Raw genomic sequence first — 54,300 nt, 5'->3', positions numbered from 1 at the left:
GCAGCGAGGTCGAAATGCCGTTGGGATAGACGGTGTGGTCGTCGAGCCCCTCCGGCTCGAGGAAGATCTGGTGCCCGTCCCGGTCGCCGAACTTGACGATCTTGTCCTCGATCGACGGACAATAGCGCGGCCCAACCCCTTCGATTGAGCCGGAATACATGGCCGAGCGGCCAAGATTGGCGCGGATCAGCTCATGTGTGGCTGTGGTCGTGCGGGTGATGCCGCAATCGATCTGCGGCGTCACGATGCGGTCGGTCATCAGCGAGAACGGTACGGGATTCTCATCCGCCGTCTGGCTTTCCAGCGACGCCCAATCGATGGTTCGTCCGTCCAGTCGCGGCGGCGTGCCGGTCTTGAGCCGCCCGAGCTTGAAGCCGGCGCGGTCCATCGTCGCCGACAGGCCCATGCTGGCCTTCTCGTTCATGCGGCCCGCGACGATCTTCTTTTCACCAATGTGAATGAGCCCGCGCAGGAAGGTTCCCGTCGTCAGCACCACGGCGGCGCAGGCAAGCCGGCGGCCGTCAGCCAGGAGAACCGCCGCAATCTTTCCATCGGAGATCTCAAAATCGAGAACTTCGCCCTCGACGATCTCAAGACCGTTCTGCTGCCGAATCGCTTCCTGCATGGCAAGGCGATAGAGTTTTCTGTCGGCCTGCGTCCGCGGGCCGCGCACCGCCGGACCCTTGCGGCGGTTGAGCAGGCGGAACTGAATGCCGGCTGTGTCAGCCACACGGCCCATCAGCCCGTCCATGGCGTCGATCTCGCGCACCAGGTGCCCCTTGCCGAGCCCGCCGATGGCAGGGTTGCACGACATTACGCCGATCGTGTCGAAACGCAGCGTCACCAATGCAGTGCTGGCGCCGGCGCGCGCGGCGGCGCTGGCCGCTTCACAACCCGCATGGCCGCCGCCCACCACAACCACATCATAGTGATCGGTCATTCCATAGAGGTCCCGGACTCGAAGAAGATGAGTGACACATGTCCCCGCGAGGCGGGACTGTCAAGAAAACTTCCGCGCAGGCGTTTCACGTGAAACAGCGAAACCCCGCTTCTATCGGCGTTTCACGTGAATCACCGCTTGATTGTTTCACGTGAGTCAGCACGAGCTTCGGCAGCCATTATGTTTCACGTGAGTCATTTTCCAATGCAGAACTGGGAAAAGATCACGTCGAGCAAATCTTCGACGTCCACCGCACCCACTATCCGTCCCAGGCGATCCGCTGCCAGGCGCAGCTCTTCGGCGCGCAATTCCTGGGGCATGCGTTCATCTGCGGCGCGGTGCAGATGCCGGTTCGCCGCGTCGAGCAACTCGACATGGCGTAGCCGTGACGGCAGCACATCGCCGCTAACGCCGGCCGCCTCGGCAGCGCGGCGACCGATCTCCGCCAGCACTCTATCCACACCCGTCCCGTCGACCACCGATATACCAAACTCGTAGCGCCCAGCTGCATCCTGGGTCGCTCCCTTATCGAGCAGGTCGAGCTTGGTGCCGACGCGCAACGCCGGCGTCGAGATCGGCAGCGGGCCGGCGTCCTTGGGGTCCGCGGTGTCCTCAAGCAGCAGCAGCAGATCGGCGCGATCCGCCTTGGCTCTTGCCTTCTCGATGCCGATCGCCTCGATTTTGCCAGGCGCTTCCCGCAACCCGGCCGTGTCGGTCAGTCGGACACGCAAGCCCCGGAGATCCAGCACCACCTCCAGCAAATCTCGGGTGGTGCCGGGTTCATCCGTTACAATAGCAGCATCGCGCCGCGCCAAGGCATTGAACAGGCTGGACTTGCCGGCATTGGGCGCGCCGAGAATGACGACTTCGAAGCCGTCGCGAATGATCTCGGCGGCATGGAAGCCGGCGATGTGGCGGTCGATCTCCGAGATCATCGACCTCACGTCGGACCAAACCGTAGCCGAAACGGAACCCGGTACATCGTCTTCATCGGCGAAGTCGATCTCGGCCTCGATCATGGCCCGCGCATGGATCAGGCGCCGACGCCAGCCGAGGTAGAGCGCGCTCTGCGCGCCCCCGGCGTTCTGGATGGCAAAACGCCGCTGCGCCTCGGTTTCAGCATTGACGAGGTCCGCCAGCGCCTCCGTCTCGACCAGATCGACCTTGCCGTTGAAGAAGGCACGGCGCGTGAATTCTCCCGGCTCCGCATGCCTGACGCCCTCGAAACCAGCGATCGCTTCCAGCATCCTGGCCACCACGGCGCGCCCGCCATGAACATGGAACTCGGCGACATCCTCGCCGGTGAAGCTCGCCGGACCGGGAAAGAACAGAACCAGGCCGTTATCGAGCACGGTTCCATCTGGAGCCCTGAACCTGCGCAGGACCGCAGCCCGCGCCTTAACCATGCCGCCAACGATCGTTTCGATTACGAATCGAGTCCGCGGGCCGGATATGCGCAGCACCGCGACTCCGGCCGGAAGCCGGCCGCTCGACAGCGCCACGATCGAATCGCCTGAAATCATTTGCCCGCTCTACCGAACCGCCCTAGCTTTCGCTTCATCACCGCCCCGGATTGCTCCTGAAAGTTGGCCATTGTGACATTGCCCGCGCAAAACCTGCTTGCCGACGAGGCCAGCCCCTATCTGCAGCAGCACAGCGGCAACCCCGTACATTGGCGGGGATGGTCGCCGGCGTCGCTCGGGGAGGCAAAAGCCCTGGACAGGCCTATCCTGCTCTCCGTCGGATACGCCGCCTGCCATTGGTGCCATGTCATGGCCCATGAAAGCTTCGAGAACGACGACGTCGCCGCCGTCATGAACCGTCTGTTCGTCAATATCAAGGTGGACCGCGAGGAGCGACCCGACATTGACCAGATCTATATGGCGGCCCTGTCCTCGATGGGCGAGCAAGGCGGCTGGCCGCTGACCATGTTCCTGACCCCCGACGGCAAGCCGTTCTGGGGCGGCACCTATTTCCCGCGCGAGCCGCGCTATGGCCGTCCGGGGTTCATCCAGGTGATGGAAGCGGTCGACAAGGCATGGCGCGAGAAACGGGCAAGCCTGCACCAGAGCGCCGACGGCCTGACCTCGCATGTCGAGGCGCGGCTCTCGGCCACGCATTCCAAGGCACTTGTCGATCGCGATATGCTGTCCGACCTTGCCGGCCGCGTCAGTGGCATGATCGACCGCGACCGCGGCGGGCTCGCCGGCGCGCCGAAATTCCCGAACGCGCCGTTCATGCAGACGCTGTGGTTGTCCTGGCTGCGCGACGGCAATGCCGCGCATCGCGACGACGTCCTCGTCAGCCTCGAACATATGCTGAGCGGCGGCATCTACGATCACATCGGCGGCGGGCTCAGCCGCTACTCGACGGACGCCGAATGGCTGGTGCCGCATTTCGAGAAGATGCTCTACGACAATGCGCAGCTCATCCGCTTCTGCAACTGGGCCCTCGCGGCGACCGGCAATGATTTGTTCCGGGTCCGAATCGAGGACACGGTCGACTGGCTGCTGCGCGAAATGCGTGTCGAAGGCGGCGCCTTCGCCGCCAGCCTCGATGCCGACAGCGATGGCGAGGAAGGCCTGTTCTACACCTGGAGCAGGGGGGAGATCGAATCTGTTCTTGGAGACGATTCAACCTTGTTTTTCAAGTACTTCAGCCTTTCCAGCCCGCCCGGATGGGAAGGCAAGCCGGTGCTCCATCAGACCCTCTCCCAGCAGGCGTTTGGTGTTTCCGACCGGGAGCGGCTTGTCCCGCTCAAGACAAGGCTTCTCACTGTCCGGGAACAACGCGTCAGGCCGGGCCTGGACGCAAAGACCCTTACCGACTGGAACGGCCTGATGATCGCCGCCCTCGCCGAGGCGGGTCGTTCGCTGGCGCGACCGGATTGGATCGAGGCCGCGGCCAAGGCCTTTGCCCATATCGGCAAAGCCGGCCGCGACGGTCGCTTGCCGCATTCCATGCTTGGTGTCCGGAAACTGTTTCCCGCACTGTCGAGCGACTATGCCGCCATGACCAACGCGGCGATCTCGCTGTTCGAGGCCACTGAGGACTGGAGCTATGTCGAGCAGGCCAGCCAGTTCCTTGAACAGCTCGACCGTTGGCACGCCGACGCGGAAGGCACGGGTTACTATCTGACCGCCTCGGACAGCACCGACGTGCCGATCCGCATCCGGGGCGATGTCGACGAGGCCATCCCCTCGGCCACCAGTCAGATTATCGAGGCGCAGGTCCGGCTGGCTTCTATTACCGGCAACCTCGACTTGCAGGAGAAGGCGTGGAAAACGGCCGAGCATGCTGCCGGCCGAGCGGCGCACCAGGCCTATGGCCAGGCGGGTATCGTCAATGCCTGCGCGCTTGCCCTCGAGCCGCTGAAACTGGTCATCGTGGACGGGCTGGAGGATCCAAAGCTCATTCCGGTGGCGAATCGAAACCCAGATCCGCGTCGCGTCGATATCGTGGTGCCAATCGGTACGGCGGCGAATCGACCCTTGCTCCCCGGCGGAATCCTGCCTCCGACCAACCGGCGCGGCGCCTGGTTGTGCACCGGCCAGGTCTGCCTGCCGGTGGTTGCGGATGCTGACGAATTGGAAGGATTGTTGCGGCGAAAGTGATTCGTCATCCTCGGGCTTGATCCGAGGATGACGAAGATAAGGCTCTGCCGCGCCTCGATTACGTGTTCATCGAATCGAAGAAATCGCCGTTGGTCTTGGTCTGCTTCAGCTTGTCGATCAGGAACTCGATCGCGTCGGTGGTTCCCATCGGCGCCAGGATGCGGCGCAGCACGAAGATCTTCTGCAGGTCCTGGCGCGACACCAGCAGGTCTTCCTTGCGGGTGCCGGATTTGAGGATGTCGATGGCCGGATAGATGCGCTTGTCCGCCACCTTGCGGTCGAGCTGGATTTCGCAGTTGCCGGTGCCCTTGAACTCTTCGAAGATGACTTCGTCCATGCGGCTGCCGGTGTCTATCAGCGCGGTGGCGATGATGGTGAGCGAGCCGCCTTCCTCGATGTTGCGCGCGGCGCCGAAGAAACGCTTTGGGCGCTGCAGCGCATTGGCGTCGACACCACCGGTCAGCACCTTGCCGGAGGACGGCACGACGGTGTTGTAGGCGCGGCCCAGGCGAGTGATCGAATCCAGAAGGATCACCACATCGCGGCCGTGCTCGACCAGCCGCTTGGCCTTCTCGATGACCATTTCGGCGACCTGGACGTGGCGCACCGCCGGCTCGTCGAAGGTCGAGGAGATGACTTCGCCTTTGACCGAACGCTGCATATCGGTGACTTCCTCGGGCCGCTCGTCGATCAGCAGCACGATCAGGTAGCATTCCGGATGATTGGCGGTGATCGAGTGCGCGATGTTCTGCAACAGCACCGTCTTGCCGGTGCGCGGCTGTGCGTTGATCAGCGCGCGCTGGCCCTTGCCGATCGGCGCCACCAGGTCGATGACGCGAGGCGAGATGTCCTTGCCGGGCGGATTGTCGACCTCCATCTTCAGCCGCGAGGTCGGGTAGAGCGGCGTCAGATTGTCGAAGTGGATCTTGTGGCGGATCTTTTCGGGATCGTCGAAATTGATCGTGTTGACCTTGAGCAGCGCGAAATAGCGCTCGCCCTCCTTCGGGCTGCGGATAGGCCCTTCGACCGTATCGCCGGTCTTCAGCGAAAAGCGCCGGATCTGCGACGGCGAGATGTAGATGTCGTCGGGACCTGGCAGATAGTTGGCATTGGCGGAGCGCAGGAAGCCGAAACCGTCCTGCAGCACCTCGACCACGCCGTCACCGATGATCTCGATGTCCTGGGCGGCGAGCTTCTTCAGGATCGCGAACATCAGTTCCTGCTTGCGCATGACGCTGGCGTTCTCGACCTCGAGCGATTCGGCATAAGCGATCAGCTCTGGCGGCTTCTTGTTCTTGAACTCGGTGAGTTTCATTTCTTGCATTAGACGGACTCTGGGTAGGCTTTGGGGGAAAGATCGGCGGGATGCGACAAATGCCGGGCGCGGCCGAAAGCAATGACGGGCGGCGCATGACGGGAAGGAAGACCCGTCTTGTATCGTCGGTCGGCTGAAAGAGCAAGCCGCCTTTTGAGCGGGTCCGATGAAGCCTCAGAAGGGCTTCACGACGACCAGGATCACGATTGCGATCATCAGCAATGTGGGGATCTCATTGACGATCCGCCAGTGCCTTGCCGGTCTTTCGTTGCGGTCCTCGGCGAATTTGCGCACCGCGCCGGCCAGATAGCCGTGAATGCCCGACAAAATCAGCACCAGGCCGATCTTGGCATGCAGCCAGCCGCCCTGGAACGCAAAGATCTTCCAGGCCAGCCACAGCCCGAACACCCAGGTGAGGATCATCGCCGGATTGATGATGCCGCGCAGCAGGCGCCGCTCCATCACCTTGAAAGTCTCCGACTGCACGGAGCCCTTCTGCGCATCGACGTGATAGACGAACAGCCGCGGCAGATAAAGCATCCCGGCCATCCAGGAGATGACGGCGAGGATATGGATCGCCTTTGCCCAGGGATAGAAGCTTTCGGGCGCGAAGGAAAACAAAAGCGCGGTGAGAACGATCAGGACAGCGATGCCAACGACCATGCGCTTCATCGCCTGGCCGGTGCTGTTGGTGTTATCTCTGTCAGCCATCAGCGTGCGGCGCTCCGAACCTGTTTCACCATCGCCTCGACATGCGCCACCGGCGTCTCCGGCGTGATGCCGTGGCCGAGATTGAAGATCAGCGGCCCATTCCCCAGCACCTGGAGGATCGCCTCGACGCCATCGGCCAACGCTTGCCCGCCGACGACCAGTCGCAAGGGATCGAGATTGCCCTGGACGGCGCCTTGCCGCTGCAACGCCTTCGCGGCCTCCAGCGGCACCGTCCAGTCGATGCCCAGCCCCGTCACGCCGGTCTTCTCGCGATAGCTCTGGTAGCGGGCGCCGGCGCCCTTGGGAAAACCGATGATCGGCACCTCGGGATGGACCGCCCGAACCTGCCTGACGATCTCGGCCACCGGCTCGACGCAGAAGCGTTCGAACGAGGCATCGTCGAGCACCCCCGACCAGGAATCGAAAATCTGCACGACATCCGCCCCGGCCTCGATCTGCCGGATCAGATAGGACGCCGAATGGTCGGCGAGCACTTTCAGCAGCTGCCGAAACGCCGCCGGCTCGCGGTAGGCGAACAGCCGCGCCGGCGCCTGGTCCGGGGTGCCATGGCCGGCAATCATATAGGTCGCCACCGTCCACGGGGCGCCGCAAAAGCCGATCAGCGTCGTTTCGTCGGGCAATTTCGCCCGCAGCCGGCGAAGCGTCTCGTAGACCGGTTCGAGATTCACGTGAAACACATCGCTTCCCAGCGCCGGAATCTCGGCCGCCGAAATCGGCGTCAGGAGCGGCCCACGCCCTTCCTCGAAGCGCACGTCGCGGCCAAGCGCATGGGGAACGACAAGGATGTCCGAAAACACGATCGAAGCGTCGAAGCCAAAGCGCTCGATCGGCTGCAGCGTCACTTCCACGGCAAGCTCGGGATCGTAGCAGAGATCAAGGAACGAGCCGGCCCGTCTTCGCGTCTCACGGTATTCCGGCAGATAGCGCCCGGCCTGTCGCATCATCCATAGCGGAGGAGGAAACACCGCCTCGCCTTTCAGCACATCCAGCATGATCCGTCTTGCAGGCATCGAGCGCTCGCTTCTCCCGGCTTCCTCTTAATCAAATATCTTATTTTAAAAGAGTCTTCTGATTCTAAGAGTCTGTTGGTTGTGGTGGTTGTCACCTGTCCCGCTTTGGCCGCCAAAACGCCAGCAAGCATATTGTCGCGCACTCCCGATCGCGGCTGGCAGGGTTCTGGGGACAATCAGGAATCCGCCACTGGAGTCAATGCGCTAGGTCTGATGCCCTGGAGACCTGCCCTGTGGACGAGCAAAAGGCAAAATGCTTCGTCCACGGACTTGTCCCCAGCCGCCAGGAGAAGCTGACAGCGCATCGAATTGTGGACAAACCGGCATCTGATACAGTCGCCTTCGGCCGGCCCGTCGGCCCGTCCGATCTTATCCACATCCGCCCACAGCCCCAGGTGATCCTTGTGAACAAACCCCAGAGCTTCTTTCACCTGCATCTGATTTCCGATGCCACGGGCGAAACCCTGCTCGCCGCCGGCCGCGCGGCTTCAGCGCAATACAAGGATGCACGCGCCATCGAGCACATCTACCCGCTCATCCGCACCGAAAAGCAGATAGCCAAGGTGTTCGAGGACATAGAGGAGGAGCCGGGCATCATCCTCTACACGGTGGTCGACCAGAAGCTGGCACGCGGCATCGACGAACGCTGCGCGGCCATGGGCCTGCCCTGTGTGTCCGTGCTGGAGCCAGTGCTGACGGTCTTCCAGTCCTATCTCGGGACGCCGGCCGGCCGCCGCGTCGGCGCCCAGCATGTGCTCGACGCCGAATATTTCCGGCGCATCGATGCGCTCAACTTCACCATGGACCATGATGACGGCCAGCTGCCGGCAAACATGGATGACGCCGATGTCGTGCTGATCGGCATTTCACGCACCTCGAAGACGCCGACCAGCATCTATCTCGCCAACCGCGGCATCAAGACCGCCAACATCCCGATCGTGCTCGGCGTGCCGGTGCCAGAAAGCCTGGTCAGCGCCAGGGCGCCGCTGGTCGTGGGGCTGATCGCCACCGCCGAGCGCATCTCGCATGTGCGCCAGAACCGTATCCTCGGCAATTCGAGCACCTATGTGCCGACCGAGTATGTCGACCGCGCCGCCATCAACGAGGAACTCGCCTACGCCCGCCAGATCTGCACCCGCCACGGCTGGCCGATGATCGACGTAAGCCGCCGCTCGATCGAGGAAACGGCGGCGGCGATCGTTGCCCTGCGGGGGAAGACGCGATAGATCAGCCAAGAGGTTTTCCGAGGCTTGCCGCGGAAGGTTAGCGCCGCCCCTCACCTGCCTGCCGGCATCCTCTCCCCGTATAGAGACGGGGAGAGGGGGCCTGTCATCGATGGCTTCGCCAATCACCAGCGTGGCCGAAAGAGGGCCCGCGTTGAAGCTGCCCTTTCTCCCCGTCTCTATACGGGGAGAAATGTCCGGCAGGACAATGAGGGGCGGCGCTAACTTTACAAAGTAAAGCAGCTCACACTCCAACCGCGCCTGTGTCTGCGCCCGAGTGCAAAATGACAGAAAAAATCATCCTCGCTTCAGGCAGCCCGTTCCGCAAGGCGATGCTGGTCGATGCCGGTGTCGACATCGAGGCGGTTCCCGCGACGCTGGACGAGCGGGCGCTGGAAGCGCCGTTGCAGGACAGCGGCGCCTCGCCCGAGGACGTCGCCCTGGTGCTCGCCGAAGCCAAGGCCACCGAAGTCAGCGAGCGCCGGCCTGGGGCACTGGTGCTTGGCTGCGACCAGACTTTGTCGCTCGGCGACGAGGTCTTCCACAAGCCGGCGGACATGGAGGGCGCGCGCCGCCATCTCCTGGCGTTGTCGGGCAAGACCCATCAGCTCAACAGCGCCGCCGTTCTGGTGCGCGACGGCAAGGCGCTGTGGCGCCATGTCGGCATCGCCTCGATGACCATGCGCAAGCTCGACCCCGCCTTCATCGGCCGGCATCTGGCACGGGTCGGCGTCAAGGCATTGTCGAGTGTCGGCGCCTACCAGGTCGAGGGCGAAGGCATCCAGCTGTTCGAAAAAATCGAAGGCGACCATTTTACCATTGTCGGCCTGCCGCTGCTGCCGTTGCTGGCGGAGCTGCGCGCACTGGGAGCCATCGATGGCTGAAACCTCGAAAAAGGCCTTCGTCACCGGCCACCCCATAAAACATTCGCGCTCGCCGATGATCCACGGTCACTGGCTGGCCAAGCATGGCATTGACGGCAGTTATCAGGCGATCGATGTCGCGCCCGAAAACTTCGCCGAATTCCTGGCGACGCTGCAGGCGAACGGTTATCGCGGCGGCAACGTCACCATCCCGCACAAGGAGGCGGCTTTTGCCGGGGCCGCACGCCGCGACCATGCGGCCGACGAGATCGGCGCCGTCAACACGCTCTGGTTCGAGGACGGCACTTTGTGGGGCGGCAACACCGACGGCCATGGCTTTGCCGCCAATCTCGACGACCACGCTCCGGGCTGGGCGGCCAACGGCCCGGCCGTGGTGCTGGGTGCCGGGGGCGCCGCCCGTGCTGTCATCCATGCGCTGAAGGCGCGCGGCCTCGGTGATATCCGCATCGTCAATCGCACGCTCGCCCGGGCAATCGAATTGCGCGATCGCTTTGGCGCCGGGGTGTCCGCGCATCCCCTGGCGGCGACCGGCGAATTGCTGCGCGACGCCGGCCTGCTGGTCAACACCACGGCGCTGGGCATGCAGGGCAACGGGGATCTGGCCGCCGACCCCAGGGATCTGCCCGCCTACGCCGTGGTCAACGACATCGTCTATGTGCCGCTCGAGACCCCACTGCTCGCCGCTGCGCGGGCACGGGGGCTGAAGACGGTCGACGGGCTCGGCATGCTGCTCAACCAGGCGGTGCCCGGCTTCGAACGCTGGTTCGGCGTCAGGCCGAAGGTGACGGCTGAACTGCGCGCACTCATCGTTGCCGATCTGGTACCCAAATCCCGGGTGCCGAAATCATGATCGTGCTCGGCCTCACCGGCTCGATCGGCATGGGCAAGTCGACCACGGCCAGGATGTTCGCCGAGGCAGGGGTGCCGGTGCATGATTCCGACGAGACGGTGCACCGCCTCTATGCCGGCAAGGCGGCCCCGCTGGTCGAGGCCGCCTTTCCCGGCACCACGGTTCACGGAAGCGTCGACCGCGCAAAACTCGGCGCTCGCGTGCTCGGCGATGCCGCGGCGCTGAAAAAACTCGAAGCCATCATCCACCCGCTGGTCCGTGCCGATGCCGATGCCTTCCTGGCCAGACATCGTGAAGCGGGCGAATCGCTCGTGGTCCTCGACATCCCGCTGCTGTTCGAAACCGGCGGCCGTGGCCGCGTCGACAAGGTCGTCGTGGTGACGGCGCCGGCCGAAGTCCAGCGCCAGCGCGTGCTGGCGCGGCCCGGCATGAGCGAGGAAAAACTGGCGTCGATTCTGGCCAGGCAGGTGCCGGATGCCGAAAAGCGCCGGCTGGCCGATTTCGTCATCGACACCGGCGAGGGGCTGGCCGCCGCGCGTGCGGCGGTTGCTTCGATTGTTGCCGAAATCAAGGGATAAGTCGGGCTCCTGACGGCAGGCCGTCAGCATTGCCCATTGCCATTTTGTTCCGGTCTGGCGATTCTGCTCCCAGGAGCGACCTGATTCGATGCGTGAGATCATTTTCGATACGGAAACCACCGGCCTCGATTCGCGTGACGACCGCGTCATCGAGCTTGGCGGCGTCGAGCTGGTCAATCGCTTTCCGACCGGCAGGACCTTCCATCATTATATCAACCCGCAAGGCCGCGCGATCCATGCCGAGGCGCAGTCCGTGCACGGCATCAGCGCGGCCGATCTCGCGGGCAAGCCGAGCTTCGCCGAAATTGCCGAGGAATGGCTGAAATTCACGGAAGGCGCCAAGCTGGTCGCCCACAACGCCACCTTCGATATCGGCTTCCTCAATGTCGAATTCGGGCGGCTTGGCCACCCGCCTGTCGATAACGGGCTTGTCGTCGACACGCTGGCCCTGGCGCGCCGCAAGCACCCGATGGGACCCAATTCGCTCGACGCGCTGTGCCGGCGCTACGGCATCGACAACACCAAGCGCACCAAGCACGGCGCCCTGCTCGATTCCGAATTGCTGGCGGAAGTCTATATCGAGCTGATCGGCGGCAAGCAGGCCGCATTGATCCTCGACAGCGCCACCGCGCCGGCCCAGGGCGGCAACAATGTCAGGCATATCGAGATCATCGTTGCCGAGCGTCCGGCGCCGCTGCTGCCCCGCCTGACCGAAGCGGAGCGCGCGGCGCACGCCGCCATGGTCGCGACGCTCGGCGAAAAGGCGCTGTGGCTGAAAGCCTCCCCCCAGGAAGCAGCCCAGGCGCTGTCGTCATGAAGCCATCCGAGAAGCGGCCTCAGTAGGGCCATTCCCCCCGGCCCAGCGCGGCAGCGGCCGCAATGATGCGCGCAAAAGCCTCCGCCGCGGCCGGCACGGTCGTGCGGGCGCGCAGGAAACTGTGCACGAGGCGGGGCTCCTCATGCCACCGGGCCTTGCCGCCGGCCTCCAGGATATGGTCGCGATAGACTTCGCCGTCCGACGACAGCGGATCGCATTCGGCCGTGATGATCACGGTTGGCGGCAGGTCGGAAAAGTCGCGGTCGCGCAGCGGTGCGAAGGTCGGATCGCCGGGCGATTGCTTCCTGGGTGAGCGGACGTCGCGGTAGAAGGCGGCGTCGCTCGTCGACAGCAGCGGCGCATCGGCGTGTTCCACGTAGGAGCCGATCGCCTCGTTGCCGCCGAGGTCGGGATAGATCAGCACCTGGCCGATCGCGGCGCGCGGATGGCGACGCGTGGCCTGTGCCACCGCCGCCGCCAGATTGCCGCCCGCACTTTCACCGCAGAGCACGAGCGGCGGCTCGCTGGTCGCCGCCGCCCATTCGAAAGCCACCAGCGCGTCGTCGAAGGCGGCGGGGTGGAGATGCTCGGGCGCCAGCCGGTAATCGACCGACACAACGTCGAAGCCGGTGCCCGCGCAGATTTCGGCGCAGATGTCGTCATGGCTTTCGAGCCCGCCGAGGATGAAACCGCCGCCGTGGAAATAGAGCACTGTCGCACGCGGTGTGGAGCCGGCGAGCCGGTAACGGCGAACCGGAACATCATGGTTCGAAGCGGCGACCAGGCTGTCGGTGGCCTTGACCCCGGGCGGTCGGCCCTGGTGGAAGGCCCGGCACATCCTGGCATAGACCGCGCGCTGCTTGTCGATCGACAGGCCGGCAATCTCCGGCGGGTACCAGGCGTTGACGCTGTCGATATAGGCCCAGAGCGCCGGGTCGAGCCATGGTCCGTATTTGCCGCGGCTGGTCATTTCAATCCGAGCGGTACGTCAAAGCTCGGCATAGAGACGGGCGGCGTTTTCAAAAGTGAAGCGCAGGGGTACCGAGCCTTCGACCTGCCAGACGGTGACCGGCTCGCCGGCCAGCAGCCGGCAGGCGCCGTCGGTGTCGGCAACCGCGCCGCCATAGAGCCGGTTGGCAAGGTTGAGGATGCCGGTCTGGTGCATGGCCGCGCTGCCGCTGCCGCAGGCATCCTTGACCAAAAGCACGCGAAAGCCCCTTGCCACGGCATCCCTGACCGACGCGTCGATACAGGCCTCGGTCCACACGCCAGCCATGACGAGCCATTCGATGCCGGAAGCCTTGAGCCGGTCGCCGGCCGGACCGGAGCGGAAGGCGCTGGCCTCGGCCTTGATCAGCAGCGCCTCGCCATTCGCCGGCGCCACTTCGTGGCAGATTTCTGTCAGCGGGTCGCTCTTGTCGGAAAAGGCCGACTTGCCGTCTTCGCCGACCGGATGAAAGGGCCGGTCCTGGCTGTCGAGATCGACGATATAGGCCCAGTGATGAAGCGGCACATGGTTTTGACGCGCCGCCGCCTGCAGGCGCTGGACATTGGCGAGGATCTTTTCATAGCCCTCGACGAGGTAGCGCTTGTCCCGCCGGTGCTCTTCCTGCAGGTCGATGAACACAGCGGCCACCGTGTCGGGGCGGATGGAAATGGGGGCTTTCATGCGGAGGGTTTTCCGGCTGACGCTGTTTCTCTGCTGGCGCAGGCTTGGACGATTGTCCGAAAAGGCCCCGCGACTTCGTCATTCCAGGGCGCAGCAGCCGCGAAGCGGCGTCGCGAAGACCCTGGAATCCATGCCGTGATGTTTGTCGAAGGATGCAGCGGAGCGGATCCTAGGGTCTGCGCCGCGTCGCTGCGCTCCTTGCTTCGCCCTAGGATGACGAAGCGATAGGAGGCCCCGTCGGCCGCGAAGGTCACGTCAGCGAGGTGGGCAGAAGGCATCAAACCTGCGTCTCCAGAAACTCATCCTCATAGGGAAAGCGCGACAGAAGCTCGGTGCCGGTCTCGGTGATCAGGATTTCGTCCTCCAGCTTGACGCCCTCGCGGCCGCCCTTCTCGCCAATATAGCTTTCCACGCTCACCACCATGCCTGGCACGATATGGCCGTCGCGGCCATAGGTCTCGTAATCCATGGCATGCGCGATGAATGGTGTCTCGCCATGCATGCCGACGCCGTGCATGACCGAGGTGTAGCGCTGGTCGACGAAGCGGTCTGGAATTTTCCACGCCTTCTCGGCGATCTCGCGGAACGCCATGCCGGGCTTCACGATCGAAATATTGTGCTGAACCTGATCGTGCGCCATGCGGTAGAGCGATTTCTGATAAGGCGTCGGTCTGCCCGGCCCGCAGCGGAAGGTGCGCGAAAAATCCGAATAATAACCGTAACAGCCGATCGTGTCGGTATCGAGCGCCAGCAATTCGCCGGGCCTGATCTTGCGGCCGCTGGCTTCATTGAACCACGGATTGGTGCGCTGGCCTGAGGTCAAGAGCCGCGTCTCGATGAACTCGCCGCCCTGGCGTATGACCTCGCCATACATGATGGCGAACAGCTCGTTCTCGGAAACGCCGGGCTTGATCGCCTCGCGCACCGCATAGACGGCGGCCTCGGCGCCGGCCATCGACACCTGCAGGCATTTGACCTCCTCGGGCGTCTTCACCGCGCGCACGGCGAGAATCTCGCCCTGGCAATCGCGAACCTCGCAGCCGCGCTTTTCCAGCGCCAGGGCCTGCAGATGGCTGCAGCGGTCGAGCCCGAGCTTCATCGAGCCGCCGCCGTGCTTTCTCAAGAGTTCGGCGATCTCGTCGGCGAAGGGCCCGGCGGTCTCGTCGTCGCGGCCCGACACGGACGACCAGACGAGCTTGGAAGGACGCGCCTCGTCGATCGTGTCGAGCACCATCGAGACATGGTAGCTCTGCGGGTATTCGAACAGCACGATCGGCCCTTCGGCCGGGATGAAGAAGTAGCGGGTCGAATTGCGCAGGAAATAGCCGAACATGTTGCGCGAGCCGGTGGCGTAGCGCTGGTTGTAGGGGTCGAACAAAACGACGCCGCCATAGCCGGCCTCGCGCATCCAGCCGCGCAGTTTGTTGAGCCGGCCTTTGCGCAGGGCATCGGCATCGATGAAGGACGGCTCGGTGTCCGACAGCCACATGCCGCCGGCCGGGTCGGCCGCCGCCGGATGGCGCATGCGGTCCTTGAAGTCGACATCCTCGGTGCTGTCGGGGTCGAAAACGACGATGCTCATGGTGTCTGGCCTTGGGTGGTTGCAAGGTTTGACCATGGCGCAGGAGAAGCAGGGGAATTGTGCCGAAAACCGCGTGGGCTGTGCGGAATGCCGCTGGCTTATGAAAGATGCTGGCGAGGCAGCATCCGCGATTGCGCGCGCTGAAAGACTAATGCCGTCTCGCCAGCTTCGGCGCATGCCCATGCTCCTCCCTAAAGGCCCGCGCAAAGCTCGACATCGAGGCAAAGCCGCAGGCCAGCGCCACATCGCGCACGGCAAGCGTCGAATGCGCCAGCAGGTCGGCGGCGCGTTTCAGCCTGAGCCGTCGATAATAGCCATTGGGCGAGATGGCGAGTTCGGAGCGGAACGAGCGTTCGAGCTTGTCGGAGGAAACGCCGAGCTTCGCCGTCAGCTCGGCCATGCCGAGCCGCTCCTCCACCGCGTCTTCCATGATGGCGATGGCCGACAGCACCAGCTCGTTCTGCACGCCGGTGCGCAGCCTGAGCGGCATCAGCTTGCGGTCGACGCTCGAGCGCAATTGGCTGTGCACGAACCACTCGGCGACGCCCGCGGCAAGCTCGGCGCCGTAGTCGCGGGTGATGATCTCCAGCATCATGTCGAGGCTGCCGACCCCGCCGGCCGAGGTAAAACGCTTGCGGTCGATGACGTAGAGATCGCGGCGCAGCTCGATGTTGGGGAACGCCTCGGTGAAGGCGGCCTGGCTGGTCCAGTGCAAGGTGCAGGCATGGCCGTCGAGCAGGCCAGCGCGTGCGAGGAAGAACGCCGCGTCCGCGACCGCGCCGATATGAGCGCCGGCGCGCAGGCTGCGGCGGATCCAGCTTGCCGCGCCCTCGGCGACGAGATGGTCGGCGTCGCCGCCCGAGCAGACCACGATGCGGTCGACCTTGGGCGCTGCCTCGGCGTAAAAGCCTGGCTGGATGACGACGCCGTTCGAGGCCTCGACCGTCCCTTCCGTCGCCCCGACGATGATCCAGCGGTAGCATTCCCGCTTCGCAAGTATGTTGGCGGCGCGCAGCGGCTCGATGACGGAACTGAACGCCATCATCGGAAAGCCGGGGAACACCAGAACCGCGAAGGTGAGCGGGGCGTCGGTGGGTTTGGGTGGTTCGCGCATGGCCATGGCGTCCGGAGCCGGGAGGATCGGGGGCTACAATTCGGGCAGATGGGCTTCGGGGTCAACGGTGTTCGGCCGAAGGCGAAATGGCGAACGCAAGCGCTCAGTCCAGGTACCGGGACACGCGCGCCTTTAGAAGCGCGATCAGCTCCGGGTCCATGAATTCATAATCGTCGGGGATATCGAGGCAGATCACCTTGGCCGCCTTCAGGCTGGCCTTGAACTGCTTCTGCAGTTTCGTCCGGTGGGTTTTCTCCATGACAAAGATAATGTCCGCCCAGCCGACGAGTTCGTGGGTCAGCGGTGTGTTGGCGTCATGATTGGTGCCAGCCGAGGCGACTTCGATGTCGCGCCGCGTGGAAAACACCTGTTCGGCGGTCGGGCTGCGCAAGCGGTTCTGGCTGCAGACGAAGAGGACGTTTTTCAAGGTTTAGCGCGCCAAGTCCGCCACCACGGCGTCGAGCACGATCATGCCGGCCGGCGTGGCACGCAGGCGGGCGTTGCCGATCGGCGCCACCAGCCCCTCGCCCTGCAGCACCGACAGCCGAGCGCTCGACAGCTCGCGCCCGGAGAAGGCCTCGTAGCGCGAGAGGTCGATGCCTTCGGCGAGCCTCAGCCCCATCAAAAGAAACTCGTCCGCCTCTTCGGAGCGCGTCAGCAGCTCGCCGCCGGTGATGCCATGGCCCTTGGCCTCGACCAGATTGGCCCAGGTTTCCGGCATCCGTTCGGCGATGGTCACCACACGATGGCCGTTCTCGACGAAGCGGCCATGCGCGCCGGGGCCGACGCCGACATATTCGCCGTAGCGCCAATAGGTCAGATTGTGCCGGCTCTCGGCCCCCGGCCTGGCGTGGTTGGAGATCTCGTAGGCCGGCAGGCCGTGCGCCGACGTGATTTCCTGCGTCAGTGCATAGAGATCGGCGGCGTGGTCGTTGTCGGGAACGACGAATTTCTTCGCCGCGTGCAGCGCATGGAAGGGCGTGCCTTCCTCGATGGTCAGCTGGTAGAGCGACAGGTGGTCGGCGGCATGGCCGATCGCCTGTTCGAGTTCCGCCTGCCAATCCTCCGGCGTCTGCCCAGGCCGCGCATAGATCAGGTCGAAGGACAGGCGCGGAAAGATTTCGCGCGCGAGCCCGATGGCGTGCAAGGCTTCGCTTACATTGTGCAGCCGGCCGAGAAAGCGCAAATCCTTGTCGTTCAGCGCCTGCACGCCGAGCGAGACGCGGTTGACACCGGCGGCGCGGTAACCGCGAAACCGCTCCGCCTCGACCGAGGACGGGTTGGCCTCGAGCGTCACCTCGATGCCGTCAGGCACTGTCCAATTCCTGGCCACGGCGTCCAGAACCCTGGCCACGGTTTCCGGCTTCATCAGCGACGGCGTGCCGCCGCCGAGGAAGATGCTGGTCACTTCGCGTGGCCCGGTGCGCTGGCGCATCGTTGCCAACTCGGCCTCGAAGGCGGCGGCGAAGCGCTCCTGGTCGACCGGCTGGTGGCGGACATGGCTGTTGAAGTCGCAATACGGGCACTTGGCGGCGCAGAACGGCCAATGCACGTAGACGCCGAAGCCGGGACCGCGGTCGAGCGCCATGGTGGTGCCGGGTCCGATCATGCCGAGCCAGGCCTCACCGAACCAAGCCGGGCTTGGGCGAATTTCTGGAAGGCGCGGGCGCGGTGCGACAGCGCCGTCGCCTGGCCGGGTTTCCAGCCGTGCTTTTCCTCCGCGCTCATCTCGCCGAAGGTCTTGTCGAAGCCATTGGGCAAAAACACCGGATCGTAGCCGAAGCCGAGCTCGCCGCGCGGCGGCCAGACCAGCGTGCCCTCGGCCTCGCCGCGATAATATTCGGCCTCGCCGTCGGGAAAGGCGAGGCAGATGACGGCGACAAAGCGGCCCGTGCGCCGTTCGGGCGTGGCCGCGCCGACTTCCTGCATCGCCACTTCGGTGCGCTGCATGGCCATGGCGAAATCGCGCGAACCGTCCGGAGTCTCGGCCCAGTTCGCGGTATAGACGCCGGGCGCGCCGTCGAGCGCGTCGACGCAGAGGCCGGAATCGTCCGACAGTGCCGGCAGGCCGGTCGCCTTTGCGGCGGCAAAGGCCTTGATGTAGGCGTTTTCCTCGAAGGTGGTGCCGGTTTCGTCCGGTTCGGGCAGGCCATACGCCTTGGCTGATTTCGCCTCGAAGCCGAACGGTCCCATCAGCTCGGCGAATTCGCGCAGCTTGCCTTCATTGTGGCTGGCGACGACGATCTTCTTGCCATCAAGCGTATGGAGGTTTGGCGAATGCATCAAAGGCCCCAGATTCTCGGCTCGGCGAACTCGATCGAATTGCCCGAAGGGTCGCGTATATAGATCGAACGGCCGCCTTGCGGCCATTCGAATTCGCTTTCGACGGCGATTTTCTTCGCCAAGAGATGGGCTTTCCAGCCGTCGATTTCAGCGGCGTTTGCGGCAAAGCACAGATGGCCTTCGCCGACCGTGCCGTGCGGCGGCACCTTCAGCCGCGCATCGGACGCCGGCGGAATCTTGGTCGCCTCGGCGTTGAAGATCAGCAGCACGCCCGGGCCACAGCGGAAGAAAAGGTGGCGGCCTTCTACCTTGCCAAGCAGGGTGAGGCCGAGGATATCGGTGTAGAAGACCTCTGCTTCAGCGAGGTCGGTGACATAGAGGGCGGATTCAAGAATGGCAGAGGGAGTCACGAGGCACCCCCCTCTGGCCTGCCGGCCATCTCCCCCGCAAGGGGGGAGATCGGCAGCGTGAGCGCCAGCTCATGGTATTCTATGCTGATTATTGGCGAAGCTCTCGACAACATCCGATCTCCCCCCTTGCGGGGGAGATGCCCGGCAGGGCAGAGGGGGGCGCCCAGGCTCGGCATCGAAAACTCAGGCCACCGCCATCTGCTGCAGGCTGACCAACCGGGAAATGCCCTTCTTGGCCAGGCCCATCAAGGCCGCGAACTGCTCTTCGGAGAAGGGCTCGCCCTCGGCGGTGCCCTGGATCTCGACGATGCCGCCCTTGCCGGTCATGACGAAATTGGCGTCGGTGCCGGCCGAGGAATCCTCGATATAATCGAGATCGATGACCGGCTGGCCGTCATGGATGCCGCAGGAAATCGCCGCGACATGATCCTTCAGCACTTTCGAAACACTGGCCATCTGCCGCGCTTCCATCCAGCGCAGGCAGTCATACAGCGCCACCCAGCCGCCGGTGATCGAAGCGGTGCGGGTGCCGCCATCGGCCTGGATGACGTCGCAGTCGACGGTGATCTGCTGTTCGCCCAGCGCCTGCAGGTCGACCACGGCGCGCAGCGAACGGCCGATCAGCCGCTGAATCTCCAGCGTGCGGCCGCCCTGCTTGCCGGCGGAGGCCTCGCGGCGCATGCGCTCGCCTGTCGAGCGCGGCAGCATGCCATATTCGGCCGTCACCCAGCCCTTGCCGGAATTGCGCATCCAGCCAGGCACCTTTTCCTCGAGGCTGGCGGTGCACAGGACATGCGTGTCGCCGAACTTCACCAGGCACGAGCCTTCGGCATGCTTGGAGACGCCGCGCTCGAAGGATATGGCGCGCATTTCGTCGAATTGGCGTTTGGAGGGGCGCATTCGGCCTGCTTTCTTGTCATTTTTTTGAATCGTGGCCGGCTTTTAGACGCATGCAGGGCACGGCGCAAAGGAAAAGGGGCGGTGACCCGACACAGACACCGGGTTGCGCGCGGCCCACCGAAGTCTATATCCTTGAACCGGAGGTTTTTAGCCGAATGACCAAGGCAGTCGATCCCGCCTCGCAGTCGCTGGCTCTTCAGTCGCTCGACATGCGCTCGCGCGACATCTTCCGGCGCATCGTCGATTCCTATCTGCGGGACGGCGAACCCGTGGGCTCGCGCAGCCTGTCGCGCATCCTGCCGTCCTCGCTGTCGCCCGCCACCATCCGCAACGTGATGAGCGACCTCGAGCATCTCGGGCTGATCTACGCGCCGCACATCTCGGCCGGGCGCCTGCCAACCCAGGCTGGCCTGCGTTTCTTCGTCGATGCCTTCATGGAGCTTGGCGACCTCTCCGACGAGGAGCGTCGTACCATCGAGGCGCAGGTGCGGGCCTCCGGCTCCGGCGCGACGCTGGAGCATATGCTGACCGAGGCCAGCCAGATGCTGTCAGGCATGTCACGCGGCGCCGGCCTGGTGCTCGCGGCCAAGAACGAGGTGGCGCTGAAGCACATCGAATTCATCCAGCTGGAGCCGACCAAGGCGCTTGCGGTGCTGGTGTCGCAGAATGGCGATGTCGAAAACCGTGTCGTCGAGTTGCCCGCCGGCATCACCGTCTCGCAACTGCACGAGGCCTCGAATTTCCTCAACGCGCATATTCGTGGCCGCACGCTGGCCGAGGCGCGCACCGAGATCGCCCGCATCAAGGAAGAGACGAGAGCCGCCCTCGACACGCTGTCGCAGGACCTCGTCGAGAAGGGGCTTGCGGTGTGGGCGGGCGCCGAAAGCGGCCTGCCTGCCCGGCTCATCGTGCGCGGCCGCGCCAATCTGCTGGAAAACGTCACCGCCCAGGCCGACATCGAACTCTTGCGCCACCTGTTCGAGGACATGGAGACGCAGGACGGGCTGATCCAATTGCTCGACCTCGCCGAGCAGGGATCTGGCGTGCGCATCTTCATCGGCTCGGAAAACAAGCTGTTCTCGCTGTCGGGCTCGTCGCTGGTGGTGGCGCCCTATCGCGACAAGGACGCCCGCGTCGTCGGCGCGCTCGGCGTCATCGGCCCGACAAGGCTGAACTATGCCCGCATCGTGCCGATGGTGGATTATACGGCACAGCTGATTTCCCGCATGCTGAGGTAAGGAGTCCGAGGAATTATTGCTTTGGTTTCCATGCCGGAATTCGACCGCGAACGACTTTCCTGGCGGGACCGTAAATCCAGACAGGCTGCAAAGGAGAAAAAGAATGGCGCTGGAATCGTTCAAGGCCCAGATCAGTCTGCTGCTCGAGGAGATGGTCAACCAGCCGGAGGACCAGCACGAAATTCAGGAACAGCTGCGCGAAAAACTGCGCGAGATGCGCGCCATGGGCCTGCCATTGCCGGCCGATCTCGTTGAATTGGAAAAACGCCTGGACGACGATTTTTACGCTGCCGGGACCTGATCCGAGAAGTTTTGCGCATCGTGCGAACGGAACCCACGGGCAAACCGATCGTTGCTTTCCTTCATGACGGATTGGAGGAAGTGATGCGATTGGCCGGACTGGCGCTGTCCGCACTGTTTGTCACGACCGCGGCGCTCGCCCAGCAAGCCGATCAGCCTGTGCTCAAAGGCCCGGCCGCCTTCGGCGACTGGCGGGCGGACAGGCCCGGCGTGCGCCGGCTGATCAAGCCGGAAGACCTGCCGAAACCCTATGTCACCAAATCCGCCTCCAACAGCGCCGGCGTGATCGACATGCCGGCGGACGCAAAGCCGCATTTGCCGCCGGGGTTTTCGGCCGAGTTGATCGCCTCGGGGATCGACAATCCGCGCGTCGTGCGCATCGCACCCAACGGCAACCTGTTCGTTGCCGACAGCAAGGCCAGCCAGGTTCGGGTCTATCGCCTGGCAAAGGGCAGCGCGAAAGCCGCGGAGAAAAGCATCTTTGCCGGCGGTCTCAACCGGCCCTATGGCATTGCCTTCTATCCCCCGGGCAAGGACCCGCAATGGGTCTACGTCGCCAACAGCGACAGCATCGTGCGATTTGCCTACGGCAATGGCGACCTGAAGGCCTCGGGCGAGCCGCAAACCATCGTCGCCGACATTCCTTCGACCCACCACTGGACCCGCGACATCGCCTTCTCGCCCGACGGCAAGACACTTTATCTTTCCGTCGGCTCCGGCTCGAATGTCGCCGAGAACATGGGCGAGAGGCCCAGGGGCGGGCTCGACGCCTGGGTCAAGGCTGAGCCGCTCGGCGCCAGTTGGGGTTCCGAGGCGGGCCGGGCCGAGGTCCGGGCCTTCGATCCCGACGGCAAGAACGGCCACACAGTCGCCACCGGCTTGCGCAACTGTTCGGGCATGACCGTCCAGCCGGCGACCGGCGCGCTATGGTGTGTCGTTAACGAGCGCGACGGGCTCGGCGACAATGTGCCCGCCGAATACGCGACATCGGTCAGGGAAGGCGCCTTCTATGGCTGGCCCTGGTATTATATCGGCGACAATGAGGACCCGCGCCACAGGGGCGAGCGGTCCGATCTCGCCGGCAAGGCTGACAGTCCCGACGTGCTGATGCAGGCGCATTCGGCGCCGCTCAATATCGCCTTCTACGATGGCAAGGATTTGCCCGCCGACACCGGCTTTCCCCAGGACTATCGAGGCGACGCCTTCGTTGCCCTGCACGGTTCGTGGAACCGCGGCAACAGGACCGGCTACAAGGTGGTCCGGCTTCTGTTCAAGGACGGCAAGCCAACCGGCGAATACGAGGATTTCATGACCGGCTTCGTCGTTTCCAATGGCGAGGTGTGGGGCCGCCCGGTCGGTGTTGCGGTGGCCGGCGACGGATCCTTGATCGTCTCCGAGGACGGCAACGGCACGATCTGGCGCGTGACTTATAGTGGCGACCGCTCCTGACCCTTGCTTGCGAACCGGGCCATTGCCGTCTGGTGCAAGCGAATCCCGCGCTCAGGGCGTTCTCCCCGAGGCCGCCTCGTGCGACAAGGGCGCGACTGCCCTTGGACGCCAGCGCCATGACCCTCACCGGATTCCTCGCCTATAGTGCCGCACTCGGTATCGCCGCCGCCATTCCTGGCCCCGGCATTACCGCGCTGGTCGCGCGTGCGCTGGGCTCGGGCTTTCGCTCGTCGCTGGCCATGTCCTTCGGACTCATGCTGGGCGATCTCACCTACCTGACCGCCGTGGTGCTGGGCCTCGCCTTCGTCGCGCAGGAGTTCGGCATGGTTTTCCTGGCCATCAAATGGGCCGGCGTCGCCTACCTGGCTTTCCTCGGCTGGCGCTTCTGGACCGCCGGCATCACACCTGAAACCGTCGAAGCCAGGAAGGGAAAGGGCGGCTTGCTGTCGAGCTTCGTCGCCGGCCTCACCGTGACGCTCGGCAACCCCAAGACGATGATCTTCTACCTCGCCATCACGCCGACCATCGTCGACCTGAAGACGATCACGCTTGCCGATTACGGCATTCTCGTCGCGCTGACGGTCGTCGTCCTGTTCGTCGTGCTGGTTCCTTACCTGGCGCTGGCGGCCAAGGCGCGCTGGTTCCTGAAGTCGCCGCGCGCGCTGAAGGTGCTGAACCGCACCGCCGGCGCCTTCATGGTTGGCGCGGCGGCGGCGATCGCCGCTCGTCAGTAGGTCGTTTCGGCCAAACCATTCCCTGCCCCGGCTGTTTCGGGAAATGCTTTTCCGAGGGCCAGGCGTTTTCAGCACGCGCCCCACTCGGATATTTTCCAGCCGCAGCCTATCTTGCGCGGTTGAAAGCCCTATTCTGTCGGCTACTGCCAATTGCCTGAAATCCAGGGAGCGAAACCAATGAACAAGCCCGTCACTTCAGCCCGCGTGCCCGGCCGCGGCCGCATCTACGATTCCATCACCGACACGATCGGCGACACGCCCCTGGTACGGCTCGACAAGTTCGCCAAGGAGAAGGGCATCGTCGCCAATCTGGTCGCCAAGCTCGAATTCTTCAATCCGATCGCCTCGGTCAAGGACCGTATCGGCGTAGCGATGATCGAGGCGCTGGAAGCGGCCGGCAAGATTGCCCCCGGCAAGACCACGCTGATCGAACCGACATCCGGCAACACCGGCATCGCGCTCGCCTTCGCCGCCGCCGCCAAGGGCTACAAGCTGATCCTGACCATGCCGGAGACAATGTCGGTCGAGCGCCGCAAGATGCTGGCGCTGCTCGGCGCCGAACTGGTGCTGACCGAAGGCCCGAAAGGCATGAAGGGCGCCATCGCCAAGGCCGACGAACTGGCCGCGACGATCCCCAACGCCATCATTCCGCAGCAGTTCGAAAACCCGGCCAATCCAGAGATCCATCGCAAGACGACGGCGGAGGAAATCTGGAACGACACCCAGGGCGGGATCGACATCTTCATCGCCGGCATCGGCACTGGCGGCACCATCACCGGCGTCGGCCAGGTCCTGAAGAAGCGCAAGCCCGCGCTGCATGTCGTCGCCGTCGAGCCGGATGCTTCGCCGGTGCTGTCGGGCGGCCAGCCCGGCCCGCACAAGATCCAGGGCATCGGCGCCGGCTTCGCGCCAAAAATCCTCGACACCACGGTCTATGACGAGATCGTCAAGGTCTCGAACGAGGATTCGGTCGCCAATGCGCGCCTCATCGCCCGCCTCGAAGGCGTGCCGGTCGGCATCTCGTCGGGCGCGGCCCTGCAGGCGGCCATCGTCGTCGGCTCGCGGCCCGAGAACAAGGGCAAGACCCTGGTCGTGGTCATCCCCGACTTCGCCGAGCGGTATCTGTCGACGATCCTGTTCGAGGGGCTGGGGGCTTAGGGCTTCGATACCCCAGGAATAACATGCGTCGGCGGGCCAGCGTGGCTTGTTTTGCGTCCTGAGCCTGGCCCGCAGAAAAACTCCCCTTGGCGCCGCCGCGCCGCTTGAGCCGACCCCTGCTTCCGGTTCATATCACCACCGGCCCGCGAGAAGACGGGCCGGGGGAGGATTTCATGTACAAGCTCTACACGCGTCCGGGCAGCGGCGGCTTTGTCGTCGAGGCGGCGCTGGCGCTGATCGATGCGCCTTTCCAGCAGATCGACGTGCCGAAAAGCGAGGCGCCCGATCCGGCCTTCCTCGCCATCAGCCCGTTGAACCAGGTGCCGGTGCTGACCTTGCCGGACGGACGCTCTATCACCGAATCGGCGGCGATCTGCATCCTGCTCGCCGAGCGCCACCCGCAAGCCGGCCTGGCGCCGGCGGTCGGCGCGCCCGCCCGCGCGGAGTTCCTGCGCTGGATGGCGTTCATGTCCTCGGTGCTTTACCCGGCGGTGCTGCGGCTCTACTACGCCCATCGCTACACGACGGATGCCGAGGGGTCGAAGGCGGTGAAACAGGCGGCGGTCGCCGAGATGGACCGCGGTTTTGCCGTCGTCGATGCAGCCTTGCGCAACCGCGACTGGCTCGCCGGCGATCAGATGTCGCTGGCCGACATCTATCTCGTCATGCTGGTAGCTTGGCATCCCGACATCGACATGGCGCGGGCGGCCTGGCCCGGTATCGAACGCCTGTGGGCGCGGTTGCGCGAGCATCCGCTCATGAAGACGCTCAACACGTCGCACGAGATGTGGCCGGCCTGAACGAGGTGGTCCGAAAAGCCGCCCGCGCCCGGGAGCTCATTGGATGAGAGCGGCGCGTCTTGCCTGCAGGAAGCGGCGCACCGCCGGATCGCGCTCTAAGCCGATCGCCCGATCATAGGCCTCGAGCGCCTGCGGTGCCTGGCCGAGCCTGGCCAGCAGGCCGGCCCGCGCGGCCCAGTAGGGCTGGTAGTCATTGAGCCGCTTGTCGTCTCCCAGCACGTAAAGAGCCGCCAACCCCGCCACCGCGCCCTCGGTCTCTGCGATCGCCACCGCGCGGTTGATCGCCACGACCGGTGATCCCGCGATCGAGAACAGCGCTTCGTAGAGCGCGCGGATCGCCGCCCAGTCGGTGCGGCCGCTCAGTCGTCGCGCCACATGCGCCGACTGGACCGCCGCCTCGAGCTGATAGCGGCCGATCGTGCCCATGGCGGCGGCACGGCGGAGCAGCGCTTCGGCCTCGTCAACCAGGGCGTGATCCCACAGTGCATGGTCCTGCTCGGCGAGCGGCACATACTCTCCGGCCGTGTCGCGACGCGCGGCGCGGCGCGCTTCGGCGAACAGCATCAGCGACAGCAGGCCCAGCGCTTCCGGCTCTTGCGGCAGCAGCGAGGCCACCAGCCGGCCGAGCCAGATGCCTTCGGTGGCGAGGTTCCGGCGCCGCGTCTCGGTACCGGCCGGGTCGGACCAGCCCTCGGCGAAAGCGGCGTAGATTGCCTCCAGCACCGCGTCCAGCCTTTCGCCGAGTTCGGCTCGCTCCGGTACGCGGAACGGAATGCCGGTCTCGCGGATGCGGCTCTTGGCGCGCACCAGGCGCTGCCCCATCGTTGACGGCGAGAGCAGGAAAGCGGAAGCGATCGTCGCGGCATCGAAGCCGAGGATGGTCTGCAGGATCAGCGGCGCCCGCACGCCGGGTTCGATCGCCGGATGGGCGCAGGCGAACATCAGCCGCAATCGTTCGTCGGGCAGGTCCTCATCGGTCATGCGCGCCTCCGCCTCCTCGGCAATCAGCTTGAGATGGTCGCGGCCGGCTTCGCCGGTCAGCCGCCGCCGCACCGCATCGACACGCCGCCGCCTTGCCACGGCGAGCAACCAGGCTTCCGGCTTTTCCGGCACGCCGGAGCGCGGCCAGCGTTCAAGCGCCGCCGCAAAGGCGTCGGCCAGAGCATCCTCCGCGGCAGCCACGTCGCGCGTGCGCGCCGCCAGCCAGGCGACCAGCTTGCCGTAGCTCTGCCGGGCGGCCGTCTCGGCGGCCACCCGGGCGATTTCGGGGCGTGTGTCCATCACGCCGTCATTTCCTGGGCAGATAGTCGGCCATTTCCCAGATCGGCCGCACCTCGACAGTCCCGGTGCTGGCCGCCGGACAGCGCGCCGCCCAGGCGATCGCGGCGTCGGCGTCCTCGGCCTCGATCATGTAGAAGCCGGCAAGCTGCTCCTTGGTGTCGGCATAGGGGCCGTCGAGCACGCTGGTCTTGCCGTCAGTCATCCGGACCAGGGTGGTCGCCTGGCTCGGGCGCAGCCTGTCGCCGGCCAGCCAGGTGCCGGACTTCTTCAGCGCTTCCGTGTAGGCGTCATAGGCGGCGCTCATCTGATAGGTCGCCTCGGTCGGCACGTTCGCCATCGCGGCTTCGTCGGCGTAAATCATAAGCATGTATCGCATGGGTCTTCTCCCGTGGTTTCGAAGGCCGCTTCGTTGCGGGCCGAACGTATGTCGCGCGACCTTGGCCGATTTCGACAGGCGCTGGAAAAACTTTCGGCTCCGGCCGCGCCTTGTGCAAGCGGGCATATGTTTGGCGACACTCTCAACCATTCGTCTAACGAGCGGAATTGCGGGTTGGCATTTCCCCTCCGCTGTCTAAACTCGCCCGGTTCGCGTCAGGGAGGCGATGCGGCCAATATTTCAGGGAGGAAACCGGATGTTGAATTTCAGAAAGACGTTTATTGCTGCCGGCGCGATGGCGCTTTCCCTTGGCCTTGGTGCGGTGTCCGCCACCGCGCAGGAATTCATCAATGTGCTGACCGGCGGCACTTCGGGCGTCTATTATCCGCTCGGCGTGGCACTGTCGGAAATCTACGGCAAGGGCATCGAGGGCGCCCGCACCCAGGTGCAGGCGACCAAGGCCTCGGTCGAGAACCTCAACCTCCTGCAGCAGGGCAAGGGCGAGATCGCGTTCGCGCTTGGCGATTCCGTCAAGATGGCCGCCGAGGGCAATGCCGAGGCCGGCTTCCCCGGCAAGCTGGACAAGCTGCGCGGCATCGCCGCCATCTATCCCAATTACATCCAGATCGTCGCCAGCCAGGAATCCGGCATCAAGACGCTCGCCGACCTCAAGGGCAAGAGCCTGTCGGTCGGCGCGCCGGCATCGGGCACCGAGCTCAACGCGCGGGCCATCTTCGCCGCCGCCGGGCTGAAATACGAGGACCTCGGCCGCGTCGAATATCTGCCCTTCGCCGAATCGGTCGAGCTGATCAAGAACCGCCAGCTCGACGCCACGCTGCAATCGGCCGGGCTGGGCGTCGCCTCGATCCGCGATCTCGCCACCTCGCTGCCGATCAATGTCGTTGCGGTGCCGGCCGAAGACGTCGCCAGGATCGGCTCGCCCTATCTGTCGGTGGTCATTCCCAAGGGCACCTATGAGGGCCAGGCAGAGGATGTCGCGACAGCCGCCGTCGGCAATTTCCTCATCACCCGGGCCGATGTCTCGGATGAGACCGCCTACCAGATGACCAAGCAGATGTTCGAGCATCTCGACCAGCTTGCCGCCGCGCACGCCGCCGCCAAGGCGATCGACCCGGCCAAGGCCCTCGACGGCATGCCGGTGCCGCTGCATCCGGGCGCGGAGCGGTATTACAAGGAGAAGGGGCTGCTGAAGTAGGCGAGGACTATCTGAGATGTCTTCGCGACGCGCCTCGCACTATCATTCGCTCATTTTGGAGTGCGTCGGATGAGCGAAGCAGTCGACGGCAAATCCTCCACCTTCCATCTCCCCGTCGCCGAAGAGCAGGTAGAAGGACTGCCGCCGGGTTTCGGCGACGGCATCGCCGGCAAGGCGGCCTTCGCCATCGCGGTCGCTTTTTCCGCCTTCCAGATCTACATCGCCGCCTATGGCAGCCTGCCGAGCCAAGTGGTGCGGGCCATGCATGTCGGTTTCCTGCTGCTGCTCGGCTTCGGCCTGATCGCCAATCTGCGCGCCACCAGCCTGCCGGCCAAGGCCGCGTTCTGGACGCTGGGCGTGCTCGGCTTCGGCACCGGCCTGTACAATTGGGTGTTCTATACCGACCTCATCCGGCGCTCCGGCTTCCTCACCACGCCGGACCTGATCGTCGGCGCGGTGCTGGTGGTGCTGGTCTTCGAGGCGGCGCGCCGGCTGATGGGGCTGCCGCTGGCGGCCATCGCCTTCATCTTTCTCGCCTATTGCTTCGTCGGCAATCATCTGCCGCCGCCCTTCATCCATCGCGGCTATGACTTCGCCCAGCTGGTCGACACCTTCGCCTACGGCACCGAAGGCATTTACGGCACGCCGATCTATGTCTCGGCCGCCTATATTTTCATCTTCGTCGTCTTTGCCGCCTTCCTCGAACGCGCCGGAATGATCGCGCTGTTCAACGATTTCGCGCTCGGCCTGGTCGGCACCTGGCGCGGCGGCCCGGCGCAGGTCTGCGTGCTGTCCTCGGCGCTGATGGGCACCATTTCCGGTTCCGGCGTCGCCAATGTGGTGGCCAGCGGCCAGTTCACGATTCCCTTGATGAAGCGCTTCGGCTTCCGCTCGGCCTTTGCCGGCGCCGTCGAGGCGACCTCATCGATGGGCGGCCAGATCATGCCGCCGGTGATGGGCGCGGTCGCCTTCATCATGGCCGAGACGCTGAACATCCCCTATGCCGACGTGGTCAAGGCGGCCATCATCCCGGCGCTGCTCTATTTCGGCGCCTGTTTCTGGCAGGTGCATCTGGAGGCAGGCAAGGCCGGCCTGAGCGGCATGGCCAAGGCGGACCTGCCCAACCCCTGGGACGCCGTGCGACAGCACTGGCCGCTGGTGCTGCCGCTGGCGGCGCTGATCTATCTGCTGTTCGCCGGCTACACGCCGGTCTTCGCCGGTACGATGGGCCTGGCGCTGACCATCGTGCTGATCCTCGGCACGCCGCTGGCGGCGCTGATCGGGCCGCTCGCCTTCCGCGTCGTCTTCTGGCTGGCGCTGGGGCTTGCCGCCGCCTCCTTCATGAAATTCGGCGTCAACATCCTCAGCCTTGTCATCGCCGCACTCGTCATTGCCTGCCTTGCCTTCAGGGGTGGCCGCGAGACGCTGCGGATCTGCATCGATTCGCTTGCCGAAGGCGCCAAGAACGCGCTGCCGGTCGGCATTGCCTGCGCCATCGTCGGCATCGTCATTGGCACCCTGACGCTGACCGGCATCGCCTCGACCTTCATCGGCTGGATCATCTCGATCGGCGAGAACAATCTGTTCCTGTCGCTGGTGCTGACCATGCTGACCTGCCTGGTGCTCGGCATGGGCATCCCGACCATCCCCAACTACATCATCACCTCGTCGCTGGCCGGGCCGGCGCTGCTATCGCTCGGCGTGCCGCTGGTGGTCAGCCACATGTTCGTCTTCTATTTCGGCATCATGGCCGACCTGACGCCGCCGGTGGCGCTGGCCGCCTTTGCCGCCGCACCCATGGCCAAGGAGAGTGGCCTCAAGATCGGTATCCAGGCGACAAAACTAGCCATTGCCGGCTTCGTCGTTCCGTTCATGGCGGTCTACACGCCGGCGCTGATGCTGCAGGACGCCGGACCGATCGCCGCCCAGTTCGGTTATCCCGTCGAGGTCGCCTACATCGTTCTCAAGGCCTGCATGGGCATCGTGCTGTGGGGCGCCGCCGCCGTCGGCTTCCTTGCCACGCGCATGGCCTGGTGGGAACGGCTGGTCGCCTTCGCCGCCGGCGTGCTGCTGGTGGCGGCGGTGCCGCTGACCGACGAGACCGGCTGGGCGCTGTCGCTGGCCTGGATCGGCTGGCATGTCTGGCGTGCCCGGCAGGCGCCGGCCAGGGCATGATCCCGAAGCGAAGGTCGGCGAACGCAAAAAGCGGCACCCGGCTGGCGGCGGCGATCCTGCTCAGGCGAGAAACCGCATGAGCCTGTGCATCCTCGCCGCCGGCAAGAGCGTGACGCTCGGCGTTGCCGCCTTCACATTGTCCTGGGCGCATTCGGTGGAGCGGACGCGCTGGGAGGAAGACTGGAAGGTGACGCCCTCCGGCCTGCAAGTAGTCGAGGCCCGTATCAAAGGCTCAGGTGCCGGCATGGAGCCGCCGGAAGGTGCGGTGCTGAAGGATGGCTGGTGGGCCTATTCGCCCAAGGTCGGGCCGCAGCCCCGTCTCGTGCTGGCGGCCTCCGGCGCGACGGCCGGTGGCTGGACGCTGTGCACGTCCCAGGATTGCCGCGAACTGGGTAAGGCGGCGGGCGGCGCGATTGTGCTCCAACCCTGTGTGGCCGATCGCTTGAGCCGGCCGCGGTAGCGCGCATTCATCCGATTGGCCGCAACCAGGCGCGACGCTCTCGAAGAGGATCAGCGGCTGCACCGAAGGGTTCAGAGGGACGGCTTGCGTGGGATGGCTCGTCCGCGGACGCGCGGTCACGCTGGCCTCGGCTGCTTATGTCCTATGACACCAAGCCAGCCGATGGCGGCATCAAAGACGCGGCGTTGCCGCACGCCGGCGGTCGGCCAGGACAGGGCGTTCGGCGCGATAGGCGGTGGCGCGGCTGTCGGCGTCCGGCCTGCAGATGCGGCTGTTGTGGCGGCTTTCGAAGCTCATGGTCAGTGCGCGCCCAGCGACGTGCCGCGACGGGCGCAGGCCGGACCGGGGCCACGCATGTAATAGCGCTCGGGCCGATAGGTCGGCGCGACGAATTCGCGGATAGCGGCGGCATAGCCGATGAGTTGCGTGAGGAAGTTCATTTTACCTGGTCCCTGTCCCGATTTTCGGACGTCCCTTCCGAAGTGCGAGAACGATAGCATCGAGGCGTGAATACTCAGTGAACGTGATGTTAATTTTTGGTCGAAAACCCGTCGCTTCATGGCCGGATTGCGGCTGATTCGCGGTGTTTCGACGCCTTTTGTCACCATTTCGGTTGGTGTGACTTTTGCATCACATATGTTTCGTTTGAATGTCGCCTTGGCGCGCTTGTGTTTCAACTTTCGTGCCGCCCGGGAATTTCCTGCCGTGCGGCCGCGAGCGCTCGGAACCGGCCCCACCAATGGACGTTGAGTTCCAAGAACCGGCATTGCCGGCTCACAGGCACTGCCCAGGCAAGGCCGGGATCTCCCGAACAAGCAAGAGCAATGGAAAGGTTGAAATCATGGGCTTCTTTTCGAAGGACATCAAAACGCTGGACGACCTCTTCGTGCACACGCTGCGCGACATCTATTATGCCGAAAAGCAGATCGAGAAGGCGCTGCCGAAGATGGTCGACAAGGCAACCGATCCGCAATTGAAGGCCGGCTTCGAAAAACACCTCGAGCAGACCAAGGGCCATATCGAACGCGTCGAGCAGGTGTTCGAGCTGCATGGCGTCAAGGCCAAGCAGGTGAACTGCCCGGCCATCGACGGCATTCTCGAGGAGGCCGACGACGTCAGCGGCGATGTCGACGACAAGGACGTTCTGGATGCCGCGCTGATCGCCTCCGCGCAGGCCGTCGAGCACTATGAAATGACCCGCTACGGCACCTTGATCGCCTGGGCCAAGCAGCTCGGCCGCAGCGACTGCGCCAATGTGCTGGCCAAGAATCTCAAGGAAGAGCAGGCGACGGATCGCAAGCTGACCGAAATCGCGGAAAGCAAGATCAACCTGCAGGCCGCCGAATAGGGGCTGAAGGCCGGGGCCGGCGGCAACCGCGCCGGCCCCGGCCCGACCGGGTTGGAACCGAGCGGGGTGGTCGCCCGTTCCAGCTGATCTTTCTCACGGGGAAATCATCATGGCGCCGCGCCCGGCCTGGAAAGGCTATCTGAAACTCTCGCTGGTCACCTGCGCCATCGAACTGACCAACGTGGTCACCCATGCCGACAAGGTCTCGTTCCACATTTTGAACCGCAAGACCGGCAATACGGTGAAGCGGATCTATGTCGACGCCGAGACCGGCAAACCGGTCGAGGACGGCGACGAGATCAAGGGATACGAGATCGAAAAGGGCGACTTCGTCCATATAGAGGAGGACGAGATCGAGGCGGTGCAGATCGAAACCTCGCACACGATGAGCCTCGACGGCTTCGTCGACAAATCCTCGATCCGGCAGATCTATCTCGACACGCCCTACTATGTCGCGCCGGCCGACAAGGTTTCGGAGGAGGCGTTCGCCGTCATCCGCGACGCGATGGCGGGCAAGAAGATGGCCGGGCTGGCGCGCATCGTCCTTTATCGACGCGAGCGTCCCGTGGTCATCGAGCCGCTCGGCAAGGGCATGGTGCTGACCACGCTGCGCTACGACAACACGGTGCGCCAGCCGGAGACCGTCTTCGGCGACATCGAGGCGGTGAAGACCGACCAGGAGATGACCGATCTGGCCGAGCTCATCATCGACAAGAAGAAGACCAAGTTCGATCCCTCGAAATTCGACGACAAATATGAGGAAGCCCTGCTCGAGCTGATCCGCGCCAAGAAGGCGGGGCACAAGGCGCCCAAGGCCAAGGAGGCGCCCAAACCCTCCAATGTCGTCAACCTGTTCGACGCGCTGAAGAAGAGCTTGTCGTCGGATTCGGGTTCAGGACAAACCAAGTCGTCCCCGGCGAAAGCCAAGCCGGCGGCCAAACGTGCCAAGGCGAAAAGCGTTGCGCCGAAACGCAAATCGGCCTGAGGATACGAGATGGCCAGCAGCCTCGAACAGTATCATTCGAAGCGTGACTTCAAGAAGACCGCCGAGCCGGCGGGCAAGGTTGCGCGCGGCAAGAAGGACGGCGGCATCTTCGTCGTCCAGAAGCATGCCGCCACAAGGCTGCATTACGATTTTCGCCTCGAGCATGACGGCGTGCTGTGGAGCTGGGCGGTGACGCGCGGCCCGAGCCTCGATCCGCACGAGAAGCGGCTGGCCGTGCATGTCGAGGATCATCCCATCGACTATGCCGGCTTCGAAGGCACCATCCCCAAGGGCGAATATGGCGGCGGCTCGGTCCTCGTCTGGGACGAGGGCGCCTGGATGCCCGAGGGCGATCCGGCCAAGATGATGGCGAAGGGGCACATCAACTTCGAGCTCGAGGGCCACAAGCTGCGTGGCAAGTGGCATCTGGTGCGGCTGCGGCCGCGGCCCGGCGAAAAACGCGACAACTGGCTGCTGATCAAGTCGGACGATGCCGCCGCACGCCCCGGCGAGGATATTCTGCAAGACGAACCGAAATCGGTGAAATCAGGCCTGACGATCGAGGAGGTCGGCGAAGGCAAGGCGGCCAAGGGCGAGAAGCCGAAGGTCTGGCATTCGAACAAGCCGGCCGCCGGCAAGGCCAAGACCGGCGGCAAGAAGCTCGATTTCATCGAGCCGCAGCTCGCCACGCTGGAGCGCGACGCACCGTCGGGCCAGGACTGGCTGCATGAGGTGAAGTTCGACGGCTACCGCATGCAGGCGCAGATCGCCGGCACCGACGTTCGGCTCCTGACCCGCACCGGGCTGGACTGGACGGAAAAATTCGGCGGCGAGATCACAACCGAACTCGCCGGGCTGAAATGCAGCGACGCCATCCTCGACGGCGAGATCGTCGTGCTGGCCGACAGCGGCGTGTCGTCCTTCGCGCTGCTGCAGCAGGATCTGTCGGCGAAGCGGACGAACCGCTTCATCTATTACGTCTTCGACCTGATGCGGCTCGACGGCAAGGATTTGCGCCGCGAGCCGCTTGTCGAGCGCAAGCAGGCCCTGCAGGCGCTGCTCGGCGAGCCGTCCGACACCGCGGCGGTGCGTTTTTCCGACCATTTTGCCGAACCCGGCAAGATCATGCTGGAACATGCCTGCCGCATGGGGCTGGAAGGCGTCGTCTCAAAACGCGCCGATGCGCCCTACCGCAGCGGGCGCGGTCCGGCATGGGTCAAATCGAAATGCACGGCACGGCAGGAATTCGTCATTGGCGGCTATCTGCCGTCGGACAAGACCGGGCGCGGCCTGCGCTCGCTGCTGGTCGGCTATTTCGAAGGCGGCAGCCTGCACTATGCCGGCCGTGTCGGCACCGGCTTCTCCACCAAGAGCGCCAACGACCTGAAGAAGAAGCTCGATGCGCTGAAGGCGGACGCCTCGCCCTTCGATGCGGCCGTGCCGAAGGGCAAGGGCCTGGTCTGGGTCAAGCCGGAACTGGTCGGCGAAGTGGAGTTTCGCAGCTGGACGTCGGACCGTATAATACGCCATGCTTCGTTCCAGGGGCTGCGCGAGGACAAGCCGGCGGAGGAAGTCGTGCAGGAAAAGCCCAATGCAACGGGAACAGGGGCAGCGGGAACCAAAACAGCGACAGGCAAGAGCCCCGCCAAGCCCAAGCCGGCGGCAGGCAGCGCCATTACGGCAGCAACAGCGGCGAAAACCAGCGTGAAGCTGTCCCACCCGGACAAGCTTCTGTGGCCCGACGAAAAGATCTCGAAGCAGGCCCTGCTCGATCATTACGCGCTGGTATGGCCGCGCATGAAGCAGTTCGTGGTCGACCGCCCGCTCAGCCTTGTCAGGGCGCCCGATGGCGTCGGCGGCCAGCGTTTCTTCCAGAAGCATGCCTCGCCCGGCATGCATGCGAAGATCGAAAAGACCAAGGACCCCACGGATGGCGAGGAAATCCTGTTCATCCGCGATTTCGACGGCATCGCGGCGCTGGTCCAGCTCGGCGTGGTCGAGATCCATATCTGGGGCTGCACCATCGACAAGCTTGAACAGCCCGACCAGGTCGTCTTCGACCTCGACCCCGACGAGGGCGTCGATGTGAAGGCGGTGCGCGAGGCGGCGCTCGACATCAGGGGCAAGCTCGACGAGCTGTCGCTGCCCAACTTCGTCAAGACATCGGGCGGCAAGGGCTTTCACGTCGTCGTTCCGCTGAAGCCGTCGGCGGATTGGGCCGAGGTCAAAGGCTTCGCCCATGATTTCGCCAGGGCGCTGGAGCAAGGCGCGCCGGATCGCTACACCGCGACGCTGTCGAAGAAGGCGCGCACGGGGAAGATCTTCGTCGACTACCTGCGCAACGGCAGCGGCGCGACCACCGTCGCGCCCTACTCCTCGCGCGCCAAGAAGGGCGCGACGGTGTCGATGCCGGTGACCTGGGCCGAGATCGAGGCCGGCCTGCCGCCGAACGCCTTCCCGATCGGCGACAAGACGACGCTGAAACGGCTCTCGGAAGCCGATCCGTGGGTGGATTTCTTCAAGAAGGGGAAGGTGCTGAAGCGGGGCTAGCTCGACTTTCGGCGCGCCGACCTCACCCCAAAAACACCCTCTCGAACGCCTGCTTGCCCGGCGGCGAGAAAATCACCGCGCGGCTGTCCTTCTCGCGGCGCGCCCATTTCTCGGCAAGGATCTTGTCGAGGATGGCGGCGCCAAGCGTCCCGGCGAGGTGCGAGCGCCGCACGCTCCAGTCGAGGCAGGCGCGGCACACCGGTCGCCGCGGCTTGGTGTAGACATCGATGCCGATCGCCGCGAAATGCGATGCGGCGGACGGCCCGAGCCTGATCTCCTTGTCGTTGCGGACCAGTATGTTTTTCTCCACAAGGCGGTCCAGCATCGCAACGGCCTGCTCGCCCGCAAGGTGATCGTAGCAGACGCGCGCGACGCGCATCGCGCCGTCGCGCGGGCCCGGCCGCACGCGCTTGGGGCCAACGGCTTCCGCAACGCCGGTGATGGCCTCGATCATGCCGGCCACTTGCGGGCCGGCCAGACCGTAATAGCGATGCCGGCCCTGGCTGGCCAAGGTCAGCAGCCCGCCCTCCATCAGCTTGGACAGATGCGAGGAGGCGGTCGGCAGCGACACGCCGGCCTCCAGCGCCAGTTCGCTCGCGGTCAATGCCGTGCCGCCCATCAGGGCGTTCAGCATGTTGGCGCGGGCCGGATCGCCGACCAGGCTGGCGATGCGGGCAATGTCGGGTCCTTCACGCATGGTTTGATCCTCATCGAAGCATTCTTGTCAGATAACCATTATTCTCCGACGGGATCAAGGAGACGAGGATGGCCGCACGAATCGCTTTCACCCCCGAACCGGTGCCCCGCCGCCAATCGTTCCCGTTCGTCACCTGGGTCCGCTCACGGTTGCTGGCCCGCTGGTATGACCGCCATGCGCAGCGCCGCGACCTCTCGGAGATCGACGACCACCTGCTGCGTGACCTCGGCCTGACACGGGAGGATGTGCGCCGCGAATGCGCGAAATCCTTCTGGCAGGTGTGATCGCCAACTCATCTGCCTAGCAGATCGGGTGGCACGACGTTTCGACGCCGCCCGAACTGTCGCCGCTAAACACCAAGGAGCCGACCATGACCATCACCTGCTTCATCCGCTACGAGATCGACCCGTTCGGCAAGGCCGCCTTCGAGGAATATGCCCGCAACTGGGGTCAGGCCATTCCGCGCTGCGGCGGCGATCTGATTGGCTATTTCGCGCCGCATGAGGGCTCAGCCACGACGGCCTATGCCGCCTACAACATCGAAAGCCTTGCCGCCTATGAAGCCTATCGTGCTCGGCTTGCCGCGGACCCCGCCGGCAAGGCAAACTATGAATTCGCCAAGCGCGAACGCTTCATCCTCAAGGAGGACCGCATGTTCCTGAAACTGGCTTCCGGCCCGCATGCGCCGCTGGTCAAGCTATGATCGCCGTCATCTTCGAGGTGCAGCCTGCGCAGGGCCGGCGCGAGGCCTATCTGAGCATAGCCGCCGACCTGCGTCCGCTGCTCGACGGCATTGACGGCTTCATCTCCGTCGAGCGCTTCCAGAGCCTGGCCGACCCGAACCGGGTGCTGTCGCTGTCGTTCTGGCGCGACGAGGAGGCGGTGAAGGCCTGGCGCAACACCGAAGAGCACCGGCAGGCGCAGCGGGCCGGGCGCGGCGGTATCTTTGCCGGCTATCGATTGCGGATCGCGCACGTGGTGCGCGACTACGGACTGGCCGAGAGGGACGAGGCGCCAGCGGACAGCCGGGCCGTGAATGGGTGAGAGTTATTGGGCTGACGTTGGCGCCGCCCAGCGTTGGGAGCCAGCGCCGCAGCCAGCCTCCTTCTCCCCGTCACTATACGGGGAGAAGTGCCCGGCAGGGCGATGAGGGGCAGCGTCGATCTTCGCCACTTTGTTTACGCATTCCCGATCAGCACGCCCGCCGCGAACACCAGGGCGCCGCCCAGCACCACCTGGAAGGCGGCGCGCAGGAACGGGGTCTGCATGTAGCGGTTCTGGACGAAGGCGATGGCCCACAATTCGAAGAACACCACCACGGCGGCTACCGCCGTCGCGGTCCAGAAATGCGGGATGAGATAGGGCAGCGCGTGGCCGAGGCCGCCGAGCGTCGTCATGACGCCGACGGTCAGGCCGCGCTTGATCGGCGAACCCCTGCCCGACAGCTTGCCGTCGTCGGAAGCGACCTCGGTGAAACCCATCGAGATACCGGCGCCGATCGAGGCGGCGAGACCGACCAAAAGCGTCTGCCAGGTGTCATGGGTGGCAAAGGCGGCGGCGAAGATCGGCGCCAGCGTCGACACCGACCCGTCCATCAGCCCGGCCAGGCCCGGCTGCACATAGGTGAGGATGAACTGGCGCTGCTCGGCGGTCGCCTCCTCGACCTTGACTTCGCCCGGCACGTGTTTCTGCTCCAGCGCATGCGCCGAGCTTTCATGGCCCTGTTCGGCCGCGGCCAGATCGTCGAGCAGTTTGCGGGTCGAGGCGTCGGTGGTGCGCTTGGCCGCCTCGACATAGAACAGGTAGGCCTGCCGCTCCATCGCCTCGGCCTGGCGGCGCACGGCCTCGATGCCGAGCGGCCGCACCAGCCAGTCGGGCTTCCGCTCGAAATAGCCCCTCACATGTTCACGGCGGATCAGCGGAATGCGCTCGCCGAAACGCTTGCGGAAGAGTTCGATCAGCGAGTCGCGATGGCCGTCTTCTTCCTCGGCCATGGCCTCGAAGAGTTTGGCCGATTGCGGAAAAGTCTCGGACAATCCGTCCGCATAGGCTCGGTAGATACGCCCGTCATCCTCCTCCGATGAAATGGCCAGCGCCAGGATCTCCTGTTCGGAGAGCGATTCGAAGGAGCGGCGGCCGAAGCCGAAAACACGGGAAAGCATGAGGAAATCACCCTAGTTTAGAATTGTTCTAAACTATGATTTGCAATGTCCTTGGTCAATCGTGCGCTTGGCCACGGTCAAGAATAGTTGAAGCCGGCACCGGGCATCACTCTTCATTATCAGCGAATGTTCACCTATATATCGGACCAAGCCAAAAAAGGAACGAGCTGATGACGGCCAAGAAGCCTCCGCACGCCTATGATCCGAAACCGGTCCTCGATCTCATCGCCAGCATCGAGGCCGACCTGCAGCGCCTGAAGGGGCTGGTCGAGCAGCAGGTCGAGAAATTCGACCCCGCCAACCCGCACAACAAGGCGCCCGACGGCAAGCTGACCGAGGAGGGCGTCGAGTGCTGCTACCGCATGTTCGACGAGGGCAAGTCGCGCTATTCGGTCGCCCAGCAGATGAAGATCTCGTTTGCCGCCGCCACGCATCGGTTCAACAATTGGCGCAAGCTGGGCGGCAGCAAGCGGCAGCGGACATTGCTGGGGTGAATTTCGATATGCGGGCGTGACGGCCGCAACGCTGGATGCGTTTGTGTCTTGATCACAATCGCGAACTTTGTCCCGGTCACATCTTTTCGTTGGCATCGCGCGCGCCTTTGCGTGCACCATGGCCGGATCGCATCGCTACAGGACCCGCCATGATCACCCCTCCCGGCATCGCCGACATCCACGCCGCCGCCGCACGGCTCTCGGGCCTGATCGTCGAGACCCCCTTGATCGAATCGCAGGAGCTGAACAGGCGCTTCGGCGGCCGCATCCTGTTCAAGCCGGAGACGCTGCAGCGGACCGGCTCGTTCAAGTTCCGCGGTGCCTACAACAAGCTGTCGACGCTGAGCGAGGCGGAGCGTTCTCGTGGCGTCGTGGCTTTCTCTTCGGGCAATCACGCGCAGGGCGTGGCGGCTTCCGCCGCCATGTTCGGCGTCAAGGCGGTCATCGCCATGCCGGCGGACGCACCTGACATGAAGATCGCCAATGTCCGCAGGATGGGCGCCGAGGTGGTGCCCTTCGACCGCTTCAAGGACGATCGCATGACGGTGGTGCGCCCCTATCTCGACAAGGGCATGGCGTTGGTGCCGCCCTTCGACGATCCGGCCATAATTGCCGGCCAGGGCACGATCGGACTGGAGCTGGTGAGGCAGGCGCGGGCGCTGGGTGTCGGCCTCGACGCGGTCGTCATCCCCTGTGGCGGCGGCGGCCTGACCAGCGGCATCTCGGTTGCCGTGAAGGATACCTCGCCCGGCACCGCGATCTGGGCCGTCGAACCAGAGCATTTCGACGACACGCGCCGCTCGCTGGCGGCGGGCGCCAGGGTTTCGAACGAGCCTGGCCACAGTTCGATCTGCGACGCCATCCTCACCGCCGAGCCGGGCGCGATCACCTTCGAGATCAACCGCCGCAACCTCGCCGGCGCCGTCGCCGTCTCAGAGGATGCCGTCAGGCGGGCGATGCGCGACGCCATGGCCTATCTGAAGCTGGTGGTCGAGCCCGGCGGCTGCGTCGCGCTGGCGGCGCTGTCATCGGGCGAGATCGAGCTGTCCGGCAAATGCGTTGCCGTGGTGCTGTCCGGCGGCAATGTCGATTTCGGCACCTATGCCGGGATCATGGCGGCGTAGGGCGGCACAGTTCAGCTCTCGTCAGTCCAGCGTGCGCCTGAACCGCACCAGCGCCACGCCGGCGAACAGCGCCACGAAAACCGCCAGCCAGCCGATCTCGGTCGCCACCGCCGGCAGTTCCGCGCCCTTCAGCATCACCGCGCGGGTGATGCGCAGGAAATGCGTCAGCGGGAAGATCTCGCCGAAGGTCTGCGCCCAGTCCGGCATGCCGCGATAGGGGAACATGAAGCCCGACAGCATGATCGACGGCAGGAAGAAGAAGAAGGTGAGCTGAAGCGCCTGCATCTGCGTGCGTGCGATCGTCGAGATCGTGTAGCCGAGCAGCACCAGCGACAGCACGAACACCAGCACCGCCGACAAAAGCAGCGTCATCGAGCCGGTGAAGGGGATGGCGAACAGAAGCTTCGACGCCGCCAGCACCACCACCACCTGCACCGCGCCGACCGCCAGGTAGGGCAGCACCTTGCCCATCATGATCTCCAGCGGGCTCGACGGCATCGCCAGGAGATTTTCCATCGTGCCGCGCTCGGTCTCGCGCGTCAGCGCGATCGAGGTCATCATCACCATGGTCATCTGCAGGATAACGCCGAGCAGGCCGGGCACGATGTTGTATTGCGAGATGCCTTCGGGGTTGTAGCGGCGGTGGACGACGACATCGAGCTGGCCCCGGGCGGCTTCCGCCGCGGCTTCCTGCGTGCCCTGCGCTCTCAGCAGCGCCTGGCCGGCGATGGTGCCGAGCGTCGAGATGGCGCCGCTGGCCACCGCCGGATCGGTGGCGTCGGCCTCGATCAGGATTTGCGGCTTGTCGCCGCGCTCGACGCGCCGGGCGAAATCGGCCGGGATGGTGACGACGAAGGCGACGTCGCCGCGCGCCATCAGGAACTCGGCCTCCTCGGCGCTTTGCGCGACATGGTCGAAGCGGTAATAACCGGTGGTCTGCAGCGCCGCGACCATGGCGCGGGTATAGGGATCGCTGCTGGTCGCCACCAGGGCCGCCGGCAGGCTTTTCGGGTCGTTGTTGATGGCGTAGCCGAACAGCACGAGCTGGATCAGCGGCACGCCCAGCATCATGGCGAAGGTGATGCGGTCGCGCCGCATCTGGATGAACTCCTTGATCAGCAGGGCGCCGAGCCTGGCGAAGGAAAAGACGCTGTTCATGCCATGTTGTCCTTCGATCCCGACATGAACTGGATGAAGACATCCTCCAGGCTGGTTTCGCCCGGCGTCACCGTTACGCCCTTGTGCTCCCTCTCGACATCGGCAAGCGCGGCCTCGAGCTTCTCGCGGTCGGAACCGACGACGTGCAGCGTCGCGCCGAACGGCGCCACCTGGTCGACGCCGGGGCGGCCTTGCAGCGCTTGCGCCACCTCGTCGAGCTTTGGACCCTGCAGCACGAAGGTGGTCAGGCCCGCATTCTTCACCACCTCGGCGACGGTGCCGGTGGCCAGCATCCTGCCATAGGAGATGTAGCTGATGCGGTGGCAGCGCTCGGCCTCGTCCATGTAATGAGTGGACACCAGCACGGTCAGCCCGCCGCTCGCCAGGCGATGGATCTCGTCCCAGAACTCCCGCCGCGCCTTCGGGTCGACGCCGGCCGTCGGCTCGTCCAGCAGCAGCAGTTTCGGCTTGTGCATGATGCAGGCGGCCAGCGCGAGGCGCTGCTTCCAGCCGCCGGACAAGGTGCCGGCCAGCTGGTTGCGGCGCGTCGTCAGGCCGAGCTCCTCCAGCGTGCGCGAGACATAGTCCTCGACCGGCCGCAGCCGGTAGAGCCGCGCCACGAATTCGAGGTTCTCGCCGATCGTCAGATCCTCGTAGAAGGAGAATTTCTGCGTCATGTAGCCGACTTCGCGCTTGATCCTGAGGCTGTCGGTGCGGATGTTGAAGCCCAGCACCGTGCCTTCGCCCTCGTCCGGCGTCAGCAGGCCGCACATGATGCGGATGGTGGTGGTCTTGCCCGAGCCGTTGGGGCCGAGGAAGCCGACGATCTCGCCCTCGGCGACCGACATCGTCACATGGTCGACGACGGTCTTGTCGCCGAAGCGTTTGACCAGGCCGTGAACGTCGATGGCGTTCATTTTCCCATATCCGCGAGATCGACATCGACGATCTGGCCGGGCTGCAGCGGCCCCGCATCGCCCTCCGGCCGCGCCTCGACGAGGTAGACCAGCTTCTGCCGGTTTTCCAGGGAGTAGATCACCGGCGGGGTGAATTCGGGATCGGGCGAGACATAGCTGACGCGCGCCTTCACCTCCGGGCCACAGCCGTCGCAATGGACGCTGAGCAGGCTGCCGACCTTGACCGAGGAGAATGCGCTTTCCGGAATATAGACGCTGAGCTTCACCGCGCCGTCGGGAAGCACCGAGATGACCGGCGCGGTCGGGCCCGCCGTGTCGCCGGGATTGCGGATGACGTCGTTGACGCGGCCGGGCGAAGGCGCCGCCAACACGCGTTTGGAGAGCCGCCATTGCGCCTGATCCAGTGCCGCCTGCGCCTGTTTGACCTGATTGTCGGCGGCCTTGATCGTTTCGGCGCGCGCCGGCAGGCCGCCGACCGCCAGGTTGGCCTCCGCCTGGCCGACCTGCGCATTGGCCGTCTCCAGCGTCGCGGAAGCCGTGTCGAAATCTGCCTGCGTGCCGGCGCCGCGTTTGAACAGGTCGCTGGCGCGGTCGAATTTTCGCTTGGCGTCGGCGGCCTGTGCCTTGGTCATGTCAACCTCGGCCTTCAGCACGGCGATCTCTTCCGGCCGCTTGCCGACCTGGAGATCGGCATACTGCGCCTGCGCCTGGGCCAGCGCCGCCTGCGCTTGCGCCACCGCGATCTTGGCGTCGGCATTTTCGAGTGTCACCACGGTGGCTCCCGGCGTGACGCGGTCGCCGCGCTTCACCGCCACCGTCTCGACCTGCGCCACCTCGATCGGCGCCAGGAGCACATAATCGCCCTCGACATAACCGACGGCGAGCGGTGCCGCCGGCGCGCAGCCACCGAACAATTGAGCGGCGAGCGGCAGCGAACACAGGAAGCTCATTGTTTTGGTCCCTTCATCCCTGGCCCCTTCCGGGCGGCCAGTATGGCGTCGAGATTGTCCGTGGTGACCGCCACGACCTTGGCGACCTCGGCGGCACCGATGTCGCGCCAGCCCATGCGGCGCATGACAGCTTCGCGGCCGATGCGGAAATAGATGACCTGGCCGATCAACGTGAACACGGTGAGCCGGGTGCGTTCGCTCTCGGCCGGCTCGCCGGTGGCCTGCTCCCACATTTGGCACAGCCGACGGTGCGTCGGCTCGAAGACGCCGTCATAGATGCGGTCGAGCGCCGCCGTCGGATGCGAGAGCTCGCGCAGCACGAATTGCACGATCTCTCCGGCCTGCGGCTGAGCCACGATGAAGCCGACCATCCGCTCGAGTGCCGTGAAGAGCTGCGCGCGCGCCGCCTCAGGATCGCTTGCCGCCGCCTGTCCGTGGCCGAGCCCCTCGCCGGCGCCCAGTGCCTGCCCTGCGACGCCCTGGATGGTCTCGACGATGAAGTCGGCGGCAGCGGCGCGAAGACCTTCCTTGCCGCCGAAATGATAGGCGATCGAGCCTATATTGGCCCCCGCCTCGGCGGCAATTTCGCGCGTCGAGGTGCCGTCGAAGCCCTGCCGCCCGAACAGTTTCAACGCCGCCTGGACAAGCGCGGCGCGCGTCGGCTCTGCCGGGGAGGTCTCGCGGCGGGGTCTCTTGGCATCTGGCAATTTGATCATGCCAAAAGACCTTAATCAATCGATTGATTAAGGTCAACTTGTGTGCGGCGCTGTCTTGCCATCGCGCGCGGCAACCGCTTTAGTGCGCGGCCATGGGCAAGGAAGTCGAGCGTAAGTTCCTGGTCTCCAGCACCGCATGGCGGGATCTGGCGGAAGCGGATATCCGCATTCTCCAGTTCTATCTCGCCACGGCACCCGGGCGAACCGTCCGCATCCGCATCAGTGATGGCGCCTCCGCCAAGCTGACGCTCAAATTCGGCAGCAGCGCCCGCGAGCGCGACGAATTCGAATACCCGATCCCGCTGGCGGAGGCGGTGGAGATGCTGGACTTCGCCATCGGACGTGTCATCGAGAAGACACGTCACCATGTTAGGCATCGCGGCTATCTCTATGAAGTCGATGTCTTTGGCGGTGCACTGGCGGGACTTGTGGTGGCCGAGCTCGAGACGCCGGAAGAGGTTCCGGACGAAATGCTGCCTGACTGGCTCGGCCGGGAAGTGACCGGCGAGCAGAAATTCTACAACGCGTCGCTCGCCCTCGGGGGGATACCGGAGATCGCCGCATGAGCTTTCGTATCGATCCGCGCCTGCCGCTGACCGGCGAGGTCAGGCGTATCCTTGCCGAGGAGATCGGCAAGGCCCTGCTGCATCTGGAGACCGCGCACACCCGGCCGGAACAGGGGCTGCACAAGTGCCGCAAGCGGCTGAAAAGCGCGCGTGCCTTGTTGCGCTTGGTTCGTTCCGGCAACGAAACATTCTGCACTACGGAAAACCAGTGCTATCGCAATGTCGCGGCGCTGCTTGCCGGTCCGCGTGAAGCCACGGCCCTGATCGAAACCATTGATCGGCTGGCGGCGGGCTTCGCCAGGGAAAGCGTTGATGGCGGGCTTGATGCCGTGCGCGACAGGTTGATCGCACGCCAGCATGATCTGCACGAAGGCGCCGGCCTGAAGGCGGCGATCGGGGCGGCCACCGCCGCCTGCGAAGACGGCCTGAAGCGCATCGAAACCCTTGCTTTGCCCGATCAGCCGGAACAGGCCGCCGACGTGCTTGCCGAAGGCGCCCGCGTCGCCTTGCGCCGCGCCAGGAAGGCACTCGACAAGGCCGGCACGCGCGGTGAGGCCGACGATTTCCATGACCTGCGCAAGGCGGCCAAGACGCATGGCATGCACCTGTCGCTGCTGGGCAGGCTATGGCCTACCCCGATCAAGGCGCGGCGCAAGGCCGTGGATGAACTGGGCGAGCGGCTCGGTGAACTGCATGATGTGTTCGTCATGCGCGCGCTGCTCGAGGCGGACAGCGAGCCGCTGGGGCCGCCCGAGGACACAAAACTTCTCGGCAAGTTGCTCAAGCGCTCGGAAAAGAGCCTCAGGAAAGCCTGTCTCGCCGAGGCCGCCGAACTGTTCGGCGACAGCCCCAGGCACGCGACGAAAAAGCTCGCCCGCAAGGCACGCGACGATCTCGCCGGTGCCTCGTCCGCTGATGATCTTGCCGCCAGTGCCGGCTGATGGCGGCGGACCTCGGCCGGTCTAAGCTGGTAGCGGCCGCCGGCCTTTTGCCAGGGAAGGCTGGTCCTCCATCCGCGCCCCGGCGTCGCGTGGATGCGGCCCGATCGGCGTGATCGCCTCGAACGGCGTGGCGCCAAAGGCAAAGGTCCACTTGTAGCCGATCAACCCGTCCTCGGGCGTGGTGTGCTGGTCGTGATGGGCCAGCAGTCTCGCCCGGTCGGCCAGTTCCTCGGCCTCGCGCCGCACCATCTCCGCCGTCTCCGGACGCATTCGCCTGGAGAAGCTGACGAAGGTCGCCTCCTTCTCGATATGGGTGATGGCCCAGCCGATGAAATTCTTGTTGGTCATTTCGAACAGCGGCCTGAGCGGCCCCTCGAAATTCCACTGGATCGGCGTTTCGACCAGCAGTTTCGCCGACAGGCCACGGCCAAGCGCGATCAGGCCGAGTTGCTCAAGGTCGCGCAGATAGAGGAACATCGAGGCCTCACTCAGGCCTTGCGAGCGCCTGATGCCTTCAGGCGTGAATTTTTCCGACAGCATGACGAAGACGAACAGCAGCGCCGGCCGGCTGGCGAGCCGTCGCTCGATCTCGGGCGCGATGTGGTTGACCGGCCCCGGCCCGCGGTTCATCGAGCCGAGCACGTTTTCCAGTTCGACGCCGGCGGCGGCGCAGATCTCCACCAGCCGGTCGAGCTTGCAGTTCTTCTCATGGAAGATGCGCTTCACCGTCGGCTCGGAAACGCCCATCCGTTCGCCGAGCTCACGATAGGTGACACCCTTGGCCTTCAGTGTCCGTTTCAGCGCCTCGAAGATTGGGCCGTTCATGGGATGCGCCTCTTGCTGGCGGTTTCGTATCGATATTCGATACTAGCTTCAATCCGGCTTCCCGAGAAGTATCGAAAATCCTAGCTGTTCACTGACATCACAGGAGAGCAGCCATGAACATTGTCGTCACTTCCGCCTTCATCGTCGCCATCGGCATTGCCGCCGCCCAGGCCGCCCAGGCCGACGAGCTCTGGCGCGCAACGGGCCTCGAACAGCCTGAATCGGCGCTGTTCGACGCCGCCAACGGCCGCATCATCGTTTCCAACATCGTCGGCAATCCGGGCGACGCCGACGGCAACGGCTACCTCAGCCTGCTGTCAACGGATGGCAAGATGGTGAGCCAGCACTGGACCGACGGCATGGACGCGCCCAAGGGCATGGCGATATCGGGCGGCAAGCTCTATGTCGCCGACATCACCAAAATCCGTGTGGTCGACCTCGCCAGCGGCAAGCTCATCGCCAGCATCGTGGTCCCTAACGCGGTCTTCCTCAACGACATGACTGCGGATGCCTCGGGCAAGGTCTACGTCACCGACATGCTGGCGGATGCGATCTACCGCATCGACGGCGACAGGCCGGAACTGTTCGTCAAGGATCTGCTGCTGGCCTCGCCCAACGGCGTGTTCGCCGATGGCGACAGGCTGATCGTGGCCTCCTGGGGCAAGGGCATCAAGGCCGACTTCAGCACGGCCGAGCCCGGCGGGCTGCTGGCGGTCGACATCGCCAGCAAGGCGGTGACGCCGCTGGCGGGCGCCCAAAACTTCGCCGACCTCGACGGCGTCATCGCCATTGGCGGCACCATCTATGCGACGGCCTACATGACCGGCACGCTCTACCGATACCGGACCGGCGGCGGGCCGGAAGCGGTGGCGCATTTCAAGCCGGGCAGCGCCGATATCGGCACCGACGGCAAGTCGATCCTCTACGTGCCGCTGATGAACGAAGGCGAGGTCGCGGCGCTCAAGATCGAATGAGCGCTGGCGTCCGCACGACCTTCGCTGACAGCCGTGGATGGAGCGTGGTAGGACGGTCCCTCCACGGCAATGGTCAAGGAGGTGTGCCATGGACGACCGGGAGATCAGAGCGGCCCGATGGATCCCGTGAGCCACAGCGACAAGCATCGTCCGCTCGCGCGAGAGGAGCTGCCGGACGATACGGCCGCCCTCGCCCGGTTTCTCCTAGGCAAGCTGGTGGTGCGCGACTTGCCCGAAGGCAGGGTCAGCGGACGGATCGTCGAGACGGAAGCCTATGTCGTCGGTGACGCGGCCGGGCACGGCTTTCGAGGGATGACGCAGCGCAACCGGTCGCTGTTTCTCGAAGCCGGGCACGCCTATGTCTACCTCGCCTATGGCACCTCCTTCATGCTGAATGTCTCGAGCGAGACGAAAGGGGTCGGAACCGGCGTGCTGATCCGGGCGCTGGAACCGCTGGAAGGCGTCGCGATCATGCGGCTGAACCGAGGCGTCGAGCGCCTGCGCGACCTGGCGCGCGGGCCCGGGAGGCTGGCGGCGGCGTTGCGGATCGATCGTTCGCTCGACGGGATCGACCTGTGCCGGAAAGGCCCGCTGTGGCTCGCCCACGATGAATGTGAGCCCGGCGCGATCGGACAGGGCATCAGGATCGGCATTTCGAAGAACGCCGACCGCCTGCTGCGGTTCTACGTCAGGGAAAGTCCGTTCGTCAGCGGCCCGGCATCGCTCAATCGCTGAGAGACGGCTGCTTCGCCTCTTGTCTCCCCGCCAATTGGTCCCGCGCGTCGCGGATCGACGCGGCATAGGTCACCAGCGGCGGCTTGACGCCGTGATTGATCAGCATGCGCCGGATCTGCGGCGAGGCGCCCGAAATGATGAAGCGCACGCCGGCGCGCCCCGCCTTGTGGGCCGCGCTTTCGATGACATTGGCCGCCGTCGAATCGAAAAGCGGCACAGCCGAACAGTCGAGCACGAAGTTGCGGCGCTGGTCGGCGATGCGGTCGAGCACGCTGCCGACAGTGGACGCGGCACCGAAGAAGAAGGCGCCCGAGATGCGGTAGACGACGGTGTCGGCGTCGCTTGCCTCCGCGGAATCATAGGCGCGGGCGCCGCCGACGCTGTCGGCGACATCGTCCTGCGCAAGGTCCGCCTCGACCGCGACGGACTTGGCCATGCGGTCGATGAACAGGATCGAGCCGAGCGCGAAGCCGACGACGATGCCCTCGGTCAGGTCGCGGAAGACGACTATGAGGAAGGTCGCCATCAGCACCAGCGCATCGCCGCGCGATGCCCTGAGCAGCGTGGCGAAGGCTTGTTTCTCGACCATGTTCCAGCAGACCACCGCCAGGACGCCGGCAAGGGCCGCGAGCGGGATGTAGCTGGCAAGCGGCGCCGCCACCAGCATCAGCACCAGCAGGATTCCCGAATGGACCATGCCCGAGACCGGACCGTGTGCGCCGGCCCGCACATTGGTGGCGGTGCGGGCTATGGTGCCGGTGGCGCAGATGCCGCCGAACAAAGCGGACGCGACATTGGCGAAGCCCTGCGCCACCAACTCGCAATTCGAGCGGTGCCGCCGGCCCGTCATGCCGTCTGCGACGACGGCCGACAGCAGCGATTCGATGGCGCCGAGCAGCGCGAAGGCGATGGCGTCCGGCAAGACGTCGAGCATCCTGCCGAAGCTGACGGGTGGCATGCCAGGCCATTGCAGGCTGCGCGGAATGCCGCCATAGCGCGTGCCGATCGTCTCGGCCGGCAACGCCAACAGCGCCACGACCAGCGAGGCGAGCCCGATGGCGATCAACATGGCCGGCCATTTCGGCCGCCAGCGCTTCAGCAAGACGATGGTCGCGATGGTCAGCGCCGCCACGCCGGTCGCCGCGAGGTTGATCGTGCCGGCTGCTTCGCCAAGCGCGATCAGCTTGGGCACGAACGGTCCGGGCTCCCGGCCCGGCAAGGTCAGCCCGAACAGTTCGACGATCTGGCCGGAGAAGATGATGACGGCAATGCCGGCGGTGAAGCCGACAGTGACCGGATAGGGAATGAACTTGATGTAGGTGCCGAGCCGGAGATAGCCGATGGCAATGAGGAACACACCGGCCATCATCGTCGCCAGCAGCAGGCCGTCGAGGCCGACGCGCGCCACCGTCGCCGCCACCAGCACGATGAAGGCGCCGGCCGGGCCGCCGATCTGGAAGCGGCTGCCGCCCAAGGCCGAGATGATGAAGCCGCCGACGATGGAAGTGTAGAGGCCACGCTCCGGCGTCACGCCCGAAGCGATCGCGATCGCCATCGACAGCGGCAGCGCGACGATGGCGACAGTCAGCCCGGCGATGACATCCGCCTTGAAATGCGGCAGCCGGTAGCCCTCCCGCCAGACCGTCACCAGCTTCGGCGTGAACAGCTCGGAGAATGTCGGCTTCACCGCCTGATGCACTGCCTGACGCGCTTGATCCATGGACTGCCCCTGCAAAAGGCGGCGGGATCGTCGGCAGGACTGTCGGCGGTCGCCGTCGCGACTTATTCCGGCTCAGCCTTGGGTTCCGGCGGCATGGCGGGCTTGAGACGCACGCCCCTGCCGCCGCGCTCGCTGGCCTGGTTCTCGCCGATCAGTTCCACCCCTGCTTCGTCGAGAGCCTGGATGACCTTCATCAGCGTATCGACCACGCCCCTGACCACGCCGCCGCTCGCCTCCATGCGCTGGATGGTGGGAAGCGAGACGCCGGCGCGCTCGGCGAGCGTCCTCTGGTCGATGCCGGCCAGCGCCCTTGCGGCGCGCATCTGCGCGGCAGTGATCATCGGCCGGAATCCCCGTCTGAGCCTGCTGGCGTAACGTATAATACCATCATTATCATGTTTCAAGCATCATCATATCGGTTTTAGACGTAACCACTGCCACCTGATGCCCATTTTCCTCGATACCTGCCAGGGATTTCAGGTAGGGTGGCATGCATCAGACGCAGGGGGTACGCGGGTGAACGTTTTCAAGACCATGGTAATATCGGCAGGCTTGCTGTCGACGGTTCTGATACTGACGGGCTGCGGAGGGCACCTCATCAACAGGTTGATCTGACTCAGTCAGGCTCCTCGCTCACCGCCTTGCGCCGTTGCAGAAGCCTCGCCACCAACCAGCATAGCATCGCCCAGGCGAAGCCGGCACACCAGCCCGCCAGCACATCCGAGGGCCAGTGGACGCCGAGATAGATGCGGCTGACGCCGACCAGCACTGTCGTCAGCACCGCCAGGAACAACACGTAGACCTTGGTCGTCCGGCCCGGCAGGAAGCGCGCCGCCAGCGAACCGAGCGTGAGGTAGGTCACCGCCGACAGCATGGCATGGCCGCTCGGGAAGGAAAGCGACGTCTCGTTGACGAGATGCGAAACCAGTTCCGGGCGCGGCCGGTCGACGCCGACTTTCAGCAGGCTCGACAGCACCTGGCCGCCCGCCACGGCAACGAACATGAGAAGCGCCGTCGCCGGGCGGCGGATCAACAGCAGATAGATGATCGTCGCCGCCGTGATCAGCACCACAACACTGGAGCTGCCGAGGCTGGTGATGTCGCGCATCGCGCCTTCCAGCCATGGCGGACCGATCGGGATCGCCGGTTGACCGGCCTGGCGGAATGCAAGCAGGATTTCGGTATCGAAGGCGTGCGGCGTGGTGGCCCGTGCCACCTCCATCAATTCCTCGAACGCCCACAGCCCACCGGCGATGACCAGGCCGGCCAGCAGCACCGGGAATTCGACCCGGTTGAGCAGAGCTTTCGCGGCGTTCTTCATCGGCACCGTTACAACCGCCCTTGCAGATAGGGCCCAAGCGTGATCAGCGCCACGGCCGCGATTGCCAGCGCGATGCCGGCCGCCTGCAACGCGTTGACGCGCTCGCCGAAGAACACCAGCGCAACGACATTGACCGAAACCAGCTGGATCACCGCCGAGAGGCTGAACGATACCGACATGCCGAACTCGCGGATCAACCGCAGCATGATCAGATTGCCCAGCGAATAGAGCGCCAGCGTCAGCAGGATCTTGCCGAGGCTGGGCGCCAGCCCCCATTGCTTGGCGGCGGTCGCCGCCAGGAGGAAGATCACCGTCGAAAAGCCGAGCTGCAGAAGTCCCGAAAAACTCAACGTCCCGTCCCCCTCAAAGCGCCTTTTGCCTGATATCGCCGACCTTGTTTCCGAAGCGTGCCGGAACGTCAAGCGACGTCGTTCAAACGAGGGTCTTGGCAACGGCGAGACTGAAGCTCAATGTGCCGGAATCGCCCAGCCTGTCGATAGAGGGGCGGTCAGGGGTTCATGATTCGTATTTTTCAGAACTTGGCGCGGCGCTGGAGCGAGCTTTCCCTTGCCCTGCAATTCGTCGTTGCCGGCGGTTTTGGGCTGCTGGTCGTCATGGTGATCGTCGGGACTTGGGTGACGACGCAGATCCGGGACGGCGTCACTCGCAATTCGGCCGCCACGACGGCGCTCTATGTCGACAGCGTGATTGCGCCGCTGCTGCCCGACCTGCGCAAGAGCGAGGAGCTCAGCGCATCCGTCAAGCAGGCGCTCGACGAGACGCTCGGCCAGGGCGCGCTCGGCAAACGCCTGGCATCCTTCAGGCTCTGGCGCCGCGACGGCACGATCCTCTATGCGAAGGACTCGGCTTTGACGGGTCGCCGCTTCGACCTGAACGACAATCTGCGTTCTGCCTTCCAGGGCAGCGTCGTTGCCCAGTTCGATACATTCGACGAGAACGAAGACAAGGAGCGGGCCGCGGGTGTGCCGTTGCTCGAGATCTACAATCCAGTGCGCGAGCCCTGGTCCGGCGAAGTGGTCGCCGTCACCGAGTTTTACGAGGTCGCCAGCGATTTCAAGGCTACCCTGGCTTCCGCCCTGCTGTCGAGCTGGCTGGTCGTGGCCGGGACCACCTTGACGGCATTCCTGCTTCTGTCGGGCATCGTCCTGCGCGGCAGCCGCATTATCGACGACCAGCGCGGGGCGCTGCGCCGCCAGGTGTCCGAGCTGCAGGGCCTGGTGACACAGAACAGCGCCTTGCGGCATCGTGTGCAGCGGGCGTCCCGCCGCGCCACCGCGCTCAACGAAAGATATCTGCGCCGGATCGGCGCCGACCTGCATGACGGCCCTGCCCAGCTCGTGGCGCTGGCCGCGTTGCGCATGGACAGTCCGGTGTTTACCGGCGACGGGCATGGCAGCGAAGGCCGCTCGACCGAAATCGCCATGATCCGCAAGACGCTGGAGGATGCGATGCGCGAGATACGCGGCATCTGCACCGGCCTGGTCCTGCCGCAGATAGAAACGGCGGCGGCGGCGGACGTGCTGCGGCTGGCCGTCGAGGAGCATGAGCGCCGGACGGGCACATCGGTGACGCTTACGATGCCGAGACATTTGCCGGAGCCCGGCGCTTCTGAGAAGATCAGCATCTATCGTTTCGTGCAGGAGGGGCTGAACAATGCCTTCCGCCACGGACGGGGCAAGGATCAGGCGGTGCGTGCAGGCATGAAAAATGGTAGGCTTTTCGTTGAAGTATCGGACGGCGGACCGGGCTTCGATCCGGCGCGGGCCGAGGGGTTGGGCCTTGCCGGCCTCAGGGAGCGGGTTGAAAGCATTGGCGGCCAATTCGAAACACTCACAGGGCCGAAAGGCACGAAGCTGGTGATCCGTCTTTCGGTCGAGGAGCAAGCATGATCGGCGCCATCCGCATTGCCATTGTCGACGATCATCCGCTGTTCCGCGAAGGCGTGACGCGCAGCCTGTCGGAGATCGGCGGCTTCGAGATGGTCGGCGAAGGTGCGACCGCGCAGGACGCGGAGCGCATCGCCTCGACCATGCAGCCCGACATATTGCTCATCGACATTTCAATGCCGGGCGGCGGCCTGGCCGCGGTTGCCAGCATCCTTGCCGACCATCCCGCCCAGAAGATCGTCATGCTGACCGTTTCAGAGGCGAATGCCGATGTGACCAAGGCCTTGAACGCCGGGGTGCTCGGCTATGTCCTCAAAGGCGTCGGATCGCGTGCGCTTGCCGATATCCTGCGCAACGTGGCGGCCGGCGAAAGCTATCTTTCGCCGATGCTGTCGGCCCGGCTGCTTTCCGACGTGCAGTCCTTGCAGCCCGCCAACGGCGTGGCGGACCGGCTGCGGCAACTCACCGGCCGGCAGACCGAAATCCTGCGGCTGGTGGCGGAGGGACTGAGCAACAAGGAAGTCGCCTTACGCCTGGAGCTGCAGGAGAAGACCGTCAAGCACCACATGACGGGGGTGCTGTCGAAACTCAACGTGCGAAATCGTACTGAAGCGGCCCTCATCATGCGCGAGTTTCGCGACCGCGACAGGGACCGTTCGTAGCCATCGTGGAACGCCGCGAAACGAGGTCACCTCCGCCGGGGGGCGGCGGAGGTGACGTGTGAAACTGGTCGTTGCCTGTTGACCAGCTTCACAAGGCGAAATTCATAGGGCCGAAATTCAAAGCGCCTTGAGACGGCTGGCGTCGGCCGGTGTGGCACGGCGATCGATGATCGTGCGGCCGAGCTTATCCTTCATGCTGAAACGGCCGTTCTCGATTTTTTCCGTCAAGCCATCCGGGTGCTGAACTGTAATCTTGTTCCCATCCACGTCGACCGTGTCGCCGGTCGTGGCGTTGACATGGCTTGTGCTCTGGTTGCCCTGGCCCTTACCCTTTCCGCTATTCCCGCCGCCGCTGTTACCGCTATTGCCGTTGCCGCTGTTTCCTCCATTGCCGCTGTTGCCGCCACCGCCACCGCTGTTACCGCCCCCCCCATTCCCAC

Annotated in this window: 58 protein-coding genes and 1 pseudogene (1 of these 59 only partly in view); 29 read left to right on the top strand and 30 right to left on the bottom strand. The window is 64.9% G+C overall.

Annotation, left to right across the window (positions count from 1 at the left end; translation table 11 throughout):
- Both mnmG and mnmE read right to left on the bottom strand, forming a co-directional pair.
- Positions 1–940 carry the 5' end (the start) of a tRNA uridine-5-carboxymethylaminomethyl(34) synthesis enzyme MnmG gene (gene mnmG / locus FJ950_RS20350; protein WP_140618167.1) on the bottom strand. The gene continues 944 nt to the left of window position 1, outside the view, so 940 of the gene's 1,884 nt are visible here — the first part of the coding sequence; it begins with the start codon at positions 938–940; its stop codon lies off the left edge, out of view.
- A gap of 194 nt (positions 941–1,134) precedes the next feature.
- A complete protein-coding gene (mnmE, locus tag FJ950_RS20345; protein WP_140618165.1) occupies positions 1,135–2,463 on the bottom strand; it encodes a tRNA uridine-5-carboxymethylaminomethyl(34) synthesis GTPase MnmE in 1,329 nt (442 codons plus the stop codon).
- A 72-nt stretch (positions 2,464–2,535) separates the two neighbouring features.
- Here mnmE and FJ950_RS20340 point away from each other — a divergent pair, with 72 nt between their 5' ends.
- The gene (locus FJ950_RS20340) at positions 2,536–4,554 is read left to right on the top strand and encodes a thioredoxin domain-containing protein (protein WP_140618422.1); all 2,019 of its coding nucleotides are present in this window, start codon (positions 2,536–2,538) and stop codon (positions 4,552–4,554) included.
- Positions 4,555–4,612: 58 nt separating this feature from the next.
- Here the strand turns inward: FJ950_RS20340 and rho are convergent, their stop codons facing one another.
- From rho to hemE, 3 genes are all read right to left on the bottom strand, one after another.
- Positions 4,613–5,878: a transcription termination factor Rho gene (rho, locus tag FJ950_RS20335; protein ID WP_015314810.1), complete on the bottom strand. Its 1,266-nt coding sequence runs from the start codon at positions 5,876–5,878 to the stop codon at positions 4,613–4,615.
- A gap of 165 nt (positions 5,879–6,043) precedes the next feature.
- Positions 6,044–6,580 carry a protoporphyrinogen oxidase HemJ gene (gene hemJ, locus FJ950_RS20330; protein WP_140618163.1) on the bottom strand — a complete coding sequence of 179 codons (537 nt, stop codon included), beginning with the start codon at positions 6,578–6,580 and terminating at the stop codon, positions 6,044–6,046.
- Positions 6,580–7,611 carry a uroporphyrinogen decarboxylase gene (hemE, locus tag FJ950_RS20325; protein ID WP_140618162.1) on the bottom strand — a complete coding sequence of 344 codons (1,032 nt, stop codon included), beginning with the start codon at positions 7,609–7,611 and terminating at the stop codon, positions 6,580–6,582. Before hemE ends, hemJ begins: the two co-directional genes overlap by 1 nt.
- Before the next feature lie 404 nt (positions 7,612–8,015).
- Between hemE and FJ950_RS20320 the strand changes: the two genes are divergently transcribed.
- From FJ950_RS20320 to dnaQ, 5 genes are all read left to right on the top strand, one after another.
- Positions 8,016–8,837: a pyruvate, water dikinase regulatory protein gene (locus tag FJ950_RS20320; RefSeq protein WP_140618160.1), complete on the top strand. Its 822-nt coding sequence runs from the start codon at positions 8,016–8,018 to the stop codon at positions 8,835–8,837.
- A gap of 281 nt (positions 8,838–9,118) precedes the next feature.
- Entirely contained in the window at positions 9,119–9,718 is a 600-nt protein-coding gene (locus tag FJ950_RS20310) for a Maf-like protein (RefSeq protein ID WP_140618158.1), read from the top strand.
- Positions 9,711–10,568, top strand: coding sequence for a shikimate dehydrogenase (locus FJ950_RS20305; protein ID WP_140618157.1), 858 nt, complete (start codon positions 9,711–9,713; stop codon positions 10,566–10,568). The genes FJ950_RS20310 and FJ950_RS20305 overlap by 8 nt, the downstream gene beginning before the upstream one ends.
- Entirely contained in the window at positions 10,565–11,146 is a 582-nt protein-coding gene (gene coaE / locus FJ950_RS20300; RefSeq protein ID WP_140618155.1) for a dephospho-CoA kinase, read from the top strand. Before FJ950_RS20305 ends, coaE begins: the two co-directional genes overlap by 4 nt.
- Before the next feature lie 88 nt (positions 11,147–11,234).
- Positions 11,235–11,963 (top strand): DNA polymerase III subunit epsilon, encoded by a 729-nt coding sequence (dnaQ, locus tag FJ950_RS20295; protein ID WP_015314803.1) that lies wholly within the window; start codon positions 11,235–11,237, stop codon positions 11,961–11,963.
- A 19-nt stretch (positions 11,964–11,982) separates the two neighbouring features.
- On the opposite strand, the gene FJ950_RS20290 is transcribed toward dnaQ, so the two are convergent.
- From FJ950_RS20290 to rph, 9 genes are all read right to left on the bottom strand, one after another.
- Positions 11,983–12,933, bottom strand: a complete 951-nt coding sequence (locus FJ950_RS20290) for an alpha/beta hydrolase (protein WP_140618153.1) — start codon at positions 12,931–12,933, stop codon at positions 11,983–11,985.
- An 18-nt stretch (positions 12,934–12,951) separates the two neighbouring features.
- Entirely contained in the window at positions 12,952–13,632 is a 681-nt protein-coding gene (locus FJ950_RS20285; RefSeq protein ID WP_140618151.1) for an isochorismatase family protein, read from the bottom strand.
- Between the two features lie 277 nt (positions 13,633–13,909).
- Positions 13,910–15,214, bottom strand: coding sequence for a Xaa-Pro peptidase family protein (locus FJ950_RS20280; RefSeq protein WP_140618149.1), 1,305 nt, complete (start codon positions 15,212–15,214; stop codon positions 13,910–13,912).
- A gap of 148 nt (positions 15,215–15,362) precedes the next feature.
- On the bottom strand, positions 15,363–16,334 hold the full coding sequence (locus tag FJ950_RS20275; protein ID WP_140618147.1) for a GlxA family transcriptional regulator: 972 nt from the start codon (positions 16,332–16,334) through the stop codon (positions 15,363–15,365).
- Between the two features lie 97 nt (positions 16,335–16,431).
- On the bottom strand, positions 16,432–16,755 hold the full coding sequence (locus FJ950_RS20270; RefSeq protein WP_140618145.1) for a low molecular weight protein tyrosine phosphatase family protein: 324 nt from the start codon (positions 16,753–16,755) through the stop codon (positions 16,432–16,434).
- A 3-nt stretch (positions 16,756–16,758) separates the two neighbouring features.
- The gene (gene hemW / locus FJ950_RS20265; protein ID WP_140618144.1) at positions 16,759–17,937 is read right to left on the bottom strand and encodes a radical SAM family heme chaperone HemW; all 1,179 of its coding nucleotides are present in this window, start codon (positions 17,935–17,937) and stop codon (positions 16,759–16,761) included.
- Positions 17,934–18,611 carry an RdgB/HAM1 family non-canonical purine NTP pyrophosphatase gene (gene rdgB / locus FJ950_RS20260; protein WP_015314796.1) on the bottom strand — a complete coding sequence of 226 codons (678 nt, stop codon included), beginning with the start codon at positions 18,609–18,611 and terminating at the stop codon, positions 17,934–17,936. The genes hemW and rdgB overlap by 4 nt, the downstream gene beginning before the upstream one ends.
- Entirely contained in the window at positions 18,611–19,021 is a 411-nt protein-coding gene (locus FJ950_RS20255) for a VOC family protein (protein ID WP_140618142.1), read from the bottom strand. Before FJ950_RS20255 ends, rdgB begins: the two co-directional genes overlap by 1 nt.
- A gap of 183 nt (positions 19,022–19,204) precedes the next feature.
- On the bottom strand, positions 19,205–19,921 hold the full coding sequence (rph, locus tag FJ950_RS20245; RefSeq protein WP_015314794.1) for a ribonuclease PH: 717 nt from the start codon (positions 19,919–19,921) through the stop codon (positions 19,205–19,207).
- 155 nt (positions 19,922–20,076) lie between these two features.
- On the opposite strand from rph, the gene hrcA reads away from it, so the two are divergent.
- The 6 genes from hrcA (at position 20,077) to FJ950_RS20215 (ending at position 25,600) form a co-directional block, all read left to right on the top strand.
- Entirely contained in the window at positions 20,077–21,159 is a 1,083-nt protein-coding gene (gene hrcA / locus FJ950_RS20240; protein WP_015314793.1) for a heat-inducible transcriptional repressor HrcA, read from the top strand.
- 103 nt (positions 21,160–21,262) lie between these two features.
- The gene (locus tag FJ950_RS20235) at positions 21,263–21,460 is read left to right on the top strand and encodes a hypothetical protein (RefSeq protein WP_015314792.1); all 198 of its coding nucleotides are present in this window, start codon (positions 21,263–21,265) and stop codon (positions 21,458–21,460) included.
- Positions 21,461–21,543: 83 nt separating this feature from the next.
- Complete coding sequence (locus FJ950_RS20230; protein ID WP_181171353.1) at positions 21,544–22,908, top strand: sorbosone dehydrogenase family protein; 1,365 nt, start codon at positions 21,544–21,546, stop codon at positions 22,906–22,908.
- Positions 22,909–23,024: 116 nt separating this feature from the next.
- Positions 23,025–23,642 (top strand): LysE family translocator, encoded by a 618-nt coding sequence (locus tag FJ950_RS20225; RefSeq protein ID WP_140618139.1) that lies wholly within the window; start codon positions 23,025–23,027, stop codon positions 23,640–23,642.
- Between the two features lie 177 nt (positions 23,643–23,819).
- Positions 23,820–24,800: a cysteine synthase A gene (cysK, locus tag FJ950_RS20220; RefSeq protein WP_140618137.1), complete on the top strand. Its 981-nt coding sequence runs from the start codon at positions 23,820–23,822 to the stop codon at positions 24,798–24,800.
- A gap of 173 nt (positions 24,801–24,973) precedes the next feature.
- Positions 24,974–25,600, top strand: coding sequence for a glutathione S-transferase family protein (locus FJ950_RS20215; RefSeq protein WP_140618135.1), 627 nt, complete (start codon positions 24,974–24,976; stop codon positions 25,598–25,600).
- A gap of 36 nt (positions 25,601–25,636) precedes the next feature.
- Here the strand turns inward: FJ950_RS20215 and FJ950_RS20210 are convergent, their stop codons facing one another.
- Both FJ950_RS20210 and FJ950_RS20205 read right to left on the bottom strand, forming a co-directional pair.
- Positions 25,637–26,881, bottom strand: coding sequence for an RNA polymerase sigma factor (locus FJ950_RS20210; RefSeq protein WP_140618418.1), 1,245 nt, complete (start codon positions 26,879–26,881; stop codon positions 25,637–25,639).
- Between the two features lie 7 nt (positions 26,882–26,888).
- Positions 26,889–27,257 carry a YciI family protein gene (locus FJ950_RS20205; protein ID WP_015314786.1) on the bottom strand — a complete coding sequence of 123 codons (369 nt, stop codon included), beginning with the start codon at positions 27,255–27,257 and terminating at the stop codon, positions 26,889–26,891.
- A gap of 256 nt (positions 27,258–27,513) precedes the next feature.
- Between FJ950_RS20205 and FJ950_RS20200 the strand changes: the two genes are divergently transcribed.
- From FJ950_RS20200 to FJ950_RS20190, 3 genes are all read left to right on the top strand, one after another.
- Positions 27,514–28,473 (top strand): TAXI family TRAP transporter solute-binding subunit, encoded by a 960-nt coding sequence (locus FJ950_RS20200; protein WP_140618133.1) that lies wholly within the window; start codon positions 27,514–27,516, stop codon positions 28,471–28,473.
- A gap of 69 nt (positions 28,474–28,542) precedes the next feature.
- The gene (locus FJ950_RS20195) at positions 28,543–30,648 is read left to right on the top strand and encodes a TRAP transporter permease (protein WP_140618131.1); all 2,106 of its coding nucleotides are present in this window, start codon (positions 28,543–28,545) and stop codon (positions 30,646–30,648) included.
- 76 nt (positions 30,649–30,724) lie between these two features.
- Positions 30,725–31,108: a DUF1850 domain-containing protein gene (locus FJ950_RS20190; protein ID WP_140618416.1), complete on the top strand. Its 384-nt coding sequence runs from the start codon at positions 30,725–30,727 to the stop codon at positions 31,106–31,108.
- A gap of 171 nt (positions 31,109–31,279) precedes the next feature.
- On the opposite strand, the gene FJ950_RS30120 is transcribed toward FJ950_RS20190, so the two are convergent.
- A complete protein-coding gene (locus FJ950_RS30120) occupies positions 31,280–31,405 on the bottom strand; it encodes a hypothetical protein (protein WP_263484918.1) in 126 nt (41 codons plus the stop codon).
- 2 nt (positions 31,406–31,407) lie between these two features.
- Positions 31,408–31,548 carry a hypothetical protein gene (locus FJ950_RS20185; protein ID WP_015314782.1) on the bottom strand — a complete coding sequence of 47 codons (141 nt, stop codon included), beginning with the start codon at positions 31,546–31,548 and terminating at the stop codon, positions 31,408–31,410.
- A 401-nt stretch (positions 31,549–31,949) separates the two neighbouring features.
- On the opposite strand from FJ950_RS20185, the gene FJ950_RS20180 reads away from it, so the two are divergent.
- The 3 genes from FJ950_RS20180 (at position 31,950) to ligD (ending at position 35,991) form a co-directional block, all read left to right on the top strand.
- Positions 31,950–32,456, top strand: coding sequence for a ferritin-like domain-containing protein (locus FJ950_RS20180; RefSeq protein WP_015314781.1), 507 nt, complete (start codon positions 31,950–31,952; stop codon positions 32,454–32,456).
- Between the two features lie 109 nt (positions 32,457–32,565).
- Positions 32,566–33,441, top strand: coding sequence for a Ku protein (locus FJ950_RS20175; RefSeq protein ID WP_140618129.1), 876 nt, complete (start codon positions 32,566–32,568; stop codon positions 33,439–33,441).
- A gap of 9 nt (positions 33,442–33,450) precedes the next feature.
- Positions 33,451–35,991 (top strand): DNA ligase D, encoded by a 2,541-nt coding sequence (gene ligD / locus FJ950_RS20170; RefSeq protein ID WP_140618127.1) that lies wholly within the window; start codon positions 33,451–33,453, stop codon positions 35,989–35,991.
- A gap of 22 nt (positions 35,992–36,013) precedes the next feature.
- Here the strand turns inward: ligD and FJ950_RS20165 are convergent, their stop codons facing one another.
- On the bottom strand, positions 36,014–36,688 hold the full coding sequence (locus FJ950_RS20165; protein ID WP_140618125.1) for a winged helix-turn-helix domain-containing protein: 675 nt from the start codon (positions 36,686–36,688) through the stop codon (positions 36,014–36,016).
- A gap of 68 nt (positions 36,689–36,756) precedes the next feature.
- Here FJ950_RS20165 and FJ950_RS20160 point away from each other — a divergent pair, with 68 nt between their 5' ends.
- The 3 genes from FJ950_RS20160 to FJ950_RS20150 all read left to right on the top strand — a co-directional run bounded on the left by FJ950_RS20160 (position 36,757) and on the right by FJ950_RS20150 (position 37,732).
- Positions 36,757–36,972, top strand: coding sequence for a DUF1127 domain-containing protein (locus tag FJ950_RS20160; protein ID WP_140618124.1), 216 nt, complete (start codon positions 36,757–36,759; stop codon positions 36,970–36,972).
- Between the two features lie 86 nt (positions 36,973–37,058).
- Positions 37,059–37,391 carry an NIPSNAP family protein gene (locus FJ950_RS20155; RefSeq protein WP_140618122.1) on the top strand — a complete coding sequence of 111 codons (333 nt, stop codon included), beginning with the start codon at positions 37,059–37,061 and terminating at the stop codon, positions 37,389–37,391.
- On the top strand, positions 37,388–37,732 hold the full coding sequence (locus FJ950_RS20150; RefSeq protein WP_140618120.1) for an antibiotic biosynthesis monooxygenase: 345 nt from the start codon (positions 37,388–37,390) through the stop codon (positions 37,730–37,732). Before FJ950_RS20155 ends, FJ950_RS20150 begins: the two co-directional genes overlap by 4 nt.
- A 134-nt stretch (positions 37,733–37,866) precedes the next feature.
- On the opposite strand, the gene mbfA is transcribed toward FJ950_RS20150, so the two are convergent.
- Positions 37,867–38,850 carry an iron exporter MbfA gene (mbfA, locus tag FJ950_RS20140; RefSeq protein WP_140618116.1) on the bottom strand — a complete coding sequence of 328 codons (984 nt, stop codon included), beginning with the start codon at positions 38,848–38,850 and terminating at the stop codon, positions 37,867–37,869.
- 170 nt (positions 38,851–39,020) lie between these two features.
- Between mbfA and FJ950_RS20135 the strand changes: the two genes are divergently transcribed.
- The gene (locus FJ950_RS20135) at positions 39,021–39,344 is read left to right on the top strand and encodes a hypothetical protein (protein ID WP_140618115.1); all 324 of its coding nucleotides are present in this window, start codon (positions 39,021–39,023) and stop codon (positions 39,342–39,344) included.
- Positions 39,345–39,493: 149 nt separating this feature from the next.
- Positions 39,494–40,468, top strand: a complete 975-nt coding sequence (locus FJ950_RS20130; protein WP_140618113.1) for a threonine/serine dehydratase — start codon at positions 39,494–39,496, stop codon at positions 40,466–40,468.
- 21 nt (positions 40,469–40,489) lie between these two features.
- Here the strand turns inward: FJ950_RS20130 and FJ950_RS20125 are convergent, their stop codons facing one another.
- From FJ950_RS20125 to FJ950_RS20110, 4 genes are read right to left on the bottom strand one after another with little or no spacing between them, the layout of a single operon-like run.
- Positions 40,490–41,626, bottom strand: a complete 1,137-nt coding sequence (locus FJ950_RS20125; RefSeq protein ID WP_140618111.1) for an ABC transporter permease — start codon at positions 41,624–41,626, stop codon at positions 40,490–40,492.
- Positions 41,623–42,543 carry an ABC transporter ATP-binding protein gene (locus FJ950_RS20120; protein ID WP_140618109.1) on the bottom strand — a complete coding sequence of 307 codons (921 nt, stop codon included), beginning with the start codon at positions 42,541–42,543 and terminating at the stop codon, positions 41,623–41,625. Before FJ950_RS20120 ends, FJ950_RS20125 begins: the two co-directional genes overlap by 4 nt.
- Complete coding sequence (locus FJ950_RS20115; RefSeq protein ID WP_140618107.1) at positions 42,540–43,493, bottom strand: HlyD family efflux transporter periplasmic adaptor subunit; 954 nt, start codon at positions 43,491–43,493, stop codon at positions 42,540–42,542. Before FJ950_RS20115 ends, FJ950_RS20120 begins: the two co-directional genes overlap by 4 nt.
- The gene (locus FJ950_RS20110) at positions 43,490–44,209 is read right to left on the bottom strand and encodes a CerR family C-terminal domain-containing protein (protein WP_140618105.1); all 720 of its coding nucleotides are present in this window, start codon (positions 44,207–44,209) and stop codon (positions 43,490–43,492) included. The genes FJ950_RS20115 and FJ950_RS20110 overlap by 4 nt, the downstream gene beginning before the upstream one ends.
- Positions 44,210–44,301: 92 nt before the next feature.
- Between FJ950_RS20110 and FJ950_RS20105 the strand changes: the two genes are divergently transcribed.
- Both FJ950_RS20105 and FJ950_RS20100 read left to right on the top strand, forming a co-directional pair.
- Positions 44,302–44,775, top strand: coding sequence for a CYTH domain-containing protein (locus FJ950_RS20105; RefSeq protein WP_015314767.1), 474 nt, complete (start codon positions 44,302–44,304; stop codon positions 44,773–44,775).
- Positions 44,772–45,716 (top strand): CHAD domain-containing protein, encoded by a 945-nt coding sequence (locus tag FJ950_RS20100; protein ID WP_140618104.1) that lies wholly within the window; start codon positions 44,772–44,774, stop codon positions 45,714–45,716. The genes FJ950_RS20105 and FJ950_RS20100 overlap by 4 nt, the downstream gene beginning before the upstream one ends.
- 21 nt (positions 45,717–45,737) lie before the next feature.
- Here the strand turns inward: FJ950_RS20100 and FJ950_RS20095 are convergent, their stop codons facing one another.
- Complete coding sequence (locus tag FJ950_RS20095) at positions 45,738–46,541, bottom strand: helix-turn-helix transcriptional regulator (RefSeq protein ID WP_140618102.1); 804 nt, start codon at positions 46,539–46,541, stop codon at positions 45,738–45,740.
- 113 nt (positions 46,542–46,654) lie between these two features.
- Here FJ950_RS20095 and FJ950_RS20090 point away from each other — a divergent pair, with 113 nt between their 5' ends.
- Both FJ950_RS20090 and FJ950_RS20085 read left to right on the top strand, forming a co-directional pair.
- Complete coding sequence (locus FJ950_RS20090) at positions 46,655–47,515, top strand: ATP/GTP-binding protein (protein WP_140618100.1); 861 nt, start codon at positions 46,655–46,657, stop codon at positions 47,513–47,515.
- 117 nt (positions 47,516–47,632) lie between these two features.
- A complete protein-coding gene (locus tag FJ950_RS20085; protein ID WP_140618415.1) occupies positions 47,633–48,250 on the top strand; it encodes a DNA-3-methyladenine glycosylase in 618 nt (205 codons plus the stop codon).
- Here FJ950_RS20085 and FJ950_RS20080 read toward each other — a convergent pair.
- The 4 genes from FJ950_RS20080 to FJ950_RS20065 all read right to left on the bottom strand — a co-directional run bounded on the left by FJ950_RS20080 (position 48,240) and on the right by FJ950_RS20065 (position 51,641).
- The gene (locus FJ950_RS20080) at positions 48,240–49,970 is read right to left on the bottom strand and encodes a SulP family inorganic anion transporter (protein WP_140618099.1); all 1,731 of its coding nucleotides are present in this window, start codon (positions 49,968–49,970) and stop codon (positions 48,240–48,242) included. The two genes, FJ950_RS20085 and FJ950_RS20080, sit on opposite strands and share 11 nt — an antisense overlap.
- Positions 49,971–50,032: 62 nt before the next feature.
- Positions 50,033–50,311: a helix-turn-helix transcriptional regulator gene (locus FJ950_RS20075; RefSeq protein WP_023771988.1), complete on the bottom strand. Its 279-nt coding sequence runs from the start codon at positions 50,309–50,311 to the stop codon at positions 50,033–50,035.
- Between the two features lie 275 nt (positions 50,312–50,586).
- On the bottom strand, positions 50,587–51,291 hold the full coding sequence (locus FJ950_RS20070; protein WP_140618413.1) for a phosphatase PAP2 family protein: 705 nt from the start codon (positions 51,289–51,291) through the stop codon (positions 50,587–50,589).
- A gap of 8 nt (positions 51,292–51,299) precedes the next feature.
- Positions 51,300–51,641, bottom strand: coding sequence for a hypothetical protein (locus FJ950_RS20065; RefSeq protein WP_140618097.1), 342 nt, complete (start codon positions 51,639–51,641; stop codon positions 51,300–51,302).
- A 168-nt stretch (positions 51,642–51,809) separates the two neighbouring features.
- Between FJ950_RS20065 and FJ950_RS20060 the strand changes: the two genes are divergently transcribed.
- Together FJ950_RS20060 and FJ950_RS20055 are read left to right on the top strand one after the other, a co-directional pair.
- Complete coding sequence (locus tag FJ950_RS20060) at positions 51,810–53,201, top strand: sensor histidine kinase (protein ID WP_140618095.1); 1,392 nt, start codon at positions 51,810–51,812, stop codon at positions 53,199–53,201.
- Positions 53,198–53,860 carry a response regulator transcription factor gene (locus FJ950_RS20055; protein WP_015314757.1) on the top strand — a complete coding sequence of 221 codons (663 nt, stop codon included), beginning with the start codon at positions 53,198–53,200 and terminating at the stop codon, positions 53,858–53,860. The genes FJ950_RS20060 and FJ950_RS20055 overlap by 4 nt, the downstream gene beginning before the upstream one ends.
- 117 nt (positions 53,861–53,977) lie before the next feature.
- Here the strand turns inward: FJ950_RS20055 and FJ950_RS20050 are convergent.
- Positions 53,978–54,300 (bottom strand): annotated as a pseudogene (locus FJ950_RS20050) (hypothetical protein); the annotation flags it as partial.

This window comes from Mesorhizobium sp. B2-3-14, from assembly GCF_006442175.1.
Lineage (GTDB): Bacteria > Pseudomonadota > Alphaproteobacteria > Rhizobiales > Rhizobiaceae > Mesorhizobium > Mesorhizobium australicum.
This window is presented reverse-complemented; position numbering and strand designations above follow the sequence as displayed.

What these genes read in the sequence shown, in the direction of transcription:
- FJ950_RS20120 (WP_140618109.1), bottom strand. Translation starts at nt 42,543, where the DNA reads ATGAACGCCATCGACGTTCACGGCCTGGTCAAACGCTTCGGCGACAAG.
- FJ950_RS20310 (WP_140618158.1), top strand. Translation starts at nt 9,119, where the DNA reads ATGACAGAAAAAATCATCCTCGCTTCAGGCAGCCCGTTCCGCAAGGCG.
- FJ950_RS20060 (WP_140618095.1), top strand. Translation starts at nt 51,810, where the DNA reads ATGATTCGTATTTTTCAGAACTTGGCGCGGCGCTGGAGCGAGCTTTCC.
- FJ950_RS20205 (WP_015314786.1), bottom strand. Translation starts at nt 27,257, where the DNA reads ATGCGATACATGCTTATGATTTACGCCGACGAAGCCGCGATGGCGAAC.
- FJ950_RS20190 (WP_140618416.1), top strand. Translation starts at nt 30,725, where the DNA reads ATGAGCCTGTGCATCCTCGCCGCCGGCAAGAGCGTGACGCTCGGCGTT.
- FJ950_RS20115 (WP_140618107.1), bottom strand. Translation starts at nt 43,493, where the DNA reads ATGAGCTTCCTGTGTTCGCTGCCGCTCGCCGCTCAATTGTTCGGTGGC.
- FJ950_RS20130 (WP_140618113.1), top strand. Translation starts at nt 39,494, where the DNA reads ATGATCACCCCTCCCGGCATCGCCGACATCCACGCCGCCGCCGCACGG.
- FJ950_RS20275 (WP_140618147.1), bottom strand. Translation starts at nt 16,334, where the DNA reads ATGGCCATGCGCGAACCACCCAAACCCACCGACGCCCCGCTCACCTTC.
- dnaQ (WP_015314803.1), top strand. Translation starts at nt 11,235, where the DNA reads ATGCGTGAGATCATTTTCGATACGGAAACCACCGGCCTCGATTCGCGT.
- FJ950_RS20165 (WP_140618125.1), bottom strand. Translation starts at nt 36,688, where the DNA reads ATGCGTGAAGGACCCGACATTGCCCGCATCGCCAGCCTGGTCGGCGAT.
- FJ950_RS20105 (WP_015314767.1), top strand. Translation starts at nt 44,302, where the DNA reads ATGGGCAAGGAAGTCGAGCGTAAGTTCCTGGTCTCCAGCACCGCATGG.
- FJ950_RS20160 (WP_140618124.1), top strand. Translation starts at nt 36,757, where the DNA reads ATGGCCGCACGAATCGCTTTCACCCCCGAACCGGTGCCCCGCCGCCAA.
- FJ950_RS20085 (WP_140618415.1), top strand. Translation starts at nt 47,633, where the DNA reads ATGGATCCCGTGAGCCACAGCGACAAGCATCGTCCGCTCGCGCGAGAG.
- cysK (WP_140618137.1), top strand. Translation starts at nt 23,820, where the DNA reads ATGAACAAGCCCGTCACTTCAGCCCGCGTGCCCGGCCGCGGCCGCATC.
- FJ950_RS20125 (WP_140618111.1), bottom strand. Translation starts at nt 41,626, where the DNA reads ATGAACAGCGTCTTTTCCTTCGCCAGGCTCGGCGCCCTGCTGATCAAG.
- hemW (WP_140618144.1), bottom strand. Translation starts at nt 17,937, where the DNA reads ATGATCGGACCCGGCACCACCATGGCGCTCGACCGCGGTCCCGGCTTC.
- FJ950_RS20180 (WP_015314781.1), top strand. Translation starts at nt 31,950, where the DNA reads ATGGGCTTCTTTTCGAAGGACATCAAAACGCTGGACGACCTCTTCGTG.
- FJ950_RS20185 (WP_015314782.1), bottom strand. Translation starts at nt 31,548, where the DNA reads ATGAACTTCCTCACGCAACTCATCGGCTATGCCGCCGCTATCCGCGAA.
- FJ950_RS20230 (WP_181171353.1), top strand. Translation starts at nt 21,544, where the DNA reads ATGCGATTGGCCGGACTGGCGCTGTCCGCACTGTTTGTCACGACCGCG.
- FJ950_RS20215 (WP_140618135.1), top strand. Translation starts at nt 24,974, where the DNA reads ATGTACAAGCTCTACACGCGTCCGGGCAGCGGCGGCTTTGTCGTCGAG.
- mbfA (WP_140618116.1), bottom strand. Translation starts at nt 38,850, where the DNA reads ATGCTTTCCCGTGTTTTCGGCTTCGGCCGCCGCTCCTTCGAATCGCTC.
- rdgB (WP_015314796.1), bottom strand. Translation starts at nt 18,611, where the DNA reads ATGCATTCGCCAAACCTCCATACGCTTGATGGCAAGAAGATCGTCGTC.
- FJ950_RS30120 (WP_263484918.1), bottom strand. Translation starts at nt 31,405, where the DNA reads ATGAGCTTCGAAAGCCGCCACAACAGCCGCATCTGCAGGCCGGACGCC.
- FJ950_RS20095 (WP_140618102.1), bottom strand. Translation starts at nt 46,541, where the DNA reads ATGAACGGCCCAATCTTCGAGGCGCTGAAACGGACACTGAAGGCCAAG.
- FJ950_RS20080 (WP_140618099.1), bottom strand. Translation starts at nt 49,970, where the DNA reads ATGGATCAAGCGCGTCAGGCAGTGCATCAGGCGGTGAAGCCGACATTC.
- FJ950_RS20235 (WP_015314792.1), top strand. Translation starts at nt 21,263, where the DNA reads ATGGCGCTGGAATCGTTCAAGGCCCAGATCAGTCTGCTGCTCGAGGAG.
- FJ950_RS20285 (WP_140618151.1), bottom strand. Translation starts at nt 13,632, where the DNA reads ATGAAAGCCCCCATTTCCATCCGCCCCGACACGGTGGCCGCTGTGTTC.
- hemJ (WP_140618163.1), bottom strand. Translation starts at nt 6,580, where the DNA reads ATGGCTGACAGAGATAACACCAACAGCACCGGCCAGGCGATGAAGCGC.
- FJ950_RS20290 (WP_140618153.1), bottom strand. Translation starts at nt 12,933, where the DNA reads ATGACCAGCCGCGGCAAATACGGACCATGGCTCGACCCGGCGCTCTGG.
- FJ950_RS20090 (WP_140618100.1), top strand. Translation starts at nt 46,655, where the DNA reads ATGAACATTGTCGTCACTTCCGCCTTCATCGTCGCCATCGGCATTGCC.
- FJ950_RS20280 (WP_140618149.1), bottom strand. Translation starts at nt 15,214, where the DNA reads ATGAGCATCGTCGTTTTCGACCCCGACAGCACCGAGGATGTCGACTTC.
- hemE (WP_140618162.1), bottom strand. Translation starts at nt 7,611, where the DNA reads ATGCCTGCAAGACGGATCATGCTGGATGTGCTGAAAGGCGAGGCGGTG.
- FJ950_RS20225 (WP_140618139.1), top strand. Translation starts at nt 23,025, where the DNA reads ATGACCCTCACCGGATTCCTCGCCTATAGTGCCGCACTCGGTATCGCC.
- FJ950_RS20100 (WP_140618104.1), top strand. Translation starts at nt 44,772, where the DNA reads ATGAGCTTTCGTATCGATCCGCGCCTGCCGCTGACCGGCGAGGTCAGG.
- rph (WP_015314794.1), bottom strand. Translation starts at nt 19,921, where the DNA reads ATGCGCCCCTCCAAACGCCAATTCGACGAAATGCGCGCCATATCCTTC.
- FJ950_RS20055 (WP_015314757.1), top strand. Translation starts at nt 53,198, where the DNA reads ATGATCGGCGCCATCCGCATTGCCATTGTCGACGATCATCCGCTGTTC.
- rho (WP_015314810.1), bottom strand. Translation starts at nt 5,878, where the DNA reads ATGCAAGAAATGAAACTCACCGAGTTCAAGAACAAGAAGCCGCCAGAG.
- FJ950_RS20135 (WP_140618115.1), top strand. Translation starts at nt 39,021, where the DNA reads ATGACGGCCAAGAAGCCTCCGCACGCCTATGATCCGAAACCGGTCCTC.
- FJ950_RS20175 (WP_140618129.1), top strand. Translation starts at nt 32,566, where the DNA reads ATGGCGCCGCGCCCGGCCTGGAAAGGCTATCTGAAACTCTCGCTGGTC.
- FJ950_RS20210 (WP_140618418.1), bottom strand. Translation starts at nt 26,881, where the DNA reads ATGGACACACGCCCCGAAATCGCCCGGGTGGCCGCCGAGACGGCCGCC.
- FJ950_RS20195 (WP_140618131.1), top strand. Translation starts at nt 28,543, where the DNA reads ATGAGCGAAGCAGTCGACGGCAAATCCTCCACCTTCCATCTCCCCGTC.
- mnmE (WP_140618165.1), bottom strand. Translation starts at nt 2,463, where the DNA reads ATGATTTCAGGCGATTCGATCGTGGCGCTGTCGAGCGGCCGGCTTCCG.
- ligD (WP_140618127.1), top strand. Translation starts at nt 33,451, where the DNA reads ATGGCCAGCAGCCTCGAACAGTATCATTCGAAGCGTGACTTCAAGAAG.
- hrcA (WP_015314793.1), top strand. Translation starts at nt 20,077, where the DNA reads ATGACCAAGGCAGTCGATCCCGCCTCGCAGTCGCTGGCTCTTCAGTCG.
- FJ950_RS20110 (WP_140618105.1), bottom strand. Translation starts at nt 44,209, where the DNA reads ATGATCAAATTGCCAGATGCCAAGAGACCCCGCCGCGAGACCTCCCCG.
- FJ950_RS20200 (WP_140618133.1), top strand. Translation starts at nt 27,514, where the DNA reads ATGTTGAATTTCAGAAAGACGTTTATTGCTGCCGGCGCGATGGCGCTT.
- FJ950_RS20155 (WP_140618122.1), top strand. Translation starts at nt 37,059, where the DNA reads ATGACCATCACCTGCTTCATCCGCTACGAGATCGACCCGTTCGGCAAG.
- FJ950_RS20150 (WP_140618120.1), top strand. Translation starts at nt 37,388, where the DNA reads ATGATCGCCGTCATCTTCGAGGTGCAGCCTGCGCAGGGCCGGCGCGAG.
- FJ950_RS20075 (WP_023771988.1), bottom strand. Translation starts at nt 50,311, where the DNA reads ATGATCACTGCCGCGCAGATGCGCGCCGCAAGGGCGCTGGCCGGCATC.
- FJ950_RS20305 (WP_140618157.1), top strand. Translation starts at nt 9,711, where the DNA reads ATGGCTGAAACCTCGAAAAAGGCCTTCGTCACCGGCCACCCCATAAAA.
- coaE (WP_140618155.1), top strand. Translation starts at nt 10,565, where the DNA reads ATGATCGTGCTCGGCCTCACCGGCTCGATCGGCATGGGCAAGTCGACC.
- FJ950_RS20070 (WP_140618413.1), bottom strand. Translation starts at nt 51,291, where the DNA reads ATGAAGAACGCCGCGAAAGCTCTGCTCAACCGGGTCGAATTCCCGGTG.